Genomic DNA, 56,196 nt, shown 5'->3' on the forward strand with positions numbered 1-56,196 from the left:
TCCGCGACGCCGTCGGCTCCGGCGGCCTGCTCAAGGGCGATAAGCGCACCTATCAGATGGATCCGGCCAACAGCGACGAGGCGATGCGCGAGGTTGCCCTCGATCTCGCCGAGGGCGCCGACATGGTGATGGTGAAACCCGGGATGCCGTATCTCGACATCGTGCGCCGTGTCTCGGAGACGTTCGCGGTACCGACCTTCGCCTATCAGGTGTCGGGCGAATACGCGATGATCATGTCCGCGGCCGGGAACGGCTGGCTCGATGCTGACAAGACGATCCTCGAAAGCCTCCTCGCTTTCAAGCGGGCGGGGGCGTCAGGCATCTTCACCTACTTCGCCCCACACGCCGCCAAGCTTCTGCGCACCGACCCGTCCAAGATCTGATCGCAGCTCTAACGAACGCCATCCTGGGGAAGGCCAGGATCCGCGCCAACCTCCACAAAGGAAACGCACCAAGGATCCTAGCCCGACACGTCCAGGCGTAAATTCAAAAGCGGAGGCTTACACTTTGCCGCCGAGCGCGCCATTGGCGCGCCACGAGAACGGATGCCCGACGATGCGGTGATAGAGGCGCGGCGCGAGCGGCAGGGCCATCCAGCCGAGCACGTTCAGGATCACGGCCCGCACGTGAACCGGCTCGAATGCGACATCGAGCACAGCGAGCACGATGAGCATCAGCGAAAGAACGGCCATCGCAGCGGCAAGGCCGATGAAGAGAATCATGAACGTCGCATCGTATGCGATGGAACGAGAATCGATCATGACAGGCTCCCAATGTCTCGGCTGAGAGAAGCCAGCCAACGGTTGCTTTGAAGTTAACGCGCACTGCCGCCTGATGGCTGCTTGCAGTCGCGCACGGCACGGCGTGGAGCCTCGCACAACGAAAGCGGCATCCTGCTCTCACGCGGAGGCGCATGCGCATCTGCTCGAACCAACGGGCTCGTCATCACGCGGACGCCATTCGATGCTGATTGTTCGAGATGCGAGCGTGCTCGCCGATCGCAAACATTGAATCAGCTTTAACGCAAAACATAGAGCGCGCTCAAAGGTGAACGCGCTCTAGATAATGCGGGATAAAGTAGATTCGTGATAGTCCCGCGACTTGACAGGACATCAATCATTGGCGCTGTGAGTCTTCGCCGACACAGTTTTGGCCAGAACGCTCTTGGCCTTTGTTCGCGCGCGCCGCCTAGCGAACACTTTGGCCTGCATGGCTCCGCCATGACCAGTGCCCACTTTTCCGGAAGCACTCTGTTTCCTCGTGCTTCTTATCGGAAAACCGGTGCCCACTTTTCCGGAAGCACTCGAGTTGCGCTCAGCGGCGAACGCGCCGGCGCTGGAAGTCCTCGACCGGCGCGGGCTCCGCCTCCCAAGGCTCGCCCGTTTCCGCATCCTGCTCGGCTGCGGGCGGCCTTTGCGCCGCTGCGTTGCGCGGCTTCTCGCAGCCGGTGAGCCAGACGTCGAACACGGGATGCTCGACGGCGTTGAGGCCCGGACTCTGAGCAAACATCCATCCGGTGAAGATCCGCTTCTCGTTGCCGTCGAGAAGCACCTCGTCGACTTCGACGAAGGTCGTCGTTTTCGGCTGCTCCGTCGGCGGGCGCGAATAGCAGACGCGCGGCGTGACCTTGAGGGCGCCGAACTCCACCGTCTCGTTGATCGGGATCTCGAGCGTCTTGATCGTTGCCGTCACCTTGTCGAGCGCCGAAAAGACGGCCACCCGGTTATCGATCCGCTCGGCAGCAGCGGCCGGCCCCGCAGCCGCTGCCGCGACAAGCAGGCCAAACCAGCAGGCCTTGGCGCCGACGGCGCCTGCCTCTGGTCTGCTCGAAATGCCTGTACGGGGGCGGGTCATCCGCAATGCGTCCTATGCTGGCCGAAAGGACACGGCGACCGTGCGCCCGCGCCGCCCGCAGATCTGCGACGCAACGATGGCGTAGGCATGGCTGCCCGCTCCGGCTCCCAGGCTGATCACTCCGTGATCACTCCGGCCGCCACGGCTTATAGTCGCCGGTCGCTTTCGGCCGCTGTCCCGCACCGAGAATGGACCCCGCGGGCCGGTAGGCCTCAGGCGTTCCCGTCATATTGGGGAGATGCGGTTTCTCCCAGGGGCGCGGGGTGTAGCGTTCCTCGGTTGGCGGCGTGTCGACAGTATAATGCAGCCAGCCATGCCACTCGGGCGGCACCTTGGAGGCCTCGGCAAGGTCGGTATAAGTCACCCACCGCCGCAGCCGGCCGAGCGGCCCGACCGCGCCGACGCCCTCGATCTGCTCGTAATAGCGATTCCCCAAAGAATCCGAGCCGACGAAGCGGCCCTGCCGCGCGATGGTCAGCCGCGTCCCCCAGGTGTTGCCACCCCACCAACTGAAGATCTCGCTGAAAATACCCATTGGATGCTTGTCCTCCGCACCGTCTCCCGGTGGGCTTAACGCGTCGCTCGCCTGAGCGCCAGTGGGCATTCTCCCGCGCCCGCAGAGAGCCTGATTGGTCAAAATCCGCGCCGGCTTACCAGAAGCAAGTGTAACAGCAGAAGCCCGGATTGAGACCCGCGGATCAGTGTCTAAGCGCGTTCACTCACCAACCTCGCCATCAAAAACGAACGCGCTCCAGCCTCACTCACACGCGGCCAAAATCGACCCGACACAGTCGCCCGAGCAAATATGCAACACTCGTAGGATACGTTGGCGTCACGGAATCGCACTATTCTCTCAAATGCGGCCCGCACAAAGGAGCCTTTCGGGCGTTTTACACATGCCTATTTTTTTGGCATTCGGCGCCGGGCCCCGCAACTTCGGGCTTTTCCGACCCTCAATCCCCAGCTTACCAACACCACTAGATGTAGAGCTAGTTGCCTCTGCGACCTACAAAATGTAGCCGCCCAAGGTTTCAACTCGCCTCGAATCAAGTTAGCTTCATCCCTCGTTGGCCGGCCTTGGGGGAACCTCGCGAAAGCGACTGGCGGGCTTCAAAAGTAACAATCAGAACAAAGTGGCTCCTGCGTGCACGAGAGCACCTGGATGCTGCCTTAGGAACGCCGAGTCCTCGGCGTTCCACGAGCTTGTGTGTCAAAAAAACAACCGCGTCGTCAATTCGTATCTCGTTGCGCCGCTCGTCCAATCACTAAAACTGCAACGAGGGAAAGATGAAGATCACGCGGCGCTTCACGACGGCTGGAAAGTCTCCTTACGAGAGCATCGCGTTTCGCCGCGCGACTTCGGAAATTAAGAATCCGGATGGCTCGGTCGTTTTCCGCCTCGATGGCTTCGAGGTTCCCGAGGATTGGAGCCAGGTCGCAGCCGACATCCTGGCCCAGAAGTATTTCCGCAAGGCCGGCGTTCCGCGTCGCCTGAAGAAGGTCGAGGAGACGCAGGTTCCGTCCTGGCTCTGGCGCTCGGTCGCCGACGAGCGGGCCCTCGCCGCGCTGCCGGAGGACGAGCGCACGGGCGGCGAGACGGATGCCCGCCAGGTCTTCGACCGCCTCGCCGGCACTTGGACCTACTGGGGCTGGAAGGGCGGTTACTTCACCACTGAGGATGATGCCCGCGCCTTCTATGACGAGCATCGCTACATGCTCGCCAAGCAGATGGCCGCGCCGAACTCGCCTCAGTGGTTCAACACCGGCCTGTTCTGGGCCTACGGCATCGATGGTCCCGGGCAGGGCCACTTCTACGTCGATTTCGAGACCGGCAAGCTGACCGTTTCGACCTCGTCCTACGAGCATCCGCAGCCGCACGCCTGCTTCATCCAGTCCGTCAATGACGATCTCGTCAACGAGAACGGCATCATGGACCTTTGGGTGCGGGAAGCGCGTCTCTTCAAGTATGGCTCCGGCACGGGCTCCAACTTCTCGAGCCTGCGCGGCGCCAACGAGAAGCTATCGGGTGGCGGCCGCTCGTCAGGCCTCATGAGCTTCCTCAAGATCGGCGACCGCGCCGCTGGCGCCATCAAGTCGGGCGGCACCACGCGCCGCGCGGCCAAGATGGTCGTCGTCGACGTCGATCATCCGGACATCGAGGAATACATCGGCTGGAAGGTAAAGGAGGAGCAGAAGGTCGCCGCCCTCGTCACCGGCTCGCGCATCTGCCAGAAGCGCCTCAAGGCCGTGATGAAGGCTTGCGTCAACTGCGATGCGGATGGCGCCCTGCCGGAGGCAGGCAAAAAAGAAGAACGTTGTTTTGACCCGGCCAAGAACCCGGCCCTGAAGCGCGCCATCAAGGAAGCGCGCCGCGACGACGTGCCGATGAACTACGTGCACCGCGTCATCCAGTTCGCGCGCCAGGGCTATAAGGACATCGCCTTCGATACCTACGACACCGACTGGGACAGCGAGGCCTACCTCACCGTCTCCGGCCAGAACTCGAACAATTCGGTCCGCGTCACCGACGAGTTCCTGACCGCGGTCGAGGAGGACAAGATCTGGGCGCTGACCTCGCGCACCACCGGCAAGACCGTAAAAACGCTGCAGGCCCGCGATCTGTGGGAACAGATCGGCCATGCCGCCTGGGCTTCCGCGGATCCCGGCATCCAGTTCCACACCACGATCAACGACTGGCACACCTGCCCGCAGTCGGGCCCGATCCGCGCCTCGAACCCGTGCTCCGAGTACATGTTCCTCGACGACACGGCGTGCAATCTCGCTTCGTTGAACCTCCTGACCTTCCGCAACGCGGACCGGACGTTCGACACCGAGAGCTTCGCGCACGCCTGCCGCCTCTGGACCATCGTGCTCGAGATCTCAGTGCTAATGGCGCAGTTCCCCTCGCGCCAGATTGCCGAGCTTTCCTACCGCTACCGCACGCTCGGCCTCGGCTTTGCCAACATCGGCGGCCTGCTGATGGCCTCGGCCATTCCCTACGACTCGAGCGAGGGCCGCGCCATCTGCGGGGCCATCTCGGCCCTGATGACCGGCACGTCCTACGCCACGTCCGCAGAGATGGCGGGCGAGCTTGGCCCATTCCCGGGCTTCGAGCCGAACCGCGCCGACATGCTGCGTGTGATCCGCAATCATCGCCGCGCGGCTTACGGCCAGACCGAGAACTACGAGCGCCTTTCCGTCGCGCCCGTCCCGCTCGATGCTCAGAGCTGCCCGGATCAACGCCTCGTCGACGCGGCGCGCATGGCGTGGGATCTCGCCATCGACCTCGGCCAGAAGCACGGCTACCGTAACGCGCAGGCCACCGTCGTTGCACCGACCGGCACCATCGGCCTGGTCATGGATTGCGACACGACAGGCATCGAGCCGGACTTCGCTCTCGTGAAGTTCAAGAAGCTCGCCGGCGGCGGCTATTTCAAGATCATCAACCGCGCCGTTCCCGAGGCGCTGCGCGTCCTCGGCTATCGCGAGAGCGAGATCGCCGAGATCACGGCTTACGCCGTGGGCCATGGCACTCTGGCCCAGGCCCCGGCCATCAACCACGCCTCTCTTATGGCGCGCGGCTTCACGCCTGAAATCATCGCGAAGATCGAAGCCAGCCTCGGCACCGCTTTCGACATCAAGTTCGTGTTCAACCGCTGGACGCTTGGCGACGAGTTCCTCACCGGCAAGCTCGCCATTCCGACCGAAAAGCTCGACGATCCGTCGTTCGATCTTCTCTCGCACCTCGGCTTCTCAAGGAAGGACATCGAGGCAGCCAACGAGCACGTCTGCGGCGCCATGACCCTCGAGGGCGCCCCGCACATGAAGCCCGAGCATCTGGCGGTGTTCGATTGCGCGAGCCCCTGCGGCCGCAAGGGCAAGCGCTACCTCTCGGTCGAGAGCCACATCCGCATGATGGCGGCCTCCCAGCCATTCATCTCGGGTGCCATCTCGAAGACCATCAACATGCCGAACGAGGCCACGGTCGAGGACTGCAAGGCGAGCTACATGCTCTCCTGGCGCCTTGCCCTCAAGGCCAACGCGCTCTATCGCGACGGCTCCAAGCTGTCCCAGCCGCTCAACGCCCAGGTCCTCGGCGACGATGTCGACGAGCAGGATGAGGTGGCGGAGCAGCTGACGGCCGACAAGCCGGCCGTGGATCGCGTTCTTCTCACGGCCGAGCGCCTCGCCAAGCGCGTTACCGAGCTTGAGCACGAGCTCAAGGCCCGCAGCCGGCGCGAGCGCGAGCGGATGCCGGGACGGCGCAAGGGTTACACGCAGAAAGCGTCCGTCGGCGGCCACAAGGTGTACCTGCGCACCGGCGAGTACGATGACGGCTCGCTCGGCGAGATCTTCGTCGACATGCACAAGGAAGGCGCCGCCTTCCGGTCGCTGATGAACAACTTTGCCATCGCCATCTCGCTCGGGCTCCAATATGGCGTGCCGCTCGAAGAGTATGTGGAGGCGTTCACCTTCACGCGCTTCGAGCCGGCGGGCCTCGTGCAAGGCAACGAGACGATCAAGAACGCGACCTCGATCCTGGACTACATCTTCCGCGAGCTCGCCGTCTCCTATCTCGGCCGCAACGATCTGGCTCACGTCGACCCGCGTGAGATCGTCGGCGAGACCGGCCTTGGCTCCTCGGATGCCGCGATCGACGAGCAGCTCGATCTCAACCTGCCCGAGAGCGTGACCAAGGTCGTCTCGAAGGGCTTCATGCGCGGCAACCTGCGGATTGCCGGCGGGCGGGCGCATCATGCGGAAGAGACCGACACTGTGCCCATGCTCAAGTCCGAGCTGGGGGGCACGTACCCAGCGGTAGAGAACGCAACGGCTCTCCACCCGAGTGATGGAGCGACGGCCCTGAAAACCGACACGGAGGTGATGTACCGGCGCATGATGGTGGCGGAAACGCAGGTGGTGAAGACCCGCTCGTCGACGGATCGCATCGCCGAAGCGCGCCTGCGCGGCTACGAGGGGCTGGCTTGCTCCGAGTGCGCCAACTTCACGATGGTGCGCAACGGCACTTGCCTCAAATGCGACACCTGCGGCGCAACGAGCGGCTGCAGCTGAATAAGAGAATAAGCATAAGAATGAAAAAGAGAGGCGGGGCCACAAGGCTCCGCCTTTTTCTTCGGGCACGAGGGGCCGCGCTCAAGAACCTGATCGTTTGATACGGCGCGGACGTGCCCCCATCGCCGCTGCAACGCTGATGACAACCTCGCCCTAAAGGCGCATCATTGGGCCGTCGCAGACTGCGCACTGCATCTGGACGCTTCCGCAGGAAACAGCGGGAGGTTGGAGATGGGCCATTACATTCCAAGGCTCGCGCGCATCACCTCAGGCCAGGGCACCGGCCGCGCGAGCGTGAGCGGCATTAACCCGAGAGACTCAAGCGTCGACGTCGAACGCCTCACGCGCCTCTTGCCGCAAATCCGCGAGCGGCTCGCCCTCGGCGATCAGTTTTCAGATGATGCTCTTCTCGCCAGCCTGCTTGCCATTGCGCGCCAGCCTTCCCACGAAGCGCGCTGGCGCGCGGCGGAGACGTCCACCCTCGGCCAGCACCTCGCCAGCAGCAGCGACGACCTTCACGGCGCGCTGGTTGGCCTGCTCTCGCTCTTGCCTGGGCCCTGAGCATTCGCTCGTACACACAGTTTTCCGCGGACAAGGCCATCTCGCCACACGACGGAGCAGCTCCGAATCAGCTCTCATAGTCTCAAAGAGACTGAAAGTGCCCGAAGCCGTCCGCATGCAGGAAATTGCGGAGGGGCTCGGGACGTACCATGGAGCCGTATCATGTCGTCCGCTTTCCCAGCGGCCCCGGCCAGCGTTTACCTCCTCGCCGACCATCTCGATTCTGCACTCGCCGCAGGCGAGGATCTCCTGAAGTGCACGCTGCGCTGGAACGCCGGCGATGCCCGCGATCCCGATGGGCTGAGAGAACACCGCCATGAGGAGCGTGTCGCCATCAATGCTGCGCGCACGCTCGAGATGCTTCTGTTGGCGCGCGTGCTGAAGTCTCGGGAAACGGCGCAGGACCTCGCCAAGGTCGACAGCCAGTTCAAGCTGATCACGCGGCTCTACACGAGCAGCACCGAAATCGTCGCCGATGCCGCAACCGAACTCGCAGACGAGACCTCCTACGCGTTCGACGCAGGCGATGGCATCACGTCCTATCTGCGGTCACGCGGTCTCATAGCGGAGGACGATCCTGCCCCGCTCGAAGCCGCAAGCCTCCCCGTGAGCGAGCAGTTTCTCATCGCCGGCAAGATGCCGCTCGGCCCACTTCTCGACCTGATTGCGATGTTCCTCGATACGCTCGAGACGCATTACGAGCTGTACGATCACGACTCGCCGAAGAGCGACAGCTCGAGGATCGGTGCACCGACGAGCGGCGCAACCGTCTGATCGTCTTCCTTCGCTATCGAGAAAAGCGTCGAGCCTACGGGAGGCAGCGTCTCGGTGAGCTGCGGCGCGCCGCATCGATCGGCAGGTCGTAATCACAGCGCGCTCGCCGCGCCGGGCCCCTCCCCACAAGGGGGGAGGGGAAATCGCGTCTGCGCCCTTGATCAGCCCTCGTCGCCGCGTCCGTACCCGAGGCTCGAATAGGCAGGCCTCCGGCGCATCGGCTCCTGTGCCGCAAGGCGCTCCATGCCGGCGTAGACGTGACGTGAGAACATCGACATGTCGTTCGTGCCGTCCCGCGTAACGGGCCGCCGGCCCTTCGGCCGCCTATCCTCACGCGTCGCAGCTTGTGCTGCCGCCACCGCGACCGCCGTGCGCTCCTGGCGCGCCACCGGCTCCTGCTTCTTCTTGCGAGCCGCGACCCTGTAGGAGCGGGAGTTCTTCGTTGCCGTCCGTTCGGCATGGCTGCGCGTCCGCTGCGGCTTGGCATCCGCCCGCGCCACCTGCACCGTGCGCGCTTCCGGCACATCGGTTGCCACGAGCTCAGGTGCATCGGTAGCGGCGACGGCGGGTGAGCTGTCGGCCTTGACCGCAGGAACGACTGCCGCCGTAGTGACGACTGCCGCAGCCTGCTCCGAAGGCGCCGCCTCTACGGCTGCGAGCACGATCGGAGCCTCCTCCGCAACGCGGCGCTCAATCTCAGCCGCACGCGCGACCTGCGTGGGCGCACCATCCGCGACCTTCGTCGGCGCAGGGAACGGCGAGGTGAGGCCCGCCACCATGTAGGCCGAGACTGCTCCCGCCTGCGCCTCGTCGAGGCTCGCAAACTTGCCGATGTAGCCCGGCACCGGATCGTACTTACGATTCCTCTTATAGCGGGCCTCCGCCGCGGTCGGCGCGCCGATCACACGGACCTTCAGCTTCGCCACGCCGCGTTTCCCGAACCCCAGCTTCTCCGCTGCCTTACGCGAGACGTCCAGGCGGCGATTACCCCAGTACGGGCCGGCATTGTTGATCCGGAGCACGATCGAAGCCCGCGTTTCCGGCGACCATACAAGCAGCGTCGTCCCATCGGGATAGATCGGGCTTGCGGCGTTGTCTGCTGCCGCCGGGTTGAACTTTTCGCCAGAGGACGTGAGCCCACACGGGTTGTAGCGGTCGCGCTTACACGAATCGTAGTGCGAGGCCATCAGGGTTTCTTCTTTGCCGACCAGCGCCTGGGTTTCCGCGATGGTCTTCACGCGGTGGCACTTGCCGTAGAAGCAATAGGTCTTGCCCGGTGTCTTGGCTTCCGCCTCGGTTACGAACCCGGGTGCGAGAAGGAGCGCTCCTGCGAGAGGCACAAGCGATTTCAGTCCTACCCGTCCGATCTTAGATACGCCCAAGGCTGTGCGCCTGGTCGAAGAGGCTCTCATCGATCAGCTCCATTGTTGTTGTTCTTGGGAACGACCGTGGCTTCCCCCGCGGCCGTTAACGTTGGCGGGCGGAACGAAGCACCTACAACGATGGCAAGGGAGCGGCAACGTTGCCGCATGGTTAAAAGCGAACGAAGTTCAACCGAATGGGGCGTTAGAGTATCGCGCGTTGGCGGAGAGCGCGCTCCAGACCCTCACGTGCCGCCTCCAGGCGTTCGCCGTCGGCACACCGCAGCACGAGCTCCGTGCGGTAACACCCTCCTGCAAAAGAAGGATAGCTGCCCATGATCACGTCGCGAAAGCGCGCCTGATGCTCGGCGAAAAGATCGGCGATCTCCCCTTCGGCATGCGCGACCACGATCGAAACGGCATTCAGCTTCGGGCCTGTCCTGAGTTGGTTTGTCACAGCTTCGAGCATGGCGCGCATGACGTCGGGCACGCCGGCCATCACAAAGACGTTGCCGAGCCTGAAGCCCGGCGCAGCCGAGATTGTGTTGGCAATGAGCTCGGCACCGGCAGGAACTCTCGCCATGCGCATGCGCGCCGAGGTGAATGGAATGCCGCGCTCCGCATAGAAGGGAGACATCAGCGCCACGGCCCGCGGATCCACATCGACCGGCACGCCAAACGCCGCGCCGATCGCATCCGCGGTGATGTCGTCATGCGTCGGGCCGATGCCGCCGGTGGTGAACACGTAAGTGTAGCGGGCGCTCAGCGCTTTCACGGCGGCCACGATATCGTCCGTCTCGTCGCCCACGACCCGGATCTCGCGTAGTGCAACACCGATGGCCGTCAGATGCTCCGCGATGGCGCCCCCATTTTGGTCCTTGGTTCGGCCCGAAAGGATTTCATCGCCGATGATGAGCGCTGCGGCCGTGACGGCATGGTGCGTGTTGGACACGTGCGTTTCCTATTGAAGAACGTCGCTATATATATCGCGCCCGCACGTTGGCACATTCAGGCTCTGCGCAAAATGCAAGCCGTGCCGATCGCGTGCCGTCACACCCTTGACTGATCCCACCACCTTTCCGGAAACAGCGAACATTCCATGAAATTCTCCACGCCTCTCGTGCGCGGCCGCCTCGTCAAGCGCTACAAGCGCTTCCTCGCCGATGTCATCCTCGATACGGGCGAGGAAGTCACGGCCACCTGCCCGAACACCGGCTCGATGATGGGCCTCGCCATGCCGGGCGCTGCCGTCTGGTTGTCGGTAAGCGCAAGCCCCACACGCAAGTATCCGCACACATGGGAGATGGTGGAGACTGACCTGGGCCGCGGCCCCGTGCTGGTCGGCATCAACACCAACCATCCGAACCGGCTGGTCGCCGATGCCATCGCCGCCGACGCCATCCCAGAGGTTTCGGGCTACGCAACGCTCAGGCGAGAGGTGAAGTACGGCGTTTCGAGCCGCATCGACATCCTGCTCGAGGATCCGCAGAAAGGGCTCGCCTACGTCGAGATCAAGAACGTGCATCTCTCGCGCCAGGATGGCCTTGCCGAGTTTCCGGATTCGGTGACGGAGCGGGGTGCCAAGCATCTGGCGGAGCTCGGCGCCATGGTGGCCGCCGGCCATCGCGCGGTGATGGTGTATCTCATCCAGCGCAGCGACGCCGAGCGCTTCTCGCTGGCCGCCGACATCGATCCCCGCTACGCCGCCGCCTATGAGGTCGCCCGCGAGGCTGGCGTCGAGGCTCTGGCCTATGCATGCCATCTGACGCCCGAAGGCATCGCCCTCACGCGCCCGGTGCCGATCGAGGCATAATCACGCGATAGCCAAAACAACTGAGCATCGGCCCTCCCTCGGACAAGAGAGAAAGGCCGACGCTTCACCATTGTTGAGCCGCGCGCTACTCTGCCGCCTCCCCATGGCTCACGAGCACCTGGTCCGCGAGCCGGCCGGTGAGTTCGGCGAGATGGTCGAACTTGGCGGAGTAGGTGCCGACGCCCGACGTCGCCGAGCGCAGCTCGACGATCAGATCCTCGATCTCCGCTTCCGGAATGTGTGCCGAGATGACATCCCATCCCGGCCAGCCGTTGCGGGCATCGAAGCCCAGGATCTGCCCGCGCCGTTGCGGGATCATGCCGTTGACGCGCGCGGTCGCCTCGGAGGGCACGACGATCTCGACCTCCATCACGGGTTCGAGCAGCACTGGCTGGCATTTGGGCAGGCCTTCGCTCATGGCCAGCCGCCCCGCCTGGCGGAAGGCCATATCCGAGCTGTCGACGGTGTGGAACGAGCCATCGGTCAGCGTCACCGCGATGTCGACCACCGGAAATCCGAGCGGGCCCTGCTTCATGTAGTCCGTAACACCAAACTCAACAGAGGGAATGAACTGCTTCGGCACCACGCCGCCCGTGATCGTATCTCCGAAGGTGAACCCGGATCCACGCGGCAGGGGCTGGATTGCAAGCACCACGTCGCCGAACTGGCCGTGCCCGCCCGATTGCTTCTTGTGTCGGCCACGGATCTCGGTCGGTTTGCGGACGGTTTCCTTATAGGGCACCTGCCGCTTCTGCCGCTCGACAATGACGCCATACTTGCGGCGCAGCCGCTCGAACGCCACCCTGAGGTGCATCTCTCCCTGGCCTTTGAGCAGAAGCTGCCGAGTGTCCTTGTTGTGCTCGACGACGAGCGAGGGATCCTCCTCAATCAGCTTGCCGAGCGCCGCCGAAAGCTTGACCTCGTCCTTGCGATCCTGGAGACCGATGCCGAAGCCGAGCACGGGCTCGGGCGGTTTCGGACCCGCGATCTGCACCACGCCGGACTTCTCGGCTGTGATCGTGTCCCCCGTGCGCACGCCCTCGAGGCGCCCGAGGGCCACCGTGTCCCCGGCCGCGGCCGCGGATAGCTTCTGCGTCTCCTCCCCTTTGAGCGAAAAGAGCCCGGCAGCGCGCTCTTCCACCGCTTGGCCGCCCGTGATACCGGCGCCGTCCGCGAACGTACCGGTGAGCACGCGAGCAAGAGAAAGCTTGCCGCCGTGGCCCGTGAACAGCGTCTTGAAGACGTAGGCCGCGCTTCGGGCGTTCTCAACCTTCAGCCGTTTGGCCGTTGCCGTGACGAACGGCACCTCATGGCGGATGGCCTTGAGCAGCCGCAGGATGCCGTTGCCGTTCTGCGCGGAGCCGAGCAGAACGGGGCAGATGCTGCCCTCCTCGAACTCCCGTGAGAGATCGGCAAACACCAGCTCCTTCTCAGGCATCATGTCGGAGAGCAGCGTCTCCATCAGCGCATCGTCGTAGTCTGCGAGTTGCTCGAGCATGTGAAAGCGGGCTTCCCGCTCGCGTTCGATGTTCGCGGCTTTGATCTCGACGGCTTCCGAGGGCGCGTTCTTGCGGAAAAGGAATCCCCGCTCGAGCGCAAGGTCGATGAATCCTGTCGCCGCGCCGTTCTCCCATATCGGGATCTGCCGCAGCACGAGCGGCTTTGCGGAGGCCGGCTGCAGGGCCGGAATGATCTCGCGGATCGGTGTGGTGCAGGCATCGATCTTGTTGAGGAACAGAAGATGCGGGATCCCCCTATCCTCGAGCTGCTTGAGGATCACCTGCAGCGCGGGAACGCGCCTGGCATCGGGTTCGGAAACGACGACGGCCGCATCGCACGCCGTCAGCGCCTCCGCGCCCTCATGCTGAAACTCGATGGATCCCGGGCAGTCGATGAACGTGAACTTGTCGCCAAGGAAGTCGCAGCTCGCAACGTTGAGCTCGACGCTCATACCGTGATCGCGCGCCTCGGGCGAGGCATCGCCCACGCTGGACTTCTCGGCCACCGCGCCGGCGCGCATGATAGCGCCGGTGCGCGCAAGAATGGCCTCGAGCAAGGATGTCTTACCGGATAGGAACGGACCGACGAGTGCAATGCAGCGAGCGCTGCGGACCGAAGTCTGTTCCGAACCGGCACCTTTTGTGCCTCTCGGGCTGACGGATGGCCCCATGGTGTCCTCCTTTCCGCCCCCTGAGATCATCGATCCTGGGAGAGCGCTGCGAGGCGCGAAGGGATGCGCTTGTCGCGCACCACCCGCGCCTCCCGAAAGGAGCGCGACGGTTTGATCGTCGCCTCATGGCGGGCGAGACGCAAGCGAATTTCAGCGCGGCCGGAAAACCCCACGAGGACGCGCAGGACCCTTTCGCGCCACCGCGCACTGATGGCCACAAGTTATTGCACCGCAATAGATATTCGCATCTGCGGAACTCGCGGCCGTGAGAAATGTTACGAAAAATTACTTGAAGAAATCACGCTTCGGCCGCATCATGAAACTGTCAGCTCAGGAGCTTAAAATCTCCTCGAGCGGACGGTTCGGCACAGAAACGCAACAAGAAACGCCTTGGGAGAGGCGGAGCTGGGCGAGTAGTCGATCCGGGCGCTTTTGAATGGAACCAAATGGCCCGGTGAAGCGCTTGAGCTTGAAACAAGGGCGTGCCTGAAATGAGTAGAGAAGCATTGAACAGATCACTCGTGAAAGCGGCGGACGCGGCTGGCTATGCCATGGCGTCGAGAGAGGAAGATCTGATCGAATGGTCGCTGCGCCAGCCGGAGGTCGCACTTCGGAATGGCCATGCGACGGCCGCTACGTCGGCGCGGCGCATGTCGCTGCCGTTCGCGCGGTTCGAGCATTGGATTGCGCACATGCTGTCGCTCTCCGACATTCGCGCGCACACCCCCCGCGCGCTGCTGCCGAGCCGCTGAGTTCGGTCCGCTTTCAATCCTGCACAACTCTGATCCACGTCGGGCCGCATTCGCGGCCCGTATGTTCTGCACCCATGGATGTTGTGGGCGCATCGCCGTTGACACCAAAAAGGCCCGATGCAAGCTTCGGCGTTCCAAGAGCCGGACGATCCGGCTTCAGCTTAAGGCGACGAACTCTTGAGGAGGAACGCATGCACCGGCTTCTGTTTGCGGCCGCACTGTTCGCGCTCGGCATCTCGGCCGGCGCCGCGCAGAACGTTTCCGTCATCAAGGATCGCCAGAGCCACTTCAAGACGATGGGCGATGCGGTGAAGCCCGTCTCCGCTATGTACAAGGGCGAGCGTGATTTCGAGCTCGCGCCGGTTCAGGAAGCGTTGCGGATCATTGCCGAGAAGGCGGAGATCCTGCCCACGCTTTTTCCCGATGATGCCCAGACGGGCGGCGATACGGAGGCACTGCCGGTGATCTGGCAGGAGAAGGCAGACTTCGAGGCCCGCTTCAAGAAGCTTGGCGCTTCCGTGAAGGCCGCCGAAGCCGTGATCGTCGACGAGGACACCTTCCTCGACAATTGGAGAGACGTGGTCGGCAATTGCAGCGGCTGCCACAAGAAGTTCCGCAAACCGAAATCCTGATGGCTGAGACGCCTCACGAGACCGCGCGCACCCGAGCGTGGGACTTGCCGACGCGGCTCTTTCATTGGACCCTCGTTCTGCTGGTCGTCTCGGCATGGGCGAGCTTCGAGTTCGCCGAGGACCTGGGCGACGTGACCCTTGTCTGGCACCGCATCAACGGGCTCACCATCCTCACCCTGCTGGTCTGGCGCGTGCTCTGGGGCCTATGGGGATCCTCGACGGCACGCTTCGCGAGCTTCGTGCGGCCGCCCTCCGCGGTGCTCGCCTACGCCCATAGCCTGCTTGCCGGCCGCGGCCCCCGTTATCTCGGGCACAATCCGCTCGGCGCCCTGATGGTTCTGGTGCTCCTTGCGACCCTTGGCACCATCGCGGGCTTCGGTCTCTTCGCTACCGATGACAACGATCTCGTCGGCGGCCCGCTCTACCGCCTCGTCGGTGAGCAGCAGAACGTGCGCGCCGCCCGCCTGCATGGCTTCGTCTTCCATTTCGTGCTGTTGCCGCTGCTTCTGCTGCACGTCACCGTCAACGTGCTCTACTCGCTGGTGAAGAAAGAGCCGCTGATCGGAGCCATGATCAGCGGCACGAAGCCTGCAGCACCTTACGCCGATGCGCCCGAGGCGACGCTCGCATCTCACCCCCTGCCCCGCGCCCTGGCCTGCCTTGCGGCAGCGGCCGTGATCGTGCTTGGCGGCATCCTGGCCCTCGGCGGACGGCTCGCGCTTTAGAGCGCTTCCGGAAAGGGCGAGAACCGGTTTTCCGGAAGGAAGCACGAACAAACAAAAATTTAGAGCCGTTCCCCGTTCCGCTTAAACCGGAACAGCTCTAAACGTTTTTAACGTACGGCCACGCGATCATGAGGAGGAAGCACCCCGCTCACGATCGTCATGCATCCAGACAGGGCAGCGCTACTTCAAATTTCCGCAGAAGCGCTGAATACGCACGCAGGCTTCCGTCAGCGCCTCCGTCGAAGCGGCATAGGAGATGCGGAACGCCGGCGAGCCCTCGAACGCGGCCCCATGCACGATGGCCACGCCCTCGTCCTCGAGCAGCGCCGTGACAAAGTCCTCATCCGTCTTGATCGTCACGCCCTTCGGCGTCGTCTTGCCGATCGCACCGGCGCAGCTTGGATAGACGTAGAACGCGCCTTCGGGCTTCGGACAGGTGAGACCGGCCGCCTGGTTCAGCATGCCGACCACCAGGTCGCGCCGCTGCACGAACATGGCATTGTTCTTCTCGATGAAGTCCTGCGGGCCGTTGAGCGCCTCCACCCCGGCCCACTGCGTGATCGAGGTCGGGTTCGAGGTCGATTGCGACTGGAGCTTGCGCATGGCGCTGATGAGGCGCTCAGGCCCGCCCGCATAGCCGAGCCGCCAGCCGGTCATGCAATAAGCTTTTGAGAGGCCGTTGAGCGTCAGCGTGCGCTCGTAAAGTCCCGGCTCCACCTGCGCCGCCGTATGGAACTTGAGGCCGTCATAGACGAGGTGCTCGTATATGTCGTCCGTCAGCACCCAGACATGCTGGTTTTTCGGCTGCATGAGCACGTCGGTCAGCGCTTTGAGGTCGGCGTGCGAATAGGCGGCACCCGTCGGATTCGAGGGCGAGTTGAGGATCAGCCACTTCGTCCGCGGCGTGATGGCCCGATCGAGCGCCTCGGGCTTCAGGCGGAAGCCGTCCTCGAGCTTCGTCTCAGCGAACACCGGCTGTCCCCCGCCGAGAAGCACGATATCGGCATACGACACCCAGCATGGCGTGGGGATGATGACCTCGTCGCCGGGATTGAGGGTCGCGAGCAGCGCATTGTAGAGCACCTGCTTGCCACCCGTGCCGACGGAAATCTGCGATGGCTTGTAATCGAGGTCGTTGTCCCGCTTGAACTTTGCGACGATGGCCGCCTTGAGCTCGGGGATGCCGTCGACGTCGGTGTATTTCGTTTTGCCGTCCTTCAGCGCCTGGATCGCCGCCAGCTTGATATTTTCGGGCGTATCGAAGTCCGGCTCGCCGGACGAAAGCGAAATGATATCACGCCCCTCAGCCTTGAGCTGGCGTGCCTTCATGGACACAGCGATGGTGGCGGATGGCTGGATTCGGTTCAGGCTGTCGGCAAAAAAGCCCATAGCGGCGATCTTTCTCGTTGCTCGGCGGACAAAATGGACAGGCGCGTAGGATGCCCTCAGGCGGCGCGGACGCTACGCTTAGCGTGGCGGAAGTGCAATATGGCTAAGGCCCAATAGCCGCTGGGAGAGGCTGCAAAGCCTCTCGGCCCGAAAATTACGTGTCGCATCGGACACAAAGATAAGATTAAATCTTCTGGTCCAAGGAATATCTGGCGATCGCCACAATGAGAGCAAACCTGCGCCACAGCGGGGGACTGTCATTGTCATCGGATCATGGACGGCCCGGCCTTTGGTGCGCGGGCCTTGGAAAGGAGAGCCCCGTCGCATGTCCCGCCACGACGTATCCTTCCAGTTGCGTAAGCATTTACCCGATCTTCTGGTCGGCCTCGCAACGTTCGCGCTGTTGGCCGGCGTCACCGTCTGGTGCCTCGGCCTCGGCGCGTCCTTCGACAAGGCCGTCGCCGCCTCCCTAGACCGAAACGCCTCCGTAGCCCTTCTGGCCGGCGCCGTCACCGCGATCGTCGTCTTCAATGTCGCCTTCGTGGGTCATCTGAGGCGGGCCTACGCCATGGCGCGCGGAGACCAGGCCGCGAGCCCGGCCTCCTTCCGGGATGCCGGTCCAAACACATAAATGTCAGCGGGTTCTAAAGGCGATGCACCTAACCGGGCTCGCCCATGAACCTCCCACGCGCTATAAGCGTTAGCGTGAATGCCATGATCGGAGCTTGCAGAGGGCTGAACACGATGCTTCGCCGCTTCTCCCGTCTTTCCGCGCCCGTCGCCCGAGCAAGCGTTGGCCTCGGCCTGCTTGCCCTCGTCGGCCTCGGCATTGCGAGCGCGAACACGGAGACCGTCGTTACGGAACGCTTCACCGCCGCCCTCGAAGCTGCCCCGCAGCAAGAGGTTGCACACACGACCTCCAGCCGGGACCAGGCCCTGGTCTCGGGCAGCGAGGCTTATTGGCTGGCAGGCAAGCGCCGTCAGGATGGGACGATGACCGGCGGTACCGTCGAGCCGGCGGCCTGGGGTTCCGAGCCACTGGCGGCAGTGTTCGCTGTCGGGGATCGGATCACCATCGCCAACGGCAAGAGCCAGCGCGTGTTGGAAGTCGTCGCCGTTTCGGATGTTGGCTCGGCAGAAGGGGCAGCCGCCACCGACGCCCACAACGTGGTCGTCACCTTTCGCGATACGAGCTCTCCCGAGGGCCACCTCGTGACCCTGAGCGTCCCCGAAGCCCAGACCCGTCACGGCGCCAAGCCGGCTCGCGCTCTTTAACGCCGGCTGCCAACATCCAGGAGCCAGGAAGACGCGCGGGTTCGCGCCTCGCGTCGCCTCCCCTCTTTCCGTTGCATGACGACCCGCCGCGCTTATGATGCGCCGCGGGCGCGATCCGAACCGGGCCACCCGGGCAGGATAGGCCGCCGCCCGCAAGGAGCAGCGAGCAACGGAGTTCACGGCATGAGGCTCAATCCCCCGACGATCGTGATCTTTCTGATCTCGTTCGTGCTCGCGACGCTGGCTCTGATCACGAAGCTCGGCTTCATTCCGGTGCCCCGCTACCTTCCGCACCAGGAGTTCTGGCTGTCGATAACCGCCTACCTGACGCTCATGGTGGGGAACCTCGTTCGGGGCCTTTAGAGCCTGATCGTTCTCGATGGATGCGGACATGCATTAGCTTAGAGCCGCTCCCCGATTTCACTCAAATCAAAACGGCTCCAGAATGCGACCGCCTCGAGGAGCGTCGCTCACCAGGCGATGGGCTTGCGGTCTCTGAAGAAGCCTCCGGTCGGCCCGTCGTCCGGCAGCGTTGCCAGCCAGACCGCCGTATCCGCGCCCTCCTCGGGCGTTTTCGTGGCGTCGGCGCCTCCCATCTCCGTGCGCACCCAGCCGGGGCACATCGCATTCACTTTGATGTTGCTCCCCGCAAGCTCGTTGGCCGCGATCCGCGTCAGCGCGTTGAGCGCCGTCTTCGACATCCTGTAGGCGGGATAGCCGCTGCCCATCTCGGCCAGCTGCCCCGCCCCCGACGATAGATTGACGATCCGGCCGTATTCCTGCTCGCGCATGAGAGGAGCGGCCGCCTGGATGAGGCGGATCGGCCCCAGCAGGTTGGTCTCCATGGTCTGCCGTACCGTGTCGGCCTTGAGATCGAACAGACTGGCTTTGAATCCGCCCGGCTCGTCTATCAGAATACCGGCGTTGTTGACCAGAATGTCGAGCCGCCCGTAGAGCCGCTTGACCTCGGCCACCGCCGCCGCAGCACTGTCGGCACTGTCCACGTCGAGCGCCACGACAGGCACATCGAGCCCTTCCGATTGCAGCTTCTCTGCCGCGGCGAGCCCGTCCTTTGGATCACGCGCTCCGATCACGGCCAGGACGCCGAGCCGCGCCAATCCGCGCGCTATCTCAAACCCGATTCCTCGGTTTGCGCCTGACACGAGTGCGGTCCGTGTAACAGTCATGCGGGCTTTCCTTCCTCTGTGCACACCGGAGCGGATGATCTCGCGACCTTAAAGGAATGAGGCCTCTGGAGCCAGGGATGATGAGGCCGGAGCACTCGAACCGATGGCGGAGATATGCCGCCCAGCAGCAGAACGCCGGCGCTCCGAAGGCTCGGCGGCAGCGGTCTTCGCAGCACGGGCGCTAGCCGGCGTGATGCGCTCACAGGGAACGCCGTGCCAATGGGTGAGCGGCGGGAGCATCTCGCCCTTCATGAGCACGGACAATGGTCCGAGAACAGACCCTTCCCGCATTTCCGTTCCATAGAGCACCACGGCCATGTTGCCGACACTGCATCCGTTGCCGATGCGGAGATGGTCGGCCTTGAAGATGCGATCTTCGAAGAGATGTGTCTGCACCGTGGCACCGAGGTTGATGCAAGCCTTGTCGCCGATCTCTACGAGATCGAACTCCGAGAACAGCGTGGTTTCGATAAAGCACCACTTGCCGATCTTGCAGCCCATCATGCGCAGGAACGGCGCGATGAACGGCGAGCCCATGAGCGGCTGCATCGCGTTGGCCGCCACCGCCTCGTAGACGCCATTGACGAGCTCATTGTGCCAGACGAAGCGCGACCACAATGGCTTGACCACCGCTTTGTGCGTACCGGTGAAGAGCGCTTTGACGAGTGCCGCAAGCACGATGGAGAGCACCGCCGAAAGCGTCGCCGCCAGCGGCACGCCGGCCAGCACGGCCCATAGCGGCAGCGCCCTGAAAGCGGCCACGACATAGACGGTGAACAGGATGGAGCACGCCACCGTGATCAGGCCAGGCAGGACGATGCGCACGGCGTCCGTCGCCGCCCGCTCAGCACGCGCCAAAAGGCTCGGCTTGAAGATCTGCGTATCCGCAAAGCACGTCATCTGCTGGGTGTTCGGCAGGGCGAACCCGGGCGCACCGAGCCAGCGCGTGCCATCGGGCACGGCCGCCTCGTCCGCCGGTGGGGTCGACGAGACGCCGATCAGGACGTCGTCGCCGATCGTGTGGCCACCCGTCACGACGGCGCTGTTGCCGATGAACGTGCGCGATCCGATCTTCACCGCGCCCGTCTCGAGGACGCCGTTGTGGATACGCTCTCCGCCGACGAGGCAGGCGTCGGCCAGGAAGCTGCCGTCACCGATTTCGAGCACATCCGGGCATACGTGCGACACGGTCGAGATCTCGACGCCGCGGCCGATCTTGGCGCCCAGCGCCCGCATTAAGCCGGGGAAGTAAACCGTCGCATACACCGGCGCCAGGATGGTTCTCGTGTTCTCGAGGAGATAGGCCGAGAACCAGTGGCGAAGATACGTCACGCTGTGAAGCGACACCTGGCCCGCCTTGAGCGGGCCGATGAGCCGCTTCAACAGGATCATGCCCCGGATATAGCTGAGCAGCCATACCGGCACGGCGACAAAGGCCGCGGCCACGCCCCACCACGGACCGCCAAGATAAAGACTACCGAGGATCAGCGCCGCCGCCGGTAGCGTGGCGAGGATCAGGAAGTACCCCATGACGTAGATCAGGGACAGGTGCACGAAGCCGTAGATCAGGCGCATGAGGCTGCGCCCCGTACGGCGCAGCTGGCCATCGCTGGCGGGCCGGGGCCGCCGCTTCGGCTGAGGCACCTCGACAGCCGCGGCCGGCAGCGCAGGCACGCCGCGGCGCGCCTCTCCCGCTTCCATCTCGATATCGTCGGGCAGGAGCGACATGTCGTCGAGCCGCGCGCCATCTCCTATGCGCGTATTGAGGCCCAATGCGCACTGCATGCCGATGAAGCAGTCCTGCCCGATGCTGACCGGCGCGATGATGAGATAGCCGTCCTCGACGCGATAGCCGAGGATCTGCGTCTCGACGCCAATGCTCGTATTATCGCCGATCGAGACCATATCGAAGGCCGTGCAGAGCGGCGTAGACAGCGTCACGTTGCGCCCGATCTTGGCACCCATGAGCCGCCAGTAGAGGCTCATGATCGGCGTGCCTTTGAACATGTCGGCCCACGCCAGGGCCTGGAAGCGGTTCGCGATCCACCAGCGCAGATAATAGAAGCTCCATACCGGATAGCGGCCTGGCCGATATCGGCCGACTACAATCCACTTCACCGCAATGCTTAGCATGAGCAAGAGCGGCCAGAGCACGAAGCCGACAACCGTCGAAAGTGCAGCCGCCACCGTCCAATGCATGTGGCCGTCGACAACCGCCGTGACGACGAGCACCGCGTAGGTGAACGGCAATGCGAGGATACCGTAGTAGAGGGTCGCGACGACGAGTTGCAGCGCAGCCGTCGTCCACCGCACGAGCGGATGCACGGCTTTGAACGCAGCCTCGCTCGGCGTCGGCCCAGCCGCGTCGGCCCCTTCTTCTGCAGACACGCCTTCGCTGGGGCATGCCTCTGCGCATTCCGGTGCCACCCGGCGGATATGATTGGCGATCCCGATGACAGTGCGGTGCTCATAGACGTCGCGCACCGAGAGGAACGTCGCGCCGGTGCTTTCGCGCATACGCGTGACGGTTTGTGCCGCCAGCAGGGAGTGCCCGCCGAGGTCGAGGAAGAAGTCGGATTCGACCGATATCTCGGGCAGCCTGAACGTCTGCTGCCAGGCCTCGGCAATCCGGCGCTCGAGTTCGTCGGCCGGCATGACGACCACACCGACATCGATGAGCAGCTTTTGCGGTGCCGGCAGCGCCTTGCGATCGATCTTGCCGCTCGTAGTCATCGGCAGCTCGTCAACCACATCGAGATACTGCGGCACCATGTAGGCCGGCATGCGCTTGCGGAGAAGATCGGCAAGTTCGTGGCGATCGAAGGCGTCCTCTCCGCCCTCACAGACGACAAAGGCCGCAAGCTCCTTTAGGTCCTTCGTATCGACCACGCACACGGCGGCCGCCATGATCGCAGGATGCTCGAGCAGCACGGCCTCGATCTCGCTCAGCTCGATACGGAATCCCCGGATCTTGATCTGATCATCGAGCCGCCCGAGGAAGTAGAACTCCCCGCTCTCCCCGACCCGCACATGGTCGTACGTCCTGTAGAGGCGGTCTCCATCCGGCGAGCCGAACATGTCGGGAATGAAGCGGCTGCTCGTGAGCTCGGGAAGGTTCATGTAACCGCGGGCGATACCGGGGCCACCGATGAAAAGCTCGCCGCTCTCGCCAGGCCCGACGGGGTGGAGATCCTCATCGAGGACGTACACGGAATAGCCGGGCAGCGCTGAGCCGATACTCACCGGCTCGCCCGGGCGGCATTCGCTCCACGTAGCGACTACCGCGGCTTCCGTCGGCCCATAGGTATTGAGCATGCGACGCCCAGCGCCCGCCCAGCGCTGCACAAGTTCGTTCGAGCAGGCCTCGCCGCCGACCACCAGCGTGCGCACCGTCGGCAGCTCCCGATCGATCATCGAAAGCATGGTCGGCACGGTCGAGAAATACGTGATCTCTTTTTCATCGATGAAGTCGGCCGCGTCCGCCGGGGATCTTTCGACCTCCTCGGTCGGAACCACGAGCGTGCCGCCGCGCGAGAACGCCGCCCAGATCTCCTCGACCGAGGCATCGAATGCCGTCGAAAAACCCTGATAGATGCGGTCGCTGGACGACACTTTGTAGATGGTCCGCAGAGTGCGCACGAACGCCGCGGCGTTGCGGTGCTCGATCATCACGCCCTTGGGCCGGCCCGTCGATCCCGAAGTGTAGATGACGTAGCAAAGATCATGCGGTTCAACCGCGCGGGCGAGAACCGGCGGTGTCGTTGGCAGCCGCGTGATCCGCCTCTGCTCAATATCGAGGCGAAGGACCGGAGCTCCGACGCCGCCGTCGAGGGCGTCGGCCAGCGGGTCTTCCGTGATGATCACGCTCGCCTGCGAGTCTTCCATGATGGCGCGGATGCGCTCGAGCGGGAATCTCGGATCGATTGGCACGTACCCGGCACCGGCCTTGAGAACACCGAGCATGGCGCCATAGAGGTGGGGAGACTTCTTGAGATAGAGCGCAACGAGGCCGCCCGGCTTTACGCCACGCGCGACGAGCGCATGGGCCACCTGGTTGGAGTAATGGTCGAGCTCGGCGTAGCTCAGCGTCTGATCGGCGAATTCGACGGCGCTCTTGTTCGGCCGGAGCGCGACCTGCGCCTCGAAGAAGAGATGGAGAAGGCGGTGCGAGGATGTCGTGCGCGCACGCCGGACGTGTGACTCCCAACCCGTATTGAGCATGGGCCATGCCTCAGTGGGCGAGGCACAATCGGGCCCGTTGCCGCGGTCATGCCGGCCGCGGCTGATAAAGGCTCCGTTTGTGTTGGATCGACTGGATTGCTGGCGGTGCGGAAAGTCTGCACGGCCATGCGAACTCAGGCGGTCATCCTCGATCTCGATTTCTAGTTTCGAGAGACAAGGGGCAAAGCCTGTGCCATGCGCGCCGCCGGCGGTGTCCTAACCGACGCTCACCGCGGGGCGTACGTGCACTGCAGGTGTTTCCTTCAAAAAAATAAGGAGTTACGGATTCGTCCTAATGCTGCAGGGCAGAATTACTTACAAATGCATTGATAGAACAGCGGCCTCACGCACGGAGGACGTCCCAAAGTCTGAGGCCTGATTGTCCTGGTCTGGAACGCGGAAAAAGTCCGTGTGCAGGATTGAAGCAGCCTCGCCGCAGCGCTCGCGGCGCCGCGTTAACATTAATTGTTATCCTTCATGAACCGTGTCCCGCATGCTCTATTTTGGCACGCCCAACCACGCTTAATGCACGAGCGGCCCTGCCGCGGTCATCCTTGTTCAACATAGAAAGACAAACGACGTGCTGCGTGCGCCTCTTGCTATCAAAATGCTGGCTCTCTCACTGGTCGCGGTCTGCGCGCCAGCCTCCGCACATACGATCGAGGGCGATATGAGGACGATGAGGAAGGGCTATGACATCGGCAAGAGCAAACTCGTCCCGGTCTATCCGAGAGGTTACGACTGCTCGCCGCTGACTTCACTCTACGCAAGCTGGATCGACGTTGACGGATCACGCCGCAGCCAGATCCATTCCGGCGTCGATGGCGGCCGCCTCGGCGATCGCATCCTCGCGCCCGCTTCCGGCATCGTGAAAGCCGTGTGGGTGGCGAACTGGGGTTGGGGCCAGGAAGGCGCGCTTCTGCTTGCCCATACAGCGGACGACCTGAATTTGGACGATGGCGCGCCGCTCTATTACACGGCCTACGATCATTTGCGTTACGGCGACATCAAGCATCTCGAGGTCGGACAGAGAATAGAGCGAGGAACGCCGCTGGCGCGCGTCTACCGCCCCGGCGGCCACAGCTTCTATCTGCCCGAGGTTCATTGGGAGGTCTGGGAGGTGCAGGCCGACGGGCTGAGCTGGGTTACCAACCGCCACGGCGGCCGGGAATGGCGCAACGAACGCGCACGCCTGATCGATCCGCTCTATTTGCTCGGCATCCACAATCCGCCGCTCGACGGCAAGTCGGTTCGCATTGTGCCCTTCGAGCCTGACGCCGACTACTCCGAGTTCCGCGGCTTCACTTACATCTTCGAATGCAAAAAACTGTAGAGCCTGATCGTTCTCGGTGGATGCGGACACGCATTCACCGAGAACGTGAATCAGTCTCTCAAATAAAAACTTAGAGCGCGTTCACGTTGCACAATCCGATTCCGATAAAAGTGAACGCGCTCTAACCTTGATGGCAGACGGATAGATGCCCTCGCGAGGCTGGCATCGGTTTTGCGTCAGCACGCATCATCACCCTCCGGGTTGATCCCTACGGACAGGAGTTGAAGATGCGTATCTCGACCATTTCCGCACTGCTCTCGGTTTCCCGCGGCCCGGCCCTGGCGGTCGTGGCCGCCTTCGCCCTTCAGGCGAGCCCGGCTCTTGCCGACGAAGGCTGCACATCGGCGGCGAACGCACAGAGCAACATCGGCACGGTCTGGTGGTCCGAGCTCTTGAGCACCGACCCGGCTCGCAGCCAGAGCTTCTATCGAAGCCTCGCCGGCTGGAGCGCCAAGACCGTAGCCGCCAGCGACACCTCGCGTCCGCCGGCCACGGGGGAAGCGGAGTACACGATCTTTACGCACGCCGGCGCCGAGGTTGCAGGCGCGACCAAGGTCGAGGCCAACGATCCGGCCGATCCCCGTCCCGGCTGGCTCACCTATATTCAAGTGGTCGATGTCGACCAATCGGTCATCGAGGCGATGAAGAACGGCGGCCGCATCCTCAAGCCTCCGTTCGACGAGCCGACAGTGGGGCGTATGGCCATCGTTGCCGACCCGGACGGCATTCCCGTGGGCCTTGTAACGCCCACGGCCGCGACGCCGGTCAACTGAGCACGTCTCCCGTCCGCCACTGCCTGCTCAAGACGGCGCGCGAAAGTACGGGCCGAGACACAGGCTTACAGCCGTTCCGCGAGTCCACGCGAAGCGGAGCGGCTGCGCGATCCGAGTGACGCAGCGGCGACCTCGGCCTCGGGCGCTGCCCCGCACGCCCCCAAAAGCTCTCGCCAGGAAATCCCCACCTGCCGAAGCGAAGAATGTTGCACGCTCAACGAGAATCGTGGGTTACGGGGATAACTACGTGACAAATGCGCCATCCTCTGCAGATAAAATTGCACCACGGAGTATCTTCTCCTCGACAGGAAGGCGTGAATCATCGCGTTTGGAGTAGATTGTATCTACGTGGGACTTTTGTAGCTTGCGTCCAGATCCCGCGCCGCAACGCTTAAGAGGATCCCAATGCAAAACCGCACCGTAACGTCCGTCTTGGGCGGCCTCGCGCTGGCTCTCGCGAGTAGCACGGCGCTTGCAGACGGTATGCCGTCATTGAAGGATACCGTCGTTGCTCCCTCCGTTCCAACGTGGTCCGGCGGTTACTTCGGCGGCAGTGTCGGCTACGGCTGGAACGACTCCAAAAACCGCTACCGCGACTCCGACGGCGACCGGATAACCGGCAAGGAAGATGCCGACGGCGGGCTCGTGTCGCTCGTCTGGGGCTATGATTGCCAGTGGGATCGGATCGTCGTCGGCGGGTTTGTCGATGTCGACTGGTCCGACCTCAGGCGGAAGGATGCCACCGGCAGCCTCACGATCGACCGCTCGTTTGCGATCGGCGGCCGCATCGGCGTTCTCGTGACGCCGAACACGCTCGCATTCGTCACCGGCGGCTACACGCGCGCGCATTTCGACAATGACGGCCGGTGGTGGGATTACGCCGATACCGGCTTGCGTGGAAGAAACTCCGCCCACTTCGACGGCTATTTCGTCGGCGGCGGCCTCGAAACACGGCTGAGCGGCAACTTCTTCCTCCGTGGCGAGGTCCGCTACGCCGATTACGGTTCCGAGATCATCAACAGCGGGACCTTTGGCGGCGTCGATTACATCGACAAGGAATATCCCGAGATCGTCACCACGCGCATCGGCATCATCTACAAACTCGGTGCCTCCGAGCCCTGGCGCGGGACCAGCGACGGCAATTACAAGGTGATCAGCTACTCCGGCATCGACGTCGCCAAGGACATCTGGACGCTCTATTCCGGCAACCTCTTCGCGCTCAACGGCGACTTCACGCGGAGCGGCTTCGTCGCGCGCACCTTCGGCTTCTATTCCGACTTTGACGGCAATCCCTATGACGGCAAAGACCGCGCGGTGGACGTAATGCTCGGCTATCTCCACTATGCCGGCCAGTTCTCCATCGTGGGCTACGTCGGCATGGAGGTTCGCGACATCGACCGGGACGTGCTCGACATCGGCACCGAGACCGGTTTCAAGGTCGCTCTCGAGATCGAGACAATCGATGAAGCGCCTTACTACTTCAGCTTCGACACCAGCTACTCGACGGCGTTCGATACCTATTTCGGCCTGCTACGTGTCGGCCTCAATCGCAACGGTTGGAAGTTCGGCCCCGAGGGCGAGATCTGGAGCGAAGAAGGCTCCACCACGACGCGGCTCGGTGCCTTCGTCTCACTCCCGCTCACGATCCTTCCGAATGTGCCGACGGAGCTAACCTTGAGCGGTGGCCACCAGTGGGTCGACGAGGATAGGAACAGCGACTTCCTCGCCACGCATGGTGGAGAGGGCGCTTACTTCAACTCGATGATCAGCATCATCTTCTGATTTATTCGGGGAAGCAGACGTAAAGGCGGCGCGCCTCTGGCTCGCCGCCTTTTTCTATGGCCGCTCGCAGGACATCGCCATGATTGCTTCCCACTTTTCCGGAAGCGCTTTAGAGTCACCGTGGCGCTCAGTGGCAAGGAGATCACGTACATGCGAGCATGGACCGGCCGTATTACGCTCGCTCTCACGCTCGCAGCAGCGGCGGCGACACCCGCCATGGCGGAGGATGCTGCGAGCGGCCCGACGCCCGCACTACCGGCGGCCCGCGCAGCGGTCAAGAATTTGGCTGATGGTCTGAAGGCGCAGCTCGGCGCGGCGATCCAGTCCGGTGGGCTCGTCTCTGCGGTGACGGCGTGCCACACCATTGCTCCAGCCGTCACAGACGAGGCGTCGAGCACAAGTGCGCTCACCGTGCGCCGCACGGCTCTCAAGGTACGCAATCCGGCCAATGCACCGGACGCTTTCGAGCGCAGGGTTCTCGAGCGCTTCCAGCGCGAGATGCGCGCCGGCAGCGATCCTGCCAGCCTCGAACATGCCGAGACCGTAACCGAGGGCGGCCGCGCCGTCTTCCGCTATATGAAGGCCATCCCGACGGCGGCCACGCCCTGCCTCGGCTGCCATGGCTCGAACGTTCAACCCGAGGTCAAGGCCGAGATCCTGCGCCTCTATCCGAACGACGAGGCAACGGGCTTCAGCGCCGGCGATCTCCGCGGCGCCTTTTCCGTCTACAAGCCCTTGTGACGCGTTCCTCCCTTGAACACGGCTTCATCCGTGTCCACCGCCACGACCTCGAGCTCGCCGTCACCGCTGTTGTCGTAGGTGAAGCGGAAATGCGGATCTGACGAAATCGAGATGCTGGATTCCATCTGAAACACCACCTCGTCTCCTCGCCTGACGGTCAAGTCCCGCACGAAACGCGCCGGCGTGTACGCCCGAGATATGGGATCCATCTGGAGCCCGTTGATGTTCGGATGACGGATCATGATCTGCGCCTCTCGCAGCGGCGATGACGGAAGCTCGGGCTCATAGCTGCGCACGACGATCTTGCCGAGATCGGCGCTCGCCCCATCAATATCCTTCGGGGCCGGCGCCGAGCATCCCCCTGACGCCTTCACGAATGCCTTCGCCATGTGCAGGCTCCCGTCGCTCGTCTCGATAACCGCCCGCACATAGGAATAAGTGTCGATCCGCACCCGCGTCGTGAGGGACCGCTCGCCGCCTTCGCCTGCCGCCGGTCCGAACGTGAACTTCGCGGCCACCGGAGAGGGGTTCTGGTCGATGATCAGCGTCGCCGACTTGAGCGGCGCCTTGACTGACGAGGGAATACGGACGGTGATGGGCACGGTCGCGGCATCCTCTGCGCGCTCGGGCGCATCGATCGCCACCGCTCCGTCGTTCTCGGCAATCGGTCGGTCCGCAAACACCTCCTGGCGGAGCGAAGGCCACATGTCCTCATCTGCGGCGACCGTTGGTGTAGCGGCCGGAACGAAGCCCGCCGTGACCAGGAATGCAATCGCTGCGGCTGCCCCACTAGTCTTTCGCATCCGGACCGCAACGCGCGTGTGTATCGTCATCGGTTATCCTCCCTGGATCGTGGTCTCCGCCCGATCGATCATTCCCACTCGAGCTCGGTAAACGCCGTCGTGACGTTGCGCACGTGATAGGTATCGAAGAGCTCCCAGTTCGGGCGCTCAGAGAGCCCCGCCAATTTGCTTGCTTCGCTGAGCGTCTTGTTCTCACGGATCAGCCTACGCACATCATCCGCCACCGTCTCCAAGTATTGCCGCTCCGGCGCGAGCGCCTCCGGAAACGCCATGGCATGCGGCCCATGCCCCGGCACGACGCGCGCGGCCTTCCGGTTCGCCATGTCGTCCAGAAGCGCGAGCCAGCCCTTGATGGAGCCGTCGATGGTCGGGATATGACGCGAGAACAGAAGATCGCCCATGAACAGCGTATCTGTTGCCGTATCGGTCACGATAAGATCGTTATCTGTATGCGCCGTCCGCTGCGCCTCGCACACGAGGCTGCGCCCGCCGAGATCGATCGTCGTCTGATCCTCGACGGCTATCGTCGGCAGCACGATCTCCGATCCCGCGAACGCGGCCTCGCCGATGAGATCACGGTTCGTTGCAAGATAGCTCTCGGCGCGCATCGCGAGCGCACGCTCGAGCTTATGGTGCCCCACGAACGCCGGCGCATCGTCCTTGAACGCTGCATTTCCGAAGACATGGTCGGGATGCATATGCGTGTTGATGACATAGCGGATGGGCCGATCCGTGACGCTCCGCACCGCCGCACGCAACCTCACACCGAGCTGATAGCTGCCGAGCGTATCGATGACCGCCGCCGCATCTTGCCCGATGACGAAACTGGCATTGGCGATATCGCCCCGGTTCGCGGCCGACTGCTCCTCATAGCGCCCCTGGTGCACGAAGACGCCTGGTGCGATCTCCTTTACGGCCAGCGCGGTCTGCTCGGCACGGGTCGGAACGGAGCGCAGCACAGGCACCGCCGCCGCCGCAAGGGCCGACATGAGAAACGTCCGGCGCTGCAGGCCGGAAAACGTGTCATTCCTGTGCATCATGGTCTCGTCATCACCATCTCTCAGCCGCTAAACTCCCTGCCTCCAAACTTTACGGTATGAGGGCATCGGCCACATCTCGGAGAGCCGGCCTGATCAATTTGGGATCCTTGAGCGCCCACGCCACGAGGCTGGCGCCCTGCAACGTGCTTAGAATGACGAGGGCGACCCGCTCCGGCTTGAGGCTTTGAGGAATCTCCCCGGCATCGATACCGTGCGCGAGGATCCCTTCGAGCCAAGCCAGATGAATGCCGAAGAAACGCTTGACGCGCCCCTGCATGGAAATCGGGAGATCCGCAGCTCCCGCCGCCAGCGCGCCGCAGAGCGGCATCAGTCCGTCGCGCATGCCTCCGGAAAAGAAATCACCGTAGGCCAGAAGCTTGTTTTTCGTCTGCAGACGCCGGCCGGCAAGCCGCTCGAGATCCGCGACGAACCGGTCGAGATAGGCATCGATGAGCGCGTTTCCGAGGGCTTCCTTGGTCGGGAAATGATGATGCACGCTCGCTTTTCGGATACCGACACGCGCTGAAAGATCGGCATAGCTGAATGCGGTGTATCCCACCGTGCGGACGAGGGTTTCCGCCTCGGCCAGAAGGGCAGTTCGTGTATCCGGCGTGCTCATGCAGAAAGACTACCTACCTATAGGTAGGCCGTCAACACGAAGGTCCGCCCGAGGGATACGCACGGGGGCGGAACCGGACGCAGGCGCGATCCCATAAAAAATGGCCGGAAACACTAGGTTTCCGGCCAAGGAGATGTGCACGTGCCGTCACGCGTGCACAGGGGGATGGGTTCTGAGCCTCAGCGGATCGTAGAATGGCATCCGGACCACGGTAGCCTTGAGCACCTTGCCGTCGTCGTTGATTTCGAGCGCCGTTCCGAGCTGTGTGTGGGATGGCGCGATCTGCGCCATGGCCAGCGACTTCATGAGATGCTGGCTGAACGCCGTGCTCGTCACGACGCCGACATCCTTGCCGCCCGCCAGCACCCGCGCGCCCGGCGTCACTGCTTCAGCTGAGGCGACCTCGAGGCCCGTGATCAGCGAGCGCTCCTTGCCCTTGCTCGCCGCAAGCGCTGCCTTGCCGCGGAAGTCCGGCTTACTGAGGTCGACGGTCCAGTCCGCGCGCACCTCCCACGGGGTCGTATCGCCATGCGGCATGTCGAAGGGGAAGAACAGGAGACCGCCTTCGACGCGCAGGATGTCGAGGCACGACCAGGAGACCGGCATGACGCCCTTCGCCTTGCCGGCCTCGAGGATCGAATCCCAGATGAACGGCGCGTCCTTGCTCGCGCAGTAGACCTCGTATCCACGCTCGCCCGAATACCCACCCCGCGCAATCGACACGTCGCGGCCGAAGAGCGTGGTCTTCTGGTGCTTGAAATATCCGAGATCGGCGAGCTTCATCGGCGTGTGCGCTGCCAGCACCTCGAGCGCGACCGGCCCTTGCAGGGAAAGAATGTGTACGTCGTCATCGCGCGTCGCGGTGACGTCATACTTGCCGATGACCTCCGCCACGGCGTCCTCGAACGCGCCACCGCCATGCGAGACACGGAACTGGTTCGGACCGTCGCAATAGACGAGAACGTCGTCGATCAGGGCGCCCTTCTCGTTGACGATATTCGTGATGTGCGAATCGCCGGGCGCGACCTTGGAGACATCCGTCGTCAGCAGGTAGTTGAGGAAGTCGACGGCTTGCGGTCCTGCGACGTCGATCATCTTTAAGGCCGTGACCTCGATGAGCCCGGCCCGGTAGCGGGTCGCCGCGACTTCATCGTAAGGATCCGTCGCATAGGTCTGCGGCACCGGCATATCGTTCCAAGATTGGCTGAGATCGGAGCCGAGCGCGCGGTGGCGATCGTTGAGGACGGATTGCCGAGATGCAGTGGACATGAAAAACATCCTTCAATAACTGGCGATCGAAAGCCGCAGCGGCAGAGACCATGCGGCCTATGAGGTGACGGCATCGTTGCGAGACCTGTTGGCGTTCCTCGAGCGCGACAACGCCGGCCTGCTGCCGGACGCGATGCCTGTCGGGCCCTGAGGCCTTCCGCCAGGCATGCCTTCGTGAACGATCCCTTCTCCGGAAATTTTGACGGGTGCCCTTCGATCCGCAGATCGGAACGGCACCCGCCGTATGCGCCTTGGGGCGTGATCCCGAATTGGTTGACGGCGCGCCATTGGGCACGCCGCCAACTTGCTAGCCGGGAAGCTGGAAGAACCAGTTCGCGGTGAGCACGACCACAACACCCGCGATCAGCGTCAGGTAGGGCAGGATGCCTGCCTTACGGACCTTGAGCTCCGACTCGGTCAGGTTCAGGTCGGCCAGCATGTGGGACGGGAACTTGCCCTTGTCCTGCACATAATGGCGGAACAGGAACACGGGGATGATCAGGCTGGCGGTGATCATGCCGGCCCACAGCGCCACCGGGTTCCAGACCTTGGCACCCGCGCCGAGGAACATGGCGTTCACGAACGCGAAGATCACACCGAGGACGAGGAGCGGCGTCGGCGCCTTGAACGGACGCGGAATGTGCCCGTTGTCGATGCGATGGATCCAGCCCGAGTTCAGGTTGAGGAAGTTGAAGATCAGGTAGCAGCAGTTCGAGATCGCGAGAATGAAGAAGTAGCTCGTGGCGTCGGCTGCTGCGATGGCGAGAAGCGGCAAGTTGAAGATCAGGTCCGTCCACATCGCCGACGTCGGTGCGCCATGGCTGTTCACCCGCGACAGGTAGCGCGGCAGCCAGCCGTCCACCGACCCCTGGTAGAGGGTGCGCGACGAGCCTGCCATCGACGTCATGATGGCGAGCATCAGCGCGAAGATCATCAGCATGATCATGATGGAGGTGATGAAGCCGCCGCCACCGACCATCTGGCCCATTGCAGCCGCCACACCCGAGCCATCGCCGATCGACTCTTCAAGCATGCCCTCGAGGCCGAGCACGCCCTGGAACGTGAAGGGCACGAGCGTGTAGAGCACGATGCAGAGCAGCCCCGAGTAGAAGATGGCGCGGAAGGTGTCCGTCTTCGGGTTCTTGAACTCGCTCGTGTAGCAGATCGAGGTCTCGAAGGCGTATGCCGACCAGGCGGCGATGAAGGTACCGCCGAAGAAGAGCGTCCATCCGCCAATCGACCAGTCGCCGTCCACAGCCACATACGCTTCCTTGAGCGGCACCAGCGGCGAGTAGTTATCCCAGTTGATCTGACCGGTGATGATCGGCACGACGCCGACGATCAGCATCGGAACGATGACGAAGAGGCCGACGTACTTCTGCACGTTCGCGGTGCCGAGAACGCCGCGATGCTGGATGGCGAAGGTCACCAGCATCAGCACGACGCCGATGAAGAACGTCCAGTTGAACGAGAACGAGACCGGGCCGATGGTGCCGGACGCGGCCGTCCAGTTGCGGAACTCCGGCGTCAGCGCGGCAACGCCATCCTGCGCGAGGAGCGCAGCGACGGCCTGATCAGAGGTCTGGCCGGCGTTCGCGGCGAGCCATTCGAGCACACGCGGGCTGTCCGCGGCGATCGTATGGGCGTTGGCCTGCACCCAAGCCAGGACCTCAGGCGAGTTCGCGGCAGGGATCGGTCCAAGCGAGTTGAGGATATAGGCCGCGGCAATGGAGCAGCCGAGGGAAAGCACCGGCGTCCATGCGAGCCAGTTGCACCAGACGGAAAGCGGCGCGATGAATTTCGAATAGCGCACCCAGGCAGAGGCGCCGTAGACGGACGCACCGCCGGATTTGTTGGGAAATAGGCCGGCAATCTCCGCGTACGTGAACGACTGGATGAAGCCCATGAAAATGCTCGTAATCCAGACGAGCAATGCGGCCTTTCCGGTAATGCCGGCAATGCCGCCAATGGAGAACAGAACCAGCGCGGGCACGCCGCTGGCAATCCAGAATGCCCCCCTCCAGTCAATCGTACGATGTAATGTCGACGGTTGATCGACCGACAACGTGCTCGTTGCGATGCTCATTGTTTCCTTCCCCAATTCACTTTCTGATTTTTTGCGACGTCCAGCCCCAGGCGCATGAAAAGTCCTTGGGTTGGAAAGTCGGGTGAATTTGGTCTAACGGCAGAGAAAATCAGCTTTTCGGTGGCAGGCCATCCCCATCCAAAAAAGACCAAATCCATCCAAAATACGCCGGATTTGATACGGCAGATACTACTCTAAAAGAGAATCGATCACGATCAATAGAAAAAGTTGCCTTAGAGGAAACTTTGATGGCGTGAACAAATAACAGGCACGACTCATCCGCGGCATGACGCCGCTTTCTCGCTTGTTCTTTCGCTGGAAAAAGAGGTCGTGGTTGGATATGGTTTCGCGCGGTCAACCGCAGCTTTTACGTGCGCGGTCCGCAGGCACGGGCCCCGAAAGCCCATAGGCTGAGGACCGTCGCGCTCTTGCCTCGACATGGTTCGAGAAGCGCGCAACCGCGAAAATAGGAAGCGATGCAACGCCGCTACCGATCCCGACCAATAATATTTGGCGAAACGCAGGGGATGACGATGCAGATCAAATCAGACGATCAGCCGGAAATGCCGCCTTGGGAGAAAGACGTGGCGCGCCATCCACTTGTGAAACAGCCCGTAAAAACCGTTGCATCGCGCATTTTTGACCGCATTGTTTCCGGCGATTACTCTTATGGGACGCGAATTCCCGCGGAACGGGAACTTGCCGGACAATTCGCGGAATCGCGCACCACCATCCGTCAGGCTTTGGACTTCCTTGAAGTCTACGGAGTGGTGTCGCGCCGTCCTGGTTTGGGAACCTTTGTCGCCTATCGCTCCGCGGCGCGACTCCCCCGCGATGAGCCTCCCTCTGAGGGCATGATCAACATCACGGCCATCGCCGAGACGGTTTCTCCCTTCGAGTTGAATGTCGCCGTTTCGATTCTCGAGCCGGAGATCGTACGGCTCGCGACGATCTACATGTCGATCCGCGACCTCGCGAACCTCCGCACCCTGCTTGAGCAATTGCACGAGGTCGTCACCGATGCGGATCGCTTCGCGCATCTCGAGAAAGACTTCATGATGGCGATCTCGAAGGGAACGCACAACTCAGCGATCATTACGATGTACCGTGTACTGCATGAGATCCGCCAGCAGCCCCAATGGTGCGCCGGCAGAAAACGCACGCTCACGCCGGACCGCATCCGTGAGGCGCAGCGCGCGCTGCGCTCGCTCTATACCGCGCTTGAGCGGCGCGATGTCGACAATGCCGTCGAATGCATGAGGCTGTACATAGCTGGCACTCAGGAGGATATGATCTACGCTGCGCCGTAGGCACTGCCGGGCACATGGCCTCGCGGATGCACTCGGCACTTTAGCAACGGGCCTGGTTAATGGTTGTGCGGTCGAGAAGTCCTTTCGCTTCGGCACTGTCGCTAGCTCTTGCCGACCACTCCATCGAATCTCCAACGGTCCTGCGCGTGGGCTTTCTCGCCCCGCTGACCGGAAAGCTGAAATCGTGGGCAGAGCCCGGCCTCAACGGCAGCCTGATCTGGCGCGACCGCGTCAATGCCGCCGGCGGCATCAAAGTCGGTATGCGCCGTTACATGGTGGATCTCGTTCCCTTCGATACCCAGTTCCAGCCGGAGTTGGCGCTGGCCGGTGTCCGGAAGCTCATCAACGAGGACGACGTAAAGTTCATCCTGATGGTGGGCGGGAACGACTTCACCGAGCCGGTGCGCAAGATCGTCAACAGGCACCGGATGCTCGTCGCAACCCTGCTGCCGAGCGATCTCAGCCCCGATGCGCCGACCCTCGTCGCACCGAGCGAGGTGCACCCGATCTACAACGTCACCGGCGTCGATTGGCTGAAGCGCCACGATCCCTCACTCAAGACCGCAGCGATGTGCGCCCAGGACGATCTGCACGGCCTGCCGTCTATTGCCACCTATCGCGCCGCGTTCGAGGCGGCTGGCATCTCCCTCGTCGCCGAACATCTGTTTCCGATCGAGACCACGGACTTCGGCGCCATCGTCGACAAGCTGCTGGCGAACGATCCAGACATCCTATGCTGGGATACGGCCTACGAGCCGTTCCTCCACGCGCTCACGTACGAGGCCTTCAAGCGAGGGTTCAAGGGCCGTCTGCTGGCCTGCACGTGCGACAACTATGAGAAGCTGATCGCCCGGACAAGCCCGGAGTTCATGGAGGGCTTCGTCTTTCAGTTCCCGGACTTCGACGACGAACGCCTCAACGACTCCCAGGTCAACTTCGAGAATGCCAACGAGTTCTATGCCGAGTTCTGCGCGCGTTTCCCGGGCACCTGGAGCGCCGTCTCGTGGGAATACGCCTCGACGCTCGAGCTGTGGAAGATGGCCGTGCAGCGCGCCCGCACGGTCGATCCGTTCTCCGTTCTTGCGATGATGAAATTCGGCGGCGTAGGCCACCACGCCTTTGGAGAGGCCGTCTGGTGGGGCCAGGAACTGTTCGGCATCGACAACGCGCTCGTCGGTGATTGGCCTGTCGTGATGATCGAGAACGGCCGCGCGCGCATTCAGGAGTTCGCCTCGATCATAGACTGGTGGAACCGGCACAAGGCGCTTCTCATCCACCACATGCGGGCCATGAACCTGATGTGGGACCAGCAGGCCGCCGCCCGCGTCGTCTCGCCGTGACCAGAGAAACGATCCTGCTCCAGGGGCCGTTGCGCGGCCGCGAGCAGACGCAAGCCCCCAGCCGCGCGCGGCTCAAGCCCCGTTCCGGGACGGGACACACGGCGGGCCAGGACATCCCATGCATCAACCGAATGAAACCTGCTCCGCGCTCGGGGGTTTCGAGAGGAAGGAGGCACCGAAACCAACCGGAGGTCCCCATGGTAGCTGGTTCCTTATATGCCGTTGATGGTCCGGATAAGCCCGCCCTGCAATGGGCGCTGCTCTATCCCGAGCGCGGCCAGACGGTTACGTTCAAGATCGGTGAGGATATCGTAGAGGCCCGGATCTCGGAGATGGAAGAGATCGCCGGCCTCGAGTTCAATCTGCGTGGCTCGTTCGCGTCCGGGTCGCTCAAGGGCGCGCCTTTCAAAGGCTTCTACAGCATCAAGACACGAACCGGCACGCTCCAGCTCGACGACGCAGACTGAGCCTCGCTCTTCGACGGAAAACGGAAAAGAGAAGCAGCGCGCGCAAGTCCTCGTTCCGAGCAGCGGCCTGCCTCGGCCCAACGGCACATATCTATTTTCGTCCGGGTTCGCCGGAACTTCACCGATGAGGCTGCATTGACCTCAGTGTCAGTCAAAGGCGAACCCGGAGGATTGATCCTGTGCCCCGCGTCCCTCTCGCCTCGCTCCTCGCCGTTCTTGCATTGTGCTCCTGTCCCGCCCTGGCCACCGAGACGGCCCGGTTTGACGCGCCGCAGCCCGGTCAGCCGCCGGGCGCAGAGCAGACCGTGAAGCCGCAGGCTCCGCAATTCGCAACCTCCGGCCCCGAGTGGCATACGCCGGGCCTCAATCCGGCTCTCTTGCGCTACAGTCATCTCGATCAGATCACCGCAGCGAACGTGAACCAGCTCGCTGTCGTCTCGACCTTCTCGACCGGGCTCAACAAGGGACACGAAGCGGCGCCGATCGTCGTTGGCGGCACGCTCTACGTCGTGACCCCCTACCCGAACGTGCTTTACGCGCTCGACATCACAAAACCTGGCACGCCCCTCAAATGGAAATTCGAGCCGCAGCCGGAAGCGGCAGCTCAGGGCGTAGCCTGCTGCGACGTGGTCAACCGCGGAGCGGCCTATTCCGAGGGACGCATCTTCTTCAACACGCTCGACGGGCAGACGTTGGCGCTGGATGCGGAGACCGGCAAGGAGCTGTGGCGCACCAAGCTCGGAAACATCCACATCGGTGAAACCATCACCATGGCACCGCTGGTCGCAAAGGATAAGGTGATCGTCGGAAACTCGGGAGGTGAATTGGGCGTCCGCGGTTGGGCGACCGCGCTCGATGCCGCGACGGGCAAGATCGTCTGGAAGGCTTACAGCACAGGCCCCGACAACGAAGTTCTCATCGGCGCCGACTACAAACCCTTCTACGACAAGGAGAAGGGCAAGGACCTTGGCGTCACCACATGGCCGACGGACATGTGGCAGCAGGGCGGCGGAACGGTGTGGGGCTGGGTCAGCTACGATCCCGACCTGAACCTCATCTACTATGGCACGTCCAACCCGGGTCCGTGGAACTCGTCGATGCGGCCGGGCGCCAACAAGTGGACGGCCGGAATCTTCGCGCGCGATGTGGACACGGGACAAGCTCGCTGGTTCTACCAGCTCTCGCCGCACGACGTCTCCGATTACGACGGCGTGAACGAGAACATCCTTCTCGACATCGACTGGAACGGCCAGCCGAGGAAGGTGCTCGTCCACCCGGATCGCAATGGCCACGTCTACGTCATCGATCGCACGAATGGCGAGGTGCTCTCAGCCAAGCCCTTCCATGCCATCAACAGCTCTCTTGGGGTCGACCTCAAGTCCGGCGAGCTCATCTACAATCAGGAGAAGCGCCCGCAGGCGAACAAGAAGGTGACGGACATCTGCCCGGCACCCCCCGGCGCCAAGGACTGGCAGCCCTCAGCCTTCTCCCAAAGCACGGGGCTGCTCTACCTGCCGCATAACAATCTTTGCATGGACATCGTTGAGACAGAGGTGGGCTACATCGCGGGCACACCATATGTCGGCGCCGACGTATGGATGAAGCCCGGCCCAGGCGGACACCGCGGAGAATTCAGCGCTTGGGACATCGCCGCCGGCAAGGAAGTATGGACCATCAACGAGCGCTTTCCCGTATGGAGCGGCGCCCTGGCAACGGCTGGTGACGTGGTGTTCTACGGAACCATGGAAGGATGGTTCAAGGCCGTGGATGCCAAAAGCGGCCAGGAGCTTTGGAAGTTCAAGGCCGGCTCCGGCATCATCGGCCAGCCGACGACGTGGACCGCCCCCAATGGCAAGCAGTACGTTTCGGTTCTCTCCGGCGTCGGCGGTTGGGCCGGGGCCATCGTTTCAGGCGAGCTGGATGGCCGCGACGGCACGGCGGCGCTCGGTTTCGCCAATGCCATGCGCGATCTGCCCGAGCACACCGCAGCAGGAGGCATGCTCTATGTTTTTGCATTGCCTTAAGGCCGGGCTCGCGGCCACTGCCCTCGTCGGCCTCGTAGCCGGAGATGCGGCGGCGCGCGAGCTGCGCGTCTGCGCGGACCCCGACAACCTTCCCTATTCCCACCGCAATGGCCAGGGTTTCGAGACTGAGCTGATGCGGCGCGTCGGCCAAGAGATCGGAGCCGACGTGACATTCGTCTGGAGCTATCAGTGGCGCGGCTTCGTGCGCAAGACGCTGCGCGCCGGCCTGTGTGACGTCGTCCCGGGCATGGCTGTCGGAACGGAGCGGGCTCGCCTCACACAGCCCTATTACACGTCGAGCTACGCCTTCGTAACGCGCAGCGAAGGCAAACCCATTCGCTCCTTTTCCGAACTCTCGAACGACATGACCATCGGCGTGCAGCTCGTCGGGGACGATGGAGCGAATACGCCGCCGGTGGAAGAGCTCGCAGCGCGGGGCATCTCCGCCCACCTCAAAGGGTACATGGTCTGGGGGCAGAGCCCTGCGCAAGGCACCCCGCTCGAAAGCATCATGCGCGCCGTGTCCGACGGATCCCTAGACGTTGCGGTGGTGTGGGGTCCGCAGGCCGGCTATTTCGCGACCCGCGAGGAAGCGCCGCTGACCGTCACAATCGTGCCGGCCTCCGACAAAACCACTCTGCCCATGAGCTTCGACATCGCCATGGGCGTGCGCAAGGATGATGCCGCACTTGCTACCGAGCTCGATGCAGCGCTTTCAAAGCTCAAGCCCGACATCGAAGCCTTACTCGACCGCTATCATATCCCACGCGTTCGACAGGCCCAGAATGGCTCCCATTAAGGCAGCCGCAATCGCGCGCGAAGATGCGGGCCGATCCTTATAATCGACCCGCTCTCGTAAACGGCCCCCTCTCAATCAAGGTCAAAAACCTGCCGCCGCTTGGTCTCCCGTTTGGCTATGCCTCCCGCCGGGCCGCGATATGCCGGTCAGGGCCTCGCCGGTCGCCGCCCTGCCGTCCGAGGACATCGCCACATCGCCGAGCGAGATGATGCCAACCAGCCGCTTGTCGCGATCGATGACGGGCAGGCGGCGGATCTGCTGATCGCCCATGTTTTGCGTGACATGCCTCAGGTCTTCGTCCTCATAACAATACCGCACATCGCGGGTCATGACTTCCGCGACGCGCGTTTCGGGCCCCTTGTTTTGGCCGATGGCCCGGATCGCAATGTCACGGTCCGTGAGCATCCCGACGAGCCGCTCGTTTTCGGCGATGGGAACAGCGCCGCAGTCGATCTCGCCCATCACCCTCGCCACCTCCTTTATGGATTGCTGGGGGTTAGCGATGTAGACATCCCGTGTCATGGCCTCTCGTACCTTCATGGTCCTTCTCCTCCGTGCTGCAAGCTCCCAAAACGCTAAACGCGCGGGTTCCCGGAGCGGAATTCCTCGCTCCTTGCGAAACGAGGCAACAGGTCCAGAGTTCCGGGACGGAGCGCCGGAGCCGGAACACACCTTCGAGCGGCGCGTTGCCTCGAAGATCCTCTCAAAGGAGACCGATGTGCAGCGGCCTCTGCAAATCTCCTACAAAAACCTCCCGACCTCCCCGGCACTCGACGAGTTGATCCGGGAGCGCGCCGCGGCGCTCGAGCGCTTCCATCCGCGAATTGTCGGGTGTCGCGTCGTGATCGAGATCCCCCACCGGGGAGCCGATAGCGCCAAGGTCCCCATCGGGGTCACCGTGGAGGTCGACGTACCGAACCGCGGCCTCGTCGTCGCCAAAGATGTGCAGGAACGCCGTGAGGCCAAGGGAGATCACACTGCTCCCCTGAACGCGGCGTTCGATGCGGTCGAGCGTCAGCTCGAGAAGATCAATACTGTCCAGCACGGCGATCGAAAGCGTCATGCCGCGGCCGGCCGCACGGCGATGGTCGTCCAGATCGTTCCTGAGCAGAGTTACGGCTTCGTCGAACTCGACAATTCGACTGAGCTCTACTTCACGCGCAATGCCGTCGTGAGCGGCAGCTTCGATGACCTGAGCGTCGGCATGATGGTCGTGGTCACGCCGGCGACCGCGGAAGGGCCGATGGGGCCGCAAGCCAGTTCCGTGCGTCTCTTCGACAAGGCAAAGACCCCGGCGTGAGGAGACGCGTGCCACGGGCGCCTCGCTAAGCGGCGCGGGCGGGCGCAACGCTCATGCGCCGGCAGCTTTCTGCGCATTCCTGGCAGACGGCTGCACAGTCCTCCATGTCTCCGACGTCCGCGCAACTTTGCGCACACGCCGCGCAGATCTCCGAACATGCGGCGCAGACCTGACGGTGCTCCGCCACTCCTGTCATCATGACCGCGGCCGATGCCCGGCATATTTCGGCGCACGCAATCATCAACGAAAAATGCCGCGGCTCGGTGTGGGCACCACCATGCTCCAGGCAAAACTTCATCGCGGTCGTCAGACAGGTATTAGCGCAACGCGAGCAAACCTCGATGCACGCGATCATGTCCTCTGGCAGCAATTTCATCGCACTCGCTCCTTGCAAACGTCCAGATCCAGCGCGGCTTGACGTCGCCGGCGGCGTGAACGGCATCCGTTGATGCCCAGCCTGGTTTCCTCATTGAGGTGCGACGTCTCGCACCTCGCCGGCTTCCATTTATGAGGAACAGCCCCCTGGACCCGGCGTTGGTTCCACGTGTCGTTCGAGAAGCGACATGGAAGGTAGCGGGCGATGGGGCGTCGTTTGCCCAGTGCCGACGTCGGGTTATCCCACGTCAATCGCTCCGTCGTTGCGCCTCTGGCCGTGTTTCCGCGGCCCTTCCCAACCTCTTCAAAAAGCGAAAGGACACCAGCAATGGCAGGACACACATCAGATCGCGGCTTCGCCTCCATGGACGAGAACAAGCAACGCAACATCGCCAGCAAAGGCGGTAAGAGCGTCGACCCGGAGGATCGCAGCTTTGCGAAGGACCGTGAGCTGGCGAGAGACGCCGGCAAGAAGGGTGGACACGAAAGCGGCGGCAACTTCGCCAACGACCGCGAACGTGCGGCGGCAGCTGGCCGCAAGGGTGGGCAGGCTTAAAGGCAGTGTTTCATCACTGTCGGCTATCGGACGAGAGGAGCATCCAGCATTCCCTGGATGCTTCTTTTCTTTATCCGCCTCATCTCGATGCGCCAATTGCGAGAGACTTCCGGAACATTGGGTTCAAGGCTCGCGTTGACCGTCGAGGAGGAGAGAAGCGCGATGCTGGTGATCGTTCTCTCGCATACCGACCCCGTGCAGTTGCTGATCGTATCCGGCGATGTTGGCGTTTGACACCCGGCGAAATGAAAGGGTGGCCTTGTCCCTCGTTCGCACCCTCGCGCACACGGTCTTCGCAGGCGTGATCGCCGGATTGCTCTGCGGACTCCTGCTCGCAAATACTCAGCCGCTGCTGCAAACCCTCCTCTCGGCAGAGAACAGCGGAGCGCGCTTGGCGTTCTTGATCGTCTGCCTCCAAGTCGGCGCTGCTGTGGCCCTTCCCATCGCGATGCTCCCCGGGCATGATGAGTAGTCGCGCCGCCTTCACCCGATCTCCTTAATTCCCGTTTATTCTCAGCCAGTTGCAAACTCCCGGGCGGGCCGTGATGGCGCGCGCGATTGTATTTGACAAAATCAAACCGCTGGTGCGGAAATGATGCGCGATCCTGTGCCGTTAGGGTGTCCCGAGGAGAACGCACTTGCACAATGGGCTGTCGTTTCTTCTCGGCGGAGGCCGGGCAGCGGAGGACATACGGCAATTCGATTGGGCAGCCTCTCCGCTCGGTCCGATGAGGCTTTGGCCCCAGTCCCTGAAGACAGCTTTGAGCCTGATGCTGCTCTCGAGATTTCCCAAGGCCATCGCCTGGGGGCGCGAGCGGATCACGTTTCACAACGATGCTTTCAGGCCCATCCTTGGAGACAAGCCTCCGGCGATCGGCCGGCGCTTCAGCGAGGTTTGGGCAGAGGTATGGCCCGCCATCCAGCCCATGATCGACAGGGCCTTTGCCGGCGAGCCAACGTTCATCGAGAATTACGCGATGCTCTTGAACCGGCGCGGATACCCCGAGCAGGCGTATTTCACGTTCTGCTATAGCCCAATCCATACCGAGAGCGGCAGTGTCGGCGGTATGATGGACACCGTCATCGAAACAACGGAAACGGTTTTGATGCAGCACCGGCTGGCGGTGATCAATGCCGAGCTTTCTCACCGCATGCGCAACCTGCTTACTATGGTCTCAGCGATCACGACGGCAGCCTTGCCCGCCGATCAGGGAGCGAGCGAGTTTCGCGATAGCGTTTCGAAGCGCCTGACGGCGCTGGCGCAATGCCATTCGTTTCTCTCTGCAGACGCCGTCCGTGAGGCGCCTATTTCGGAGCTGATCGAAAGGGCTTTCGCACCGCATCCGGAGCTTCTTGCGAGGGTTCATGCATCCGGGCCAGAATTGCTTCTCAAGCCGAGCCATGCCCTCGCGCTGTCCTTGGCCCTCAATGAACTGATGACCAATTCCTTGAAATACGGCGCCTTGGCCGGCTCCTCCGGCACCATAGCCGTCCGCTGGGATCCTGCCGGATTCAACTTCGCATGGCATGAGACCGGAATCGCGAGCGCCGACCGAACAACCGGCCAGGGTTTCGGCACCAAGGTGCTCATGCAGTTCGTACCGGCATCGTTCAACGGCCAGGCGCGTATCGAGTTCAAGAGCGACGGCGTCTACTACGAACTCATGGCGCCGCCGGCCGCACTCAAGATCGCCTCCTAAATCAGATCCAATTCAGGCGGGACGCCAGGAGGCGTGCTCTCTCAACAATTAACGAGAGACTTTGCGGTGAGCGGAGACCAGCCACGCGCGTTAGCGCGGCGTCGGCTGCGGCGGCGGCGCGGCCTTGTTCTCGAGATCAAGATTATGGCCGGCAGGGGGATAGGCCGGTTCTCCTTTATGAAACGGCCCGAATGCGAGGAAATAGCCCATGAGGAATAGAAACAGGACGATCGCTCCGTAGACGGCATAGCGCACCGTCACGCGTCTGCCGTGGCCGCTTTCTTCCTCATACCGGCGTTCCGGCCCTTCCGCTGCCATCATCCGTTTCCTCTTCGGCTGCACCTCCCCGTGTCGGCTTTCAACCGGCAATGTCCGAGCTGGTTCCGATGTTAGGAGCAGAGTGGGCACATGCGCCGTCCGCAGTGATGTGCCTGTGCTGGGTTCACGCAACGCCGTTCAATCGCAAAGCGTTGCCACACTCTTCGCGGGCGGCAGGGAACAACCAAGCTTGCCTCCGGTTTTCCTTCACGACGAGACCGGCAAGAACAAAAGGAAGCTTCCCATGACCAGCGCCCGTGATTCCCTCGCGGCTTGGCTCCGTGACGCCCACGCCATGGAAGGTCAAGCTGAAACGCTTCTTTCCGCTCAGATCGAGCGCCTTCAAAATTATCCCGAAGCCCTGCCTCGTTTGCGATCGCACCTCGAAGAGACGAAAGCCCAGCGCCAAGCACTCGAGCGCTGCCTCGAAAAGCTAGGCGAAAACACCTCCACTTTGAAGGACGGCACCATGAAGATGGCAGCCAACCTTCAGGGGTGGATGCATGCCCTCTCGGGCGACGAGGTCCTCAAGAATACCCTCGCGAGTGCAGCCTTCGAGCAGTTTGAAGCCGCGTCGTATCGCATGCTCGTCTGCGCAGCAAAGATCGCGGGCGAACCCGAAATCGCGCGGACCTGCGAGCATATCATGGAGCAGGAAGTCTCGATGGCCGACTGGGTCTGGTCCGAGCTTGAGCCCTTGACCGAGAAATATCTCCAGCGCGAGATGGCGGGAATGGAGGCCAAGCGATGAGCGTTGGGCCGGCGCTTGATGACGACGCCCGGCCCGCCTTCCTGTTTGAATCGGAGACGGGCGAGTGGCGAGCCGTTGCGTTGGACAAGGACGGCACGGCGCTACCCCGGTTTGGCGGACAGCGGTGGAAGCTCATCCAGTCATTCGAGCTGGGCGTCCGCGAGCCCGTTCCCGCAAACATCGATCCGGAGCCCATATTGCGCGGCATCTCCGCCCGCGGCTTTTACGTCTGGAGGACGAGCCGCATCCTGCCCGTAGGCACGGCGCAATAACGTCAGTGGCGCGTACGATGATCAGGCGATGCGCCGTCTGGCGCGCCGCGACCTTGATCCGGTCGAGAGCAGCCTGACGGTCTCCTGCTCCTCGAATGCGAGAGCTCCGATCGTTTCTTTTCTGGTTCGCTTTTTGGATGGCCGAGCGGGCCGGCTTCGAATGAGATCCCCAGCGAGATAACCGCTGAGGATCTTGGGATGGATGTAGCACTTCCGGCAAATCGACGCCGTGTTGCCCAGGCGCGCCGCAACTCGCTTTACGGCTTCGCGAATGTTCTGCTTGGCGTCCGTTGCTGAGGCGGCAGTTCCGAACTCTCTTAGAGCGGCGGCCGCGAGCACCGTTCCTGCCCATGTGCGGAACATTTTGGCCGTCACCGCCGGCCCCGCTATCTCTCTGAGATAGTCATTGACGTCCGCGCTGGTGACTTGGCGCACAGAGCCATCCTCGGTCTCGTATTGAAAGAGATGCTGGCCCGGCAAATCCTGGCACGACTTCACGATCCGCGCGACACGTCGATCGGTGATCTTGAGCTTCCATTCCTTGCCGGTTTTTCCGCGGAACCTGAAGCGCATCTCGCTCCCGTTCATTTGGACGTGCCGATCTTGAAGCGTGGTCAGGCCGAAACTCTTGTTCGCCCGCGCATATTCTCTGTTGCCTACTCGGATCAGCGTCGTATCGAGCAGATGGGCGATCGTGGCGAGCACCCGCCTCCGTCCCATACCCCGTTCGTTCATATGGGCTTCTATGGTCCCGCGAAGTGCCGGCAAGCCTTGTCCGAAGGACAGCAGACTTTCGAATTTTGCCTCGTCGCGGACGCGGTTCCAGTCGGCATGATAGCGGTATTGCTTGCGGCCACACGCATCCCGGCCGGTAGCCTGGATATGGCCCCACGCATGTTCGCAAATCCAGACGTCGGTCCAGGCAGGCGGGATGGCGAGACTTTGAATCCGCGCACGCGTCTCCAGATCCTTGACGGTTTGGCCGCTAGGCCACGTGTACCTGAAAAGCTTGCTGCGCCTAATCCGAGAGATGCCCTTCTCAGCATCGCTCACAAATACGAGCCCCGCGTGTTCAGCGCTCGCGGCTGAACCGCTTGCATTGCATTGTCTGGCGTCGTCCAACATGCAGCGCTCCCGGGCGGACCAGAACCACAACGCCGCAAGTGCATTGTAGTTCATGCATTTTGATGCGGGCTGCAAGGAGCTAGGTCGTGCTGCTGGAGATCGGAGATATCGTATTGAGGCTCACAGCAGCAGTGATTGTGGGAATCGCACTCGGGATTGATCGCGACATCGAGCGCAAACCCATCGGGGCGCGCACCCTGGCGCTCGTCTCACTCGGCGCCGCGGCCATTGCACTCGCAACGATCAACGTGCCTGGGCTATACGATAACAAGGACGCATTGAGCCGCGTCGTGCAGGGACTCATTCAGGGTGTAATGGCAGGCATCGGCTTCATCGGTGCGGGCGTTATTCTCCACAAACCCGATGTCGATCTCGTAAAAGGCCTCACCACGGCGGCAACGGTCTGGGTGTCGGCGGCGCTCGGCGTCGGATGCGGCCTCGGCCAGTGGATCGTTGTCGGTGCCGCAACGGTGCTCAGCCTGATCGTGCTCATCGCTCTCAAATACGTGTTCTCGCTTCGGAATATCGATATTGATTGAAAAGAGCGCTCTGTTCGGCGCGCAGTCCTATGCGGCGGGCGGACAGCTCCGAACAGGCAATTTCCCTCCACGCGCATCGAGTGCACACACACGCTTCTGCGGATGGAGCCTCCGCCCAGTCCTCCTTACCGGAACCAACAGGCCTTCCACCGATTGGGAATGGCATGGAAACGAATGCCAATACCCCATCAACCGAGCTCTCGATCTCGCCCGACTACATCTCCCGTCTCATCGTCAAGGCACGAGGGGTGCAGTCCCGGGAGGGTTTGGTGGATCCGGATGCGGGCTCGAACCCCACCGATGACCGGATGGTCGACGCCCTTCAGGAAGGGCCGGGAGACCTCTCCCGTGCCGAGATCGTCCAGGAGATCATCGGCCTCAATCCGGATCAGCAGAACGAGCTCGTCGCCCTCATGTGGCTCGGACGTGGCGACTTCGAACCTGCAGAATGGCAGACGGGCGTACAAACCGCCGCAGAGCGTCGCGAGCGGCCCACGGCCTCTTACCTCCTGAGCCAGCCATTGGTTGCGGACTACTGGGCGGAAGGACTCGAGCGACTCGGCTTCGGGGTGCCGATGCTGGACCCCGACAGTGACGACGTCGAGCTTCGCCGGACTTAGCCGCAAGCGCGCGACGCAAAACTCCCAACAGATCCGGCGAGGCTCCTGCAATGTCCAGAAATGCGTCAGATGCCCTCGTCGAAACCCTCATCTCATGGGGCGTCGACGTCATCTTCGGCATGCCCGGCGATGGTATCAACGGCGTGATGGAGGCGATACGCACCCGCCAGGACCGGGTTCGCTTCATTCAGGTCCGCCATGAAGAATCCGCGGCGCTCATGGCCTGCGGGTACGGAAAATGGACGAGCAAACTCGGTTGCTGCTTGGCGACCACCGGCCCTGGCGGCATCCATCTCCTCAACGGGCTTTATGACGCCAAAGCCGATGGGGTGCCGGTGCTGGCGATAACCGGGCTCCCCTATCACGATCTGGCCAACACCCGGACACAGCAGGATGTCGACCACAGCAAGCTGTTCATGGATGTCGCCCGCTATAGCGCCACCGTCATGGGCGCAGCCCAGGTGGAGAATGTCGTCAGCCTCGCCTGCCGTACGGCGCTCGCCGAGCGCGGCGTAGCCCACGTTGCGATCCCGACCGATGTCCAGGAGCAATCAATCGATGACGCACCGCGTTCGCCCCGCAACAAGGAGCATCATGTCTCGATGGCACGGGCCGAAGCCATGCGCCTCCCTTCGGAAGACGACCTTGATCGCGCCGCCGAAATCCTGGCGGCCGGCCACCGCATCGCCATCCTCGCCGGACAGGGCGCGCTCGGCGCACGAAAAGAGCTCGTTGAGGTCGCCGAGAAACTCGGCGCGCCGATCGTCAAGGCCTTGCTTGGCAAGGCGGTCGTGCCGGATACACACCCGCTGACCACAGGGGGGATCGGCCTGCTCGGCACGCGGCCGTCGCACGAGGTCATGGAGGCGTGCGACACGCTTCTTATCGTCGGCAGCACGTTCCCCTACATCGAATATTACCCGAAGCCCGGCCAGGCGCGGGGTATTCAGATCGATCGCGACGCGACCCGCATCGGCCTCAGGTTTCCCGTTGACGTCGGGTTGGCTGGCGATGCCGGCGCAACGCTCACGCGCCTCTCGGAGCGCCTTACACGCAAAGACGATCGTACGTTCCTGTCACGCGCCCAGGAGAGCATGCGCCATTGGCGGGCATTGCTGCATGGCTCCTCGGAGCCCTCAGCGAAACCGATGAAGCCGCAGACGATCGCCACCGCACTGAGCCGTCGCCTCGCATCGGACGCGATCGTCGTGGCCGACTCGGGCCACAACACCGGCTTGTGCGCTCGCTATGTCGACATCACCGACAAGCAGATGTTTTCCGTCTCGGGTCATATGGCCACGATGGCCTGCGGCGTTCCCTATGCGATTGCCGCGAGCCTTGCCTATCCGGAACGCCAAGTCGTAGCGTTTGTCGGCGACGGTGGCCTCAGCATGCTCCTCGGCGAGCTGGCGACGATAAAGCGTTACGACCTTCCCATAAAAATCATCGTACTGAAGAACAACACGCTTGGGCAGATCAAATGGGAGCAGATGATGTTTCTCGGCAATCCGGAATACGAATGCGACCTCGAACCGATCGACTTTGTCAAAATCGCGGACGCCATGGGCATCAAGGGCTATCGTGTCGAGACACGCGCTGACTGCGATGCCATCCTCGACGAAGCATTGTCCAGCCGGGACGCCGTCCTTGTGGAGGCCATCGTCGACCCCAACGAGCCTCTGCTGCCGCCCAAGCGCGTACCGGCCTATGTCGAGAATCTCGAGAAAGCCCTACGCCGGGGAACCCGGGGGCGCGCCGAGATCGAACATGCCCTCCAAGAAGAACCATCTCGCAGCATGCTCGAGGGCTAGTGCGAAGAGCAGTGCACCTCGGGCCCGCGACCGGCGCAAGCGCCACGTCTCATGCCGCGGACGAGCTGCCAATTTATTTTAGGAAGAGTTGCAGTGGCGCCCCGTAGGGGACTCGAACCCCTGTTACCAACGTGAGAGGCTGGCGTCCTAGGCCACTAGACGAACGGGGCTCTCTCCGAAGAGACAAGAGCTATAGGAAAGGCTGCGCCCGCAATCAAGCCCGATCTTTCCGGCGCGCGGCCCTGGGGCTGCGGCCAAAAGCGTCGTCGCAAATGGCCGCCTCAGGGCTGGGAGGCGGCTGGTGCGATGTCGAAGCGCCGGAGAACGGCTCCGGAGGCGACATCCACCACGGCAACCCCGCTTCCCGATGGGCCATCGTAATGGATCGCAAGCCGGTCGCCGCTCACGGATACCGACTTGATGGCCGCGCCCGGGGGCAGAGAAAGCCGTTCGATCGCACCGGCGCGCGCCTCGGTCGCTTCGCCATCCCTCCGTTGCGTGGACGGCGTCGACGAGAGATAGATGATCCGCATCACAACGGCGACAATCCCGGCCACGATGAGCAGCCCGAGAAAGACCACAATGAAAACTAGCAAGCGCTCTTTGACCGTATTGGCGCCGCCGGCACCTTGGACCGGAACACGCGGATCAACGCGCGGATCGTTGGAGGATGATGTCATGCCGGAACCTTCGGATATGAAGCCGGCGCCTCGTCTAACAGGTTTCCCGGCGAGGCGACAGATGATCGGCCGCCTGCAACACGGCTCGGCCGCGGCGACAGACACGAGGCGCACCGCAGGATGACGGATGACACCAAGCTGAGCGCCGAGACAGCGGGCATAGTCGAAGGCACGGTTGAAGGCACGCACGAGTTCACGGTCGCCGAGCCGGAGGCCGGGCTTCGCCTGGATCGTTTCCTTGCGAACCGTCTCGCAGGCCTGAGCCGCGTGCGCATCCAGGCGCTGATCCGCCAGGGAGCGGTGGACGGCGCCGCCGCCGGCCCGCTGAGCGACCCTGGCGCGAGGATCGCGCCGGGGCAGCGCATCCGCATCGCCGTGCCCGCACCGGAACCCCAGGCCCCCGCCGCCGAGGCCATGCCGCTCTCCATCATCCACGAGGACGAGGACCTGATCGTCGTCGACAAGCCGGCAGGCATGGTGACCCATCCCGGCGCTGGCCAGGCGCAAGGCACCCTCGTCAACGCGCTCCTCGCCCACTGCGGCGAAACCCTCTCGCGCATCGGCGGTGCCGAGCGCCCTGGCATCGTCCACCGCCTCGACAAAGATACGTCAGGCCTCCTGGTGATCGCGAAAACCGACGCGGCGCACCTGGGCCTCGCCGAGCAGTTTGCGGCTCACGGCGCGGACGGACGCATGGTGCGCGCCTATGAAGCTTTCGTCTGGGGCGTCCCTTCGCGGCGCAGCGGCGCCATCGACGCGCCGCTCGGCCGCAGCGCCAGCAACCGCACCCGCATGGCCGTTCTGCGCGGCGACGAAGGCCGGCACGCCGTCACGCATTTCGAGGTGATCGAGACCTTTGCCGATGCGGCAGGAAGGCCAGTCGCGTCCAGGCTCCGGCTCATGCTCGAGACCGGACGCACGCATCAGATCCGCGTACATCTCGCCCACATTGGCCACCCGGTTATGGGAGATCCAGTCTATGGCGCGGGATTCAAGTCCAGCGCGCGCCGGCTTTCGGACAAGGCGGCCCGCACCCTCGCGGCCCTCGGCCGCCAGGCTCTGCATGCGACGGAGCTGGGCTTCGAGCACCCGATCACGGACCGTCCTCTCCATTTCAGAAGCGAGTGGCCGAAAGATTTGGAGGCGCTTTATCAGGCGCTCACTCTCACGGCCGCACGCGGGAAGACTGCTGCAAGGCCCGGCAAACCCAAGGTAAAACCCAACGTTTCCAAACGGTAATTAGCCGAACCGACGGATTCGGCCGTAGGATCGCGTTAAATGGAAGTGCGCCGGCGAAACCCGGAAGCGATCCAAGCGTTGGGCTGTAACGTAGTGACTAGGGCATAGGCGGCGTTTGCCGGGCCGAAAAACAATGCCCAGCAAACCGCACCCTACGCACTACGGCATGAAGCCGACGCCGTCCGGCGCCGGCAGCCACCTGGGGCGGTCACCCGCCTCATGGGGAACATGGGGAGCGTGAACTGGCCGGTCAAGCCGGTCGGAGCGTAACGAAGAGATGGCAGCAAAAACTCTTCCGACGATTGCCGCCGGCTCTGGCGGTCTCACCCGGTATCTCGAAGAGATCCGCCGGTTTCCGATGCTTGAGCCTCACCAGGAATACATGCTGGCGAAGGCTTGGCGCGAGCACGGCGATACCGATGCCGCCCAGCAGTTGATCACGTCGCATCTGCGTCTCGTGGCCCGCATCGCCATGGGATACCGCGGCTATGGTCTGCCGATCGGCGAAGTGATCTCGGAAGGCAACGTCGGCCTCATGCAGGCCGTAAAGCGCTTCGAGCCGGATCGCGGTTTCCGCCTTGCGACCTATGCAATGTGGTGGATCCGCGCCTCCATCCAGGAATACATCCTGCGCTCGTGGAGCCTCGTGAAGATGGGCACCACCGCGGCCCAGAAGAAGCTCTTCTTCAACCTGCGCCGCGCCAAGAGCCAGCTTCAGGCGCTGGACGACGGCGACCTCAGACCCGAGCACGTCGAGACGATTGCGAAGCGCTTCGGCGTGTCGGAAGAGGATGTCATCTCGATGAACCGCCGCCTTGGCGGCGACGCATCGCTGAACGCGCCGGTGCGTGCGGATTCGGAATCCGGCGAGTGGCAGGACTGGCTCGTCGACGATGCGCCAGACCAGGAAGAGCAACTCGCCGAAGCCCAGGAGCTAGGCCGGCGCAAGTCGTACCTGAGCGATGCACTCTCGAGCCTCAATGATCGCGAGCGGCGGATTTTCGAGGCGCGCCGGCTGTCCGACGACCCGATCACGCTGGAGGAGCTGTCCACGGAGTTCGGCGTCTCGCGTGAGCGTATCCGCCAGATCGAGGTGCGCGCCTTCGAAAAGGTGCAAAAGGCCGTGCAGGACGCCGCGCGGCTCGAGACAGGCGACGTCAGCTGAGTAAGCCGTTTTTACATCACGCTTGGCAACAGTCTCAAGCGATATAGAAAGCGTTCGATCCGGTGAACCGGATCGAACGCTTTAATGGCGGCGCAACCACTCGCGGGCGCTCTTCTGGGCGGCCGCGATTTCTTTTTTCGTCATCTCGCGTGAGATTTCGAGACGATACGCTCGGGCATCCTGATTGCCTCTCTGCGCCGCAAGATTGAACCATTTGTGCGCCTCGACGAGATCAATCTCCACATCACGTCCGGCGCAATACATGAGGCCGAGGTGGAACAGCGCGTCCGCCCCTCCTCCCTGTGCCGCGACGTCAACGACGTCGGCAGCAGAAAAATCAAATCGTGCCATCCCTATTTACCTTCGTCTTCTCGTTCTTCGAAAACCGGCCCCCGCTGTTCCGCGCCAAGCGCCCGCAACACGGGGATCCATGAGAAAAACGATAGCGTCCCGGCCAATGAGAAGCGGTAAACGGGGGATGGCCATCTTCGCCAACAAGCCATTGCCAACTGACTCGTTCCGACCCGAACGGCCGAGTTCCGGCCACGGAGAAATCCAAGCTTAACGGTTCCGGAAAGGTGGCGCTAACCATACGCCGAAAATGACTGGCCGATGCCTTTCCGGTTCATTTGAGCGCCGTGTTCATGCCGCGTTCAACGGCCGGGCGTTGCGAGATACGTTCGACCCACGCCTTGATGCGCGGAAAGTCGTCGAGGTTCTGCCCCTGCTTCGGCCAGGACAGGATCCAGGGGTAGGATGCGATGTCGGCGATCGAATATTCGTCGGCGATGAAATTTCGCCCTTTGAGCCTCTTCTCCAGCACACCATAGAGCCGCGACGTCTCGTTCGTATAGCGCTCGATGCCGTAGGCCACTTTCTTCGGCGCATAGACGCGGAAGTGATGGGCCTGCCCGGCCATCGGACCGAGGCCGCCAACCTGCCAGAAAAGCCATTCCTCGACAGCAACCCGCCCCCGCTCCGTCTTCGGATAGAGCTTACCCGTCTTGCGGCCGAGATACTGCAGAATGGCCCCGCTCTCGAAAACGGAGATCGGCTCGCCCCCCGGACCATCCGGATCGACGATGGCAGGCATCTTGTTGTTGGGCGAGATCTTGAGGAAGCGCGGCTTGAACTGATCGCCCTTACCGATATCGACGGGCTTGATGCGGTAGGGCAGTCCGCACTCTTCGAGCATGATGCGGATCTTGTGCCCGTTCGGCGTTGGCCAGAAGTGAAAGTCTATCGGCTTTTTCGACATGGCGGTCTCCATCAGTCATCCGATACGTAAAGAGGTACGCGACACTGGCGCTTGCTCGCCGCACGAGATCTCGCCCGCTACGCGTTCGCGGAAGCTGGCGCAGAGTAGATCCCAACTTCGTCGGGGTGAGATGCAGAGCATAGGCACGCCGCCACCACAAACACACCGTCATCCCGGCGCAGGCCGGGACCCACGCAAGGCCCCACACGCACGCCGCCTGCAATATGCCTCCGCCCGCGAGCGGGCACGCGCCTGATACGTTCCTACGACGAGAAACGAGAACTCTAGATCGTAAACACCGTCGATCCCGTGGTGCGGCGTCCTTCAAGCGCCGCATGTGCGGCCGCCGCCTCCTTGAGAGGGAACGTCTGGTTGACGGCGATCCGGATGGCCCCGCTCTCGACCATACCGAAAAGATCGGCGGCATTCTCGGCGAGCTCCGCGTGCGTCGCCGTATAGGCCATCAGCGATGGGCGCGTTGCAAAGAGCGAGCCCTTGAGCAGCGAGAGATCGAACGGCGGCACCGGCCCCGATGCATTGCCGAAGCTGACCCACAATCCCCTGGGCTTCAGGCACTCGAGCGAGCCGCGGAAGGTATCCTTGCCGACGCTGTCGTAGACGACATCGCAGCCCTGCCCCTCGGTGATCTCGGCGACGCGCTGAACGAAATTTTCCCGTGACGTCACGATGACGTGCGCGGCGCCATTCGCCCGCGCGAGCTCCGCCTTCTCGTCCGTGCTGACCGTGCCGATCAGCGTCGCGTCGCGCGCCCGCGCCCACTGACACGCGATGAGCCCCACGCCGCCGGCCGCCGCATGGAAGAGCACGACCGTGCCCGGCACCACATTGTATGTCTCGCGCAGGAGATAGCGGACCGTCATGCCTTGCAGCATCATGGCCGCGGCGGTCTCGTACGCGATCGCCTCCGGCAGCTTCACAAGCCGGTCCGCGGCGATGACGCGCTCCTCCGCGTAGCCGCCAAGCACACCCGCATAGGCAACGCGCTCGCCGACGGCGAGCGACGTCACACCCAGACCAAGCTCGACCACATCGCCCGCGCCTTCCATGCCGATGACGGCGGGCAGCGACGCCAAAGGATAGAGGCCGGTGCGGTGGTACACGTCGATGAAGTTGAGGCCGGCCGCGCGCTGTCTGATTCGCACCTCTCCCGGCCCGGGTGCGCCGACGGGAATCTCCTCCCAGACGAGCACCTCGGGCCCGCCGACCGCATGCACGCGCACACCATGCGCCATAGCTGACAACTCCATGAAAGGAATTGAGTATCGTCTATCACGATACGCGGCGGCGCGGCATTCCGTTCACTGGAGTTTCGCGCTGCTGCCTTGACCATGCCATGGCTGGCTTCTATTGGCTCGTACGAGTGTTAACAAGAGGCTCGGGAATGAGCGTGCGCCACGCCGCCGCAAGCGCGGCGAATCTGGCCCTGGTTGTGGGCCTTCTCAGCCTCGGCGCATGCCTGGGCGCCTGCGCGATGGGAAGTCCGGAGATCGGCACGCGTGCCGGGCTCGGCTGCGTCGATGATAGCCCGGAATGCGTGAACCGCCGTCAGGCCACGCTGCGCCATATGGTGTCGGATAAGTCCAAGAGCTGGATCAACGAAGCCCCCACGCCCGAAGCTTATGCGTCCGGCGTCCGGCTCTTTGCCTACAAGACCAAGAAGGCGGAGCTCACCTGCGAGGAGCTGAAGCGCGGCAAACTCGAGGCCGACACGGCGCGCGCCAGCCTCTCGAGCGTCGGATCGCGTCTGACGCCCGCTCAGGTCTCGCGGAGTGTCATGCTGGCCGGCGAGGTCGGCCGCGAACTGCAGACTGAGATCAATCGCCGTTGCAAGAGAAGCTGACGCTGGCAAACTGGTGCCCGCCGGCGGGCCGCGCGCCCTCCGCGCCAGCCATCGAACGAGCGCCCTCTCGCGCGGTTGCTCCCGACAGGAAAGATGGTCCCGATGGCACTTGAGTCAGTTGTCGAAGCGGTCGTGACCTTTGTCCGCGAGAACGAGGAATGGACCGCCCCGGTGGTCTTTCTCATAGCTTTCGGCGAAAGCTTCTGCTTCCTCTCCCTCCTCGTCCCTGGAACCGCGATCCTCGCCGGCGTGGCCGCACTTTTGGCAGCGAGCGGCATCGAGGCGCGCATCCTCATGCCGGCCATCATCGCCGCCGGCCTCGGTGGCTCGCTCGGCTATGCCAGCTCATTTTGGATCGGCCGCTATTTCAAGGACAGTGTTCCCAAGATCTGGCCTTTCACCACGCGCCCTCACCTGATCAAGGACGCGGAGGAGTTCTTTGGCACTTACGGC

Annotated in this window: 55 protein-coding genes and 1 tRNA gene (2 of these 56 running past the window's edge); 33 read left to right on the forward strand and 23 right to left on the reverse strand. The window is 63.0% G+C overall.

Annotated features, from left to right (window positions below; genetic code table 11):
* Positions 1–383, forward strand: partial view of a porphobilinogen synthase gene (gene hemB / locus V7P99_RS04030; RefSeq protein WP_442909862.1) — the 3' portion only. It extends 673 nt beyond the left edge of the window; only the last 383 of its 1,056 coding nucleotides appear in the window; the start codon falls outside the window, past its left edge; the stop codon is at positions 381–383.
* Between the two features lie 117 nt (positions 384–500).
* Here hemB and V7P99_RS04035 read toward each other — a convergent pair whose 3' ends face one another.
* The 3 genes from V7P99_RS04035 to V7P99_RS04045 all read right to left on the reverse strand — a co-directional run bounded on the left by V7P99_RS04035 (position 501) and on the right by V7P99_RS04045 (position 2,389).
* On the reverse strand, positions 501–761 hold the full coding sequence (locus V7P99_RS04035; protein ID WP_333793501.1) for a hypothetical protein: 261 nt from the start codon (positions 759–761) through the stop codon (positions 501–503).
* A gap of 553 nt (positions 762–1,314) precedes the next feature.
* Entirely contained in the window at positions 1,315–1,854 is a 540-nt protein-coding gene (locus tag V7P99_RS04040) for a DUF2155 domain-containing protein (protein WP_333793502.1), read from the reverse strand.
* 127 nt (positions 1,855–1,981) lie between these two features.
* Entirely contained in the window at positions 1,982–2,389 is a 408-nt protein-coding gene (locus tag V7P99_RS04045; RefSeq protein WP_333793503.1) for an NADH:ubiquinone oxidoreductase subunit NDUFA12, read from the reverse strand.
* Between the two features lie 752 nt (positions 2,390–3,141).
* Between V7P99_RS04045 and V7P99_RS04050 the strand changes: the two genes are divergently transcribed.
* From V7P99_RS04050 to V7P99_RS04060, 3 genes are all read left to right on the forward strand, one after another.
* Positions 3,142–6,927, forward strand: coding sequence for a vitamin B12-dependent ribonucleotide reductase (locus tag V7P99_RS04050; RefSeq protein WP_333793504.1), 3,786 nt, complete (start codon positions 3,142–3,144; stop codon positions 6,925–6,927).
* Positions 6,928–7,158: 231 nt separating this feature from the next.
* Positions 7,159–7,488 (forward strand): hypothetical protein, encoded by a 330-nt coding sequence (locus V7P99_RS04055; protein WP_333793505.1) that lies wholly within the window; start codon positions 7,159–7,161, stop codon positions 7,486–7,488.
* A gap of 162 nt (positions 7,489–7,650) precedes the next feature.
* A complete protein-coding gene (locus tag V7P99_RS04060; protein ID WP_333793506.1) occupies positions 7,651–8,262 on the forward strand; it encodes a hypothetical protein in 612 nt (203 codons plus the stop codon).
* A gap of 161 nt (positions 8,263–8,423) precedes the next feature.
* Here the strand turns inward: V7P99_RS04060 and V7P99_RS04065 are convergent, their stop codons facing one another.
* Positions 8,424–9,602 carry an RlpA-like double-psi beta-barrel domain-containing protein gene (locus tag V7P99_RS04065; RefSeq protein ID WP_333793507.1) on the reverse strand — a complete coding sequence of 393 codons (1,179 nt, stop codon included), beginning with the start codon at positions 9,600–9,602 and terminating at the stop codon, positions 8,424–8,426.
* A gap of 226 nt (positions 9,603–9,828) precedes the next feature.
* Positions 9,829–10,575: a competence/damage-inducible protein A gene (locus tag V7P99_RS04070; protein ID WP_333793508.1), complete on the reverse strand. Its 747-nt coding sequence runs from the start codon at positions 10,573–10,575 to the stop codon at positions 9,829–9,831.
* Positions 10,576–10,722: 147 nt separating this feature from the next.
* Here V7P99_RS04070 and sfsA point away from each other — a divergent pair, with 147 nt between their 5' ends.
* A complete protein-coding gene (gene sfsA, locus V7P99_RS04075; protein WP_333793509.1) occupies positions 10,723–11,436 on the forward strand; it encodes a DNA/RNA nuclease SfsA in 714 nt (237 codons plus the stop codon).
* An 85-nt stretch (positions 11,437–11,521) separates the two neighbouring features.
* Here the strand turns inward: sfsA and V7P99_RS04080 are convergent, their stop codons facing one another.
* Positions 11,522–13,606: an elongation factor G gene (locus tag V7P99_RS04080; protein WP_333793510.1), complete on the reverse strand. Its 2,085-nt coding sequence runs from the start codon at positions 13,604–13,606 to the stop codon at positions 11,522–11,524.
* 506 nt (positions 13,607–14,112) lie between these two features.
* Here V7P99_RS04080 and V7P99_RS04085 point away from each other — a divergent pair.
* The 3 genes from V7P99_RS04085 (at position 14,113) to V7P99_RS04095 (ending at position 15,715) form a co-directional block, all read left to right on the forward strand.
* Positions 14,113–14,358: a hypothetical protein gene (locus tag V7P99_RS04085; protein ID WP_333793511.1), complete on the forward strand. Its 246-nt coding sequence runs from the start codon at positions 14,113–14,115 to the stop codon at positions 14,356–14,358.
* Positions 14,359–14,549: 191 nt separating this feature from the next.
* Entirely contained in the window at positions 14,550–14,990 is a 441-nt protein-coding gene (locus V7P99_RS04090; protein WP_333793512.1) for a c-type cytochrome, read from the forward strand.
* Positions 14,990–15,715, forward strand: coding sequence for a cytochrome b/b6 domain-containing protein (locus V7P99_RS04095; RefSeq protein ID WP_333793513.1), 726 nt, complete (start codon positions 14,990–14,992; stop codon positions 15,713–15,715). Before V7P99_RS04090 ends, V7P99_RS04095 begins: the two co-directional genes overlap by 1 nt.
* A gap of 180 nt (positions 15,716–15,895) precedes the next feature.
* Here V7P99_RS04095 and V7P99_RS04100 read toward each other — a convergent pair whose 3' ends face one another.
* Complete coding sequence (locus tag V7P99_RS04100) at positions 15,896–17,104, reverse strand: pyridoxal phosphate-dependent aminotransferase (RefSeq protein ID WP_333793514.1); 1,209 nt, start codon at positions 17,102–17,104, stop codon at positions 15,896–15,898.
* A gap of 325 nt (positions 17,105–17,429) precedes the next feature.
* On the opposite strand from V7P99_RS04100, the gene V7P99_RS04105 reads away from it, so the two are divergent.
* From V7P99_RS04105 to V7P99_RS04115, 3 genes are all read left to right on the forward strand, one after another.
* Complete coding sequence (locus V7P99_RS04105; protein ID WP_333793515.1) at positions 17,430–17,735, forward strand: hypothetical protein; 306 nt, start codon at positions 17,430–17,432, stop codon at positions 17,733–17,735.
* A gap of 113 nt (positions 17,736–17,848) precedes the next feature.
* The gene (locus V7P99_RS04110; RefSeq protein WP_333793516.1) at positions 17,849–18,379 is read left to right on the forward strand and encodes a hypothetical protein; all 531 of its coding nucleotides are present in this window, start codon (positions 17,849–17,851) and stop codon (positions 18,377–18,379) included.
* Between the two features lie 183 nt (positions 18,380–18,562).
* Positions 18,563–18,742 carry a hypothetical protein gene (locus tag V7P99_RS04115; protein ID WP_020086719.1) on the forward strand — a complete coding sequence of 60 codons (180 nt, stop codon included), beginning with the start codon at positions 18,563–18,565 and terminating at the stop codon, positions 18,740–18,742.
* 107 nt (positions 18,743–18,849) lie between these two features.
* Here V7P99_RS04115 and V7P99_RS04120 read toward each other — a convergent pair whose 3' ends face one another.
* Positions 18,850–19,566: an SDR family oxidoreductase gene (locus V7P99_RS04120; RefSeq protein WP_333793517.1), complete on the reverse strand. Its 717-nt coding sequence runs from the start codon at positions 19,564–19,566 to the stop codon at positions 18,850–18,852.
* A gap of 48 nt (positions 19,567–19,614) precedes the next feature.
* Positions 19,615–23,787, reverse strand: a complete 4,173-nt coding sequence (locus V7P99_RS04125; protein ID WP_333793518.1) for a Pls/PosA family non-ribosomal peptide synthetase — start codon at positions 23,785–23,787, stop codon at positions 19,615–19,617.
* 670 nt (positions 23,788–24,457) lie between these two features.
* On the opposite strand from V7P99_RS04125, the gene V7P99_RS04130 reads away from it, so the two are divergent.
* From V7P99_RS04130 to V7P99_RS04145, 4 genes are all read left to right on the forward strand, one after another.
* Positions 24,458–25,120 carry a M23 family metallopeptidase gene (locus V7P99_RS04130; RefSeq protein ID WP_333793519.1) on the forward strand — a complete coding sequence of 221 codons (663 nt, stop codon included), beginning with the start codon at positions 24,458–24,460 and terminating at the stop codon, positions 25,118–25,120.
* Positions 25,121–25,347: 227 nt separating this feature from the next.
* Positions 25,348–25,893 (forward strand): VOC family protein, encoded by a 546-nt coding sequence (locus V7P99_RS04135; protein ID WP_333793520.1) that lies wholly within the window; start codon positions 25,348–25,350, stop codon positions 25,891–25,893.
* Positions 25,894–26,298: 405 nt separating this feature from the next.
* On the forward strand, positions 26,299–27,675 hold the full coding sequence (bcsS, locus tag V7P99_RS04140) for a cellulose biosynthesis protein BcsS (RefSeq protein ID WP_333793521.1): 1,377 nt from the start codon (positions 26,299–26,301) through the stop codon (positions 27,673–27,675).
* A gap of 150 nt (positions 27,676–27,825) precedes the next feature.
* Positions 27,826–28,416, forward strand: coding sequence for a Tll0287-like domain-containing protein (locus V7P99_RS04145; RefSeq protein WP_333793522.1), 591 nt, complete (start codon positions 27,826–27,828; stop codon positions 28,414–28,416).
* Here the strand turns inward: V7P99_RS04145 and V7P99_RS04150 are convergent.
* From V7P99_RS04150 to V7P99_RS04170, 5 genes are all read right to left on the reverse strand, one after another.
* The gene (locus V7P99_RS04150) at positions 28,401–29,249 is read right to left on the reverse strand and encodes a quinoprotein dehydrogenase-associated SoxYZ-like carrier (RefSeq protein WP_333793523.1); all 849 of its coding nucleotides are present in this window, start codon (positions 29,247–29,249) and stop codon (positions 28,401–28,403) included. The genes V7P99_RS04145 and V7P99_RS04150 overlap by 16 nt on opposite strands.
* A 38-nt stretch (positions 29,250–29,287) precedes the next feature.
* Positions 29,288–30,259: a quinoprotein relay system zinc metallohydrolase 2 gene (locus V7P99_RS04155; protein ID WP_333793524.1), complete on the reverse strand. Its 972-nt coding sequence runs from the start codon at positions 30,257–30,259 to the stop codon at positions 29,288–29,290.
* A gap of 49 nt (positions 30,260–30,308) precedes the next feature.
* Positions 30,309–30,878 (reverse strand): TetR/AcrR family transcriptional regulator, encoded by a 570-nt coding sequence (locus V7P99_RS04160; protein WP_333793525.1) that lies wholly within the window; start codon positions 30,876–30,878, stop codon positions 30,309–30,311.
* Between the two features lie 147 nt (positions 30,879–31,025).
* Entirely contained in the window at positions 31,026–32,147 is a 1,122-nt protein-coding gene (locus V7P99_RS04165; protein WP_333793526.1) for an aminomethyltransferase family protein, read from the reverse strand.
* 307 nt (positions 32,148–32,454) lie between these two features.
* On the reverse strand, positions 32,455–34,233 hold the full coding sequence (locus V7P99_RS04170) for an APC family permease (protein ID WP_333793527.1): 1,779 nt from the start codon (positions 34,231–34,233) through the stop codon (positions 32,455–32,457).
* 527 nt (positions 34,234–34,760) lie between these two features.
* Here V7P99_RS04170 and V7P99_RS04175 point away from each other — a divergent pair.
* The 5 genes from V7P99_RS04175 to V7P99_RS04195 all read left to right on the forward strand — a co-directional run bounded on the left by V7P99_RS04175 (position 34,761) and on the right by V7P99_RS04195 (position 40,173).
* Complete coding sequence (locus tag V7P99_RS04175) at positions 34,761–35,543, forward strand: FadR/GntR family transcriptional regulator (protein ID WP_333793528.1); 783 nt, start codon at positions 34,761–34,763, stop codon at positions 35,541–35,543.
* Positions 35,544–35,689: 146 nt separating this feature from the next.
* Entirely contained in the window at positions 35,690–36,883 is a 1,194-nt protein-coding gene (locus V7P99_RS04180) for an ABC transporter substrate-binding protein (protein ID WP_333793529.1), read from the forward strand.
* Between the two features lie 197 nt (positions 36,884–37,080).
* The gene (locus tag V7P99_RS04185) at positions 37,081–37,350 is read left to right on the forward strand and encodes a hypothetical protein (RefSeq protein ID WP_333793530.1); all 270 of its coding nucleotides are present in this window, start codon (positions 37,081–37,083) and stop codon (positions 37,348–37,350) included.
* A gap of 179 nt (positions 37,351–37,529) precedes the next feature.
* On the forward strand, positions 37,530–39,374 hold the full coding sequence (locus V7P99_RS04190; RefSeq protein ID WP_333793531.1) for a methanol/ethanol family PQQ-dependent dehydrogenase: 1,845 nt from the start codon (positions 37,530–37,532) through the stop codon (positions 39,372–39,374).
* Positions 39,355–40,173, forward strand: coding sequence for a quinoprotein dehydrogenase-associated putative ABC transporter substrate-binding protein (locus V7P99_RS04195; RefSeq protein ID WP_333793532.1), 819 nt, complete (start codon positions 39,355–39,357; stop codon positions 40,171–40,173). The genes V7P99_RS04190 and V7P99_RS04195 overlap by 20 nt, the downstream gene beginning before the upstream one ends.
* Positions 40,174–40,254: 81 nt before the next feature.
* Here V7P99_RS04195 and V7P99_RS04200 read toward each other — a convergent pair whose 3' ends face one another.
* Positions 40,255–40,713 (reverse strand): CBS domain-containing protein, encoded by a 459-nt coding sequence (locus tag V7P99_RS04200; RefSeq protein ID WP_333793533.1) that lies wholly within the window; start codon positions 40,711–40,713, stop codon positions 40,255–40,257.
* 178 nt (positions 40,714–40,891) lie between these two features.
* On the opposite strand from V7P99_RS04200, the gene V7P99_RS04205 reads away from it, so the two are divergent.
* Positions 40,892–41,473, forward strand: a complete 582-nt coding sequence (locus V7P99_RS04205) for an HPF/RaiA family ribosome-associated protein (protein ID WP_333793534.1) — start codon at positions 40,892–40,894, stop codon at positions 41,471–41,473.
* Positions 41,474–41,498: 25 nt separating this feature from the next.
* Here the strand turns inward: V7P99_RS04205 and V7P99_RS04210 are convergent, their stop codons facing one another.
* Entirely contained in the window at positions 41,499–41,849 is a 351-nt protein-coding gene (locus V7P99_RS04210; protein ID WP_333793535.1) for a four-helix bundle copper-binding protein, read from the reverse strand.
* 327 nt (positions 41,850–42,176) lie between these two features.
* Between V7P99_RS04210 and V7P99_RS04215 the strand changes: the two genes are divergently transcribed.
* The 3 genes from V7P99_RS04215 to V7P99_RS04225 all read left to right on the forward strand — a co-directional run bounded on the left by V7P99_RS04215 (position 42,177) and on the right by V7P99_RS04225 (position 44,104).
* On the forward strand, positions 42,177–42,404 hold the full coding sequence (locus V7P99_RS04215; protein WP_333793536.1) for a general stress protein: 228 nt from the start codon (positions 42,177–42,179) through the stop codon (positions 42,402–42,404).
* A gap of 259 nt (positions 42,405–42,663) precedes the next feature.
* Positions 42,664–42,876 carry a hypothetical protein gene (locus tag V7P99_RS04220; protein WP_333793537.1) on the forward strand — a complete coding sequence of 71 codons (213 nt, stop codon included), beginning with the start codon at positions 42,664–42,666 and terminating at the stop codon, positions 42,874–42,876.
* A 166-nt stretch (positions 42,877–43,042) separates the two neighbouring features.
* Positions 43,043–44,104 carry a sensor histidine kinase gene (locus V7P99_RS04225; RefSeq protein WP_333793538.1) on the forward strand — a complete coding sequence of 354 codons (1,062 nt, stop codon included), beginning with the start codon at positions 43,043–43,045 and terminating at the stop codon, positions 44,102–44,104.
* A 90-nt stretch (positions 44,105–44,194) separates the two neighbouring features.
* On the opposite strand, the gene V7P99_RS04230 is transcribed toward V7P99_RS04225, so the two are convergent.
* Positions 44,195–44,425 carry a hypothetical protein gene (locus V7P99_RS04230; RefSeq protein WP_333793539.1) on the reverse strand — a complete coding sequence of 77 codons (231 nt, stop codon included), beginning with the start codon at positions 44,423–44,425 and terminating at the stop codon, positions 44,195–44,197.
* A gap of 241 nt (positions 44,426–44,666) precedes the next feature.
* Here V7P99_RS04230 and V7P99_RS04235 point away from each other — a divergent pair, with 241 nt between their 5' ends.
* Both V7P99_RS04235 and V7P99_RS04240 read left to right on the forward strand, forming a co-directional pair.
* On the forward strand, positions 44,667–45,173 hold the full coding sequence (locus tag V7P99_RS04235) for a ferritin-like domain-containing protein (RefSeq protein ID WP_333793540.1): 507 nt from the start codon (positions 44,667–44,669) through the stop codon (positions 45,171–45,173).
* Positions 45,170–45,445 carry a hypothetical protein gene (locus V7P99_RS04240; protein ID WP_333793541.1) on the forward strand — a complete coding sequence of 92 codons (276 nt, stop codon included), beginning with the start codon at positions 45,170–45,172 and terminating at the stop codon, positions 45,443–45,445. Before V7P99_RS04235 ends, V7P99_RS04240 begins: the two co-directional genes overlap by 4 nt.
* Before the next feature lie 21 nt (positions 45,446–45,466).
* On the opposite strand, the gene V7P99_RS04245 is transcribed toward V7P99_RS04240, so the two are convergent.
* Complete coding sequence (locus tag V7P99_RS04245; RefSeq protein WP_442909863.1) at positions 45,467–46,624, reverse strand: DNA topoisomerase IB; 1,158 nt, start codon at positions 46,622–46,624, stop codon at positions 45,467–45,469.
* A gap of 32 nt (positions 46,625–46,656) precedes the next feature.
* Here V7P99_RS04245 and V7P99_RS04250 point away from each other — a divergent pair, with 32 nt between their 5' ends.
* The 3 genes from V7P99_RS04250 (at position 46,657) to V7P99_RS04260 (ending at position 49,540) form a co-directional block, all read left to right on the forward strand.
* On the forward strand, positions 46,657–47,109 hold the full coding sequence (locus V7P99_RS04250) for an MgtC/SapB family protein (protein WP_333793542.1): 453 nt from the start codon (positions 46,657–46,659) through the stop codon (positions 47,107–47,109).
* Between the two features lie 164 nt (positions 47,110–47,273).
* Positions 47,274–47,729 (forward strand): DUF3775 domain-containing protein, encoded by a 456-nt coding sequence (locus V7P99_RS04255; RefSeq protein ID WP_333793543.1) that lies wholly within the window; start codon positions 47,274–47,276, stop codon positions 47,727–47,729.
* Between the two features lie 50 nt (positions 47,730–47,779).
* A complete protein-coding gene (locus V7P99_RS04260; RefSeq protein ID WP_333793544.1) occupies positions 47,780–49,540 on the forward strand; it encodes a thiamine pyrophosphate-dependent enzyme in 1,761 nt (586 codons plus the stop codon).
* 94 nt (positions 49,541–49,634) lie between these two features.
* On the opposite strand, the gene V7P99_RS04265 is transcribed toward V7P99_RS04260, so the two are convergent.
* Positions 49,635–49,710, reverse strand: a tRNA-Glu gene (locus V7P99_RS04265).
* Positions 49,711–49,821: 111 nt separating this feature from the next.
* The gene (locus tag V7P99_RS04270) at positions 49,822–50,220 is read right to left on the reverse strand and encodes a hypothetical protein (protein ID WP_333793545.1); all 399 of its coding nucleotides are present in this window, start codon (positions 50,218–50,220) and stop codon (positions 49,822–49,824) included.
* Positions 50,221–50,340: 120 nt separating this feature from the next.
* On the opposite strand from V7P99_RS04270, the gene V7P99_RS04275 reads away from it, so the two are divergent.
* Both V7P99_RS04275 and rpoH read left to right on the forward strand, forming a co-directional pair.
* A complete protein-coding gene (locus V7P99_RS04275; RefSeq protein WP_333793546.1) occupies positions 50,341–51,459 on the forward strand; it encodes an RluA family pseudouridine synthase in 1,119 nt (372 codons plus the stop codon).
* Positions 51,460–51,736: 277 nt separating this feature from the next.
* Entirely contained in the window at positions 51,737–52,624 is an 888-nt protein-coding gene (gene rpoH, locus V7P99_RS04280) for an RNA polymerase sigma factor RpoH (RefSeq protein WP_333793547.1), read from the forward strand.
* An 81-nt stretch (positions 52,625–52,705) separates the two neighbouring features.
* Here rpoH and V7P99_RS04285 read toward each other — a convergent pair whose 3' ends face one another.
* From V7P99_RS04285 to V7P99_RS04295, 3 genes are all read right to left on the reverse strand, one after another.
* Positions 52,706–52,975 (reverse strand): hypothetical protein, encoded by a 270-nt coding sequence (locus V7P99_RS04285; RefSeq protein WP_333793548.1) that lies wholly within the window; start codon positions 52,973–52,975, stop codon positions 52,706–52,708.
* 274 nt (positions 52,976–53,249) lie between these two features.
* Complete coding sequence (locus V7P99_RS04290) at positions 53,250–53,882, reverse strand: glutathione S-transferase N-terminal domain-containing protein (RefSeq protein WP_333793549.1); 633 nt, start codon at positions 53,880–53,882, stop codon at positions 53,250–53,252.
* A 284-nt stretch (positions 53,883–54,166) separates the two neighbouring features.
* The gene (locus tag V7P99_RS04295; protein WP_333793550.1) at positions 54,167–55,135 is read right to left on the reverse strand and encodes a quinone oxidoreductase family protein; all 969 of its coding nucleotides are present in this window, start codon (positions 55,133–55,135) and stop codon (positions 54,167–54,169) included.
* Positions 55,136–55,284: 149 nt separating this feature from the next.
* Here V7P99_RS04295 and V7P99_RS04300 point away from each other — a divergent pair, with 149 nt between their 5' ends.
* Both V7P99_RS04300 and V7P99_RS04305 read left to right on the forward strand, forming a co-directional pair.
* Positions 55,285–55,743, forward strand: coding sequence for a hypothetical protein (locus V7P99_RS04300; RefSeq protein WP_333793551.1), 459 nt, complete (start codon positions 55,285–55,287; stop codon positions 55,741–55,743).
* A gap of 102 nt (positions 55,744–55,845) precedes the next feature.
* Positions 55,846–56,196: the start of a DedA family protein gene (locus tag V7P99_RS04305; protein ID WP_333793552.1), read on the forward strand. 669 nt of this gene lie beyond the right edge of the window; only the first 351 of its 1,020 coding nucleotides appear in the window; the start codon lies at positions 55,846–55,848; the stop codon falls past the right edge of the window.

It is taken from the genome of Hyphomicrobium sp. (assembly GCF_036780825.1).
Lineage (GTDB): Bacteria > Pseudomonadota > Alphaproteobacteria > Rhizobiales > Hyphomicrobiaceae > Hyphomicrobium_C.

Excerpts from the sequence above, each read along its gene's own strand:
- V7P99_RS04035 (WP_333793501.1), bottom strand. The coding sequence starts at position 761 with ATGATCGATTCTCGTTCCATCGCATACGATGCGACGTTCATGATTCTC.
- V7P99_RS04040 (WP_333793502.1), bottom strand. The coding sequence starts at position 1,854 with ATGACCCGCCCCCGTACAGGCATTTCGAGCAGACCAGAGGCAGGCGCC.
- V7P99_RS04045 (WP_333793503.1), bottom strand. The coding sequence starts at position 2,389 with ATGGGTATTTTCAGCGAGATCTTCAGTTGGTGGGGTGGCAACACCTGG.
- V7P99_RS04050 (WP_333793504.1), top strand. The coding sequence starts at position 3,142 with ATGAAGATCACGCGGCGCTTCACGACGGCTGGAAAGTCTCCTTACGAG.
- V7P99_RS04055 (WP_333793505.1), top strand. The coding sequence starts at position 7,159 with ATGGGCCATTACATTCCAAGGCTCGCGCGCATCACCTCAGGCCAGGGC.
- V7P99_RS04060 (WP_333793506.1), top strand. The coding sequence starts at position 7,651 with ATGTCGTCCGCTTTCCCAGCGGCCCCGGCCAGCGTTTACCTCCTCGCC.
- sfsA (WP_333793509.1), top strand. The coding sequence starts at position 10,723 with ATGAAATTCTCCACGCCTCTCGTGCGCGGCCGCCTCGTCAAGCGCTAC.
- V7P99_RS04080 (WP_333793510.1), bottom strand. The coding sequence starts at position 13,606 with ATGGGGCCATCCGTCAGCCCGAGAGGCACAAAAGGTGCCGGTTCGGAA.
- V7P99_RS04090 (WP_333793512.1), top strand. The coding sequence starts at position 14,550 with ATGCACCGGCTTCTGTTTGCGGCCGCACTGTTCGCGCTCGGCATCTCG.
- V7P99_RS04095 (WP_333793513.1), top strand. The coding sequence starts at position 14,990 with ATGGCTGAGACGCCTCACGAGACCGCGCGCACCCGAGCGTGGGACTTG.
- V7P99_RS04100 (WP_333793514.1), bottom strand. The coding sequence starts at position 17,104 with ATGGGCTTTTTTGCCGACAGCCTGAACCGAATCCAGCCATCCGCCACC.
- V7P99_RS04105 (WP_333793515.1), top strand. The coding sequence starts at position 17,430 with ATGTCCCGCCACGACGTATCCTTCCAGTTGCGTAAGCATTTACCCGAT.
- V7P99_RS04110 (WP_333793516.1), top strand. The coding sequence starts at position 17,849 with ATGCTTCGCCGCTTCTCCCGTCTTTCCGCGCCCGTCGCCCGAGCAAGC.
- V7P99_RS04115 (WP_020086719.1), top strand. The coding sequence starts at position 18,563 with ATGAGGCTCAATCCCCCGACGATCGTGATCTTTCTGATCTCGTTCGTG.
- V7P99_RS04120 (WP_333793517.1), bottom strand. The coding sequence starts at position 19,566 with ATGACTGTTACACGGACCGCACTCGTGTCAGGCGCAAACCGAGGAATC.
- V7P99_RS04125 (WP_333793518.1), bottom strand. The coding sequence starts at position 23,787 with ATGCTCAATACGGGTTGGGAGTCACACGTCCGGCGTGCGCGCACGACA.
- V7P99_RS04130 (WP_333793519.1), top strand. The coding sequence starts at position 24,458 with ATGAGGACGATGAGGAAGGGCTATGACATCGGCAAGAGCAAACTCGTC.
- V7P99_RS04135 (WP_333793520.1), top strand. The coding sequence starts at position 25,348 with ATGCGTATCTCGACCATTTCCGCACTGCTCTCGGTTTCCCGCGGCCCG.
- bcsS (WP_333793521.1), top strand. The coding sequence starts at position 26,299 with ATGCAAAACCGCACCGTAACGTCCGTCTTGGGCGGCCTCGCGCTGGCT.
- V7P99_RS04145 (WP_333793522.1), top strand. The coding sequence starts at position 27,826 with ATGCGAGCATGGACCGGCCGTATTACGCTCGCTCTCACGCTCGCAGCA.
- V7P99_RS04150 (WP_333793523.1), bottom strand. The coding sequence starts at position 29,249 with ATGACGATACACACGCGCGTTGCGGTCCGGATGCGAAAGACTAGTGGG.
- V7P99_RS04155 (WP_333793524.1), bottom strand. The coding sequence starts at position 30,259 with ATGATGCACAGGAATGACACGTTTTCCGGCCTGCAGCGCCGGACGTTT.
- V7P99_RS04160 (WP_333793525.1), bottom strand. The coding sequence starts at position 30,878 with ATGAGCACGCCGGATACACGAACTGCCCTTCTGGCCGAGGCGGAAACC.
- V7P99_RS04165 (WP_333793526.1), bottom strand. The coding sequence starts at position 32,147 with ATGTCCACTGCATCTCGGCAATCCGTCCTCAACGATCGCCACCGCGCG.
- V7P99_RS04170 (WP_333793527.1), bottom strand. The coding sequence starts at position 34,233 with ATGAGCATCGCAACGAGCACGTTGTCGGTCGATCAACCGTCGACATTA.
- V7P99_RS04175 (WP_333793528.1), top strand. The coding sequence starts at position 34,761 with ATGACGATGCAGATCAAATCAGACGATCAGCCGGAAATGCCGCCTTGG.
- V7P99_RS04185 (WP_333793530.1), top strand. The coding sequence starts at position 37,081 with ATGGTAGCTGGTTCCTTATATGCCGTTGATGGTCCGGATAAGCCCGCC.
- V7P99_RS04195 (WP_333793532.1), top strand. The coding sequence starts at position 39,355 with ATGTTTTTGCATTGCCTTAAGGCCGGGCTCGCGGCCACTGCCCTCGTC.
- V7P99_RS04200 (WP_333793533.1), bottom strand. The coding sequence starts at position 40,713 with ATGAAGGTACGAGAGGCCATGACACGGGATGTCTACATCGCTAACCCC.
- V7P99_RS04210 (WP_333793535.1), bottom strand. The coding sequence starts at position 41,849 with ATGAAATTGCTGCCAGAGGACATGATCGCGTGCATCGAGGTTTGCTCG.
- V7P99_RS04215 (WP_333793536.1), top strand. The coding sequence starts at position 42,177 with ATGGCAGGACACACATCAGATCGCGGCTTCGCCTCCATGGACGAGAAC.
- V7P99_RS04230 (WP_333793539.1), bottom strand. The coding sequence starts at position 44,425 with ATGATGGCAGCGGAAGGGCCGGAACGCCGGTATGAGGAAGAAAGCGGC.
- V7P99_RS04235 (WP_333793540.1), top strand. The coding sequence starts at position 44,667 with ATGACCAGCGCCCGTGATTCCCTCGCGGCTTGGCTCCGTGACGCCCAC.
- V7P99_RS04240 (WP_333793541.1), top strand. The coding sequence starts at position 45,170 with ATGAGCGTTGGGCCGGCGCTTGATGACGACGCCCGGCCCGCCTTCCTG.
- V7P99_RS04245 (WP_442909863.1), bottom strand. The coding sequence starts at position 46,624 with ATGAACTACAATGCACTTGCGGCGTTGTGGTTCTGGTCCGCCCGGGAG.
- V7P99_RS04255 (WP_333793543.1), top strand. The coding sequence starts at position 47,274 with ATGGAAACGAATGCCAATACCCCATCAACCGAGCTCTCGATCTCGCCC.
- V7P99_RS04260 (WP_333793544.1), top strand. The coding sequence starts at position 47,780 with ATGTCCAGAAATGCGTCAGATGCCCTCGTCGAAACCCTCATCTCATGG.
- V7P99_RS04270 (WP_333793545.1), bottom strand. The coding sequence starts at position 50,220 with ATGACATCATCCTCCAACGATCCGCGCGTTGATCCGCGTGTTCCGGTC.
- V7P99_RS04275 (WP_333793546.1), top strand. The coding sequence starts at position 50,341 with ATGACGGATGACACCAAGCTGAGCGCCGAGACAGCGGGCATAGTCGAA.
- rpoH (WP_333793547.1), top strand. The coding sequence starts at position 51,737 with ATGGCAGCAAAAACTCTTCCGACGATTGCCGCCGGCTCTGGCGGTCTC.
- V7P99_RS04285 (WP_333793548.1), bottom strand. The coding sequence starts at position 52,975 with ATGGCACGATTTGATTTTTCTGCTGCCGACGTCGTTGACGTCGCGGCA.
- V7P99_RS04290 (WP_333793549.1), bottom strand. The coding sequence starts at position 53,882 with ATGTCGAAAAAGCCGATAGACTTTCACTTCTGGCCAACGCCGAACGGG.
- V7P99_RS04295 (WP_333793550.1), bottom strand. The coding sequence starts at position 55,135 with ATGGCGCATGGTGTGCGCGTGCATGCGGTCGGCGGGCCCGAGGTGCTC.
- V7P99_RS04300 (WP_333793551.1), top strand. The coding sequence starts at position 55,285 with ATGAGCGTGCGCCACGCCGCCGCAAGCGCGGCGAATCTGGCCCTGGTT.